43 protein-coding genes and 1 riboswitch are annotated in these 48,992 nt (G+C 68.8%); of the genes, 15 read left to right on the plus strand and 28 right to left on the minus strand.

Going from position 1 to position 48,992, the window contains the following annotated elements:
• Positions 1-1,481: sulfatase (locus RT309_RS01155; protein ID WP_313354558.1), on the minus strand; the 1,481-nt coding region annotated here is incomplete at its 3' end.
• Positions 1,482-1,529: 48 nt separating this feature from the next.
• On the opposite strand from RT309_RS01155, the gene RT309_RS01160 reads away from it, so the two are divergent.
• Positions 1,530-3,455 carry a DUF2264 domain-containing protein gene (locus RT309_RS01160; RefSeq protein ID WP_313354559.1) on the plus strand — a complete coding sequence of 642 codons (1,926 nt, stop codon included), beginning with the start codon at positions 1,530-1,532 and terminating at the stop codon, positions 3,453-3,455.
• A gap of 24 nt (positions 3,456-3,479) precedes the next feature.
• On the opposite strand, the gene RT309_RS01165 is transcribed toward RT309_RS01160, so the two are convergent.
• The 3 genes from RT309_RS01165 to RT309_RS01175 are packed head-to-tail and all read right to left on the minus strand — an operon-like array spanning position 3,480 to position 6,155.
• On the minus strand, positions 3,480-3,899 hold the full coding sequence (locus tag RT309_RS01165) for an RbsD/FucU domain-containing protein (RefSeq protein ID WP_313354561.1): 420 nt from the start codon (positions 3,897-3,899) through the stop codon (positions 3,480-3,482).
• Between the two features lie 14 nt (positions 3,900-3,913).
• On the minus strand, positions 3,914-4,879 hold the full coding sequence (locus tag RT309_RS01170) for an aldo/keto reductase (protein WP_313354562.1): 966 nt from the start codon (positions 4,877-4,879) through the stop codon (positions 3,914-3,916).
• Positions 4,866-6,155 carry an L-fuconate dehydratase gene (locus tag RT309_RS01175; protein WP_313354564.1) on the minus strand — a complete coding sequence of 430 codons (1,290 nt, stop codon included), beginning with the start codon at positions 6,153-6,155 and terminating at the stop codon, positions 4,866-4,868. The genes RT309_RS01170 and RT309_RS01175 overlap by 14 nt, the downstream gene beginning before the upstream one ends.
• 121 nt (positions 6,156-6,276) lie before the next feature.
• On the opposite strand from RT309_RS01175, the gene RT309_RS01180 reads away from it, so the two are divergent.
• A complete protein-coding gene (locus RT309_RS01180) occupies positions 6,277-7,137 on the plus strand; it encodes a fumarylacetoacetate hydrolase family protein (RefSeq protein WP_313354566.1) in 861 nt (286 codons plus the stop codon).
• A gap of 44 nt (positions 7,138-7,181) precedes the next feature.
• Positions 7,182-7,943 (plus strand): SDR family oxidoreductase, encoded by a 762-nt coding sequence (locus RT309_RS01185; RefSeq protein WP_313354568.1) that lies wholly within the window; start codon positions 7,182-7,184, stop codon positions 7,941-7,943.
• 19 nt (positions 7,944-7,962) lie between these two features.
• On the opposite strand, the gene RT309_RS01190 is transcribed toward RT309_RS01185, so the two are convergent.
• The gene (locus tag RT309_RS01190) at positions 7,963-8,823 is read right to left on the minus strand and encodes an amidohydrolase family protein (RefSeq protein WP_313354570.1); all 861 of its coding nucleotides are present in this window, start codon (positions 8,821-8,823) and stop codon (positions 7,963-7,965) included.
• Positions 8,824-8,870: 47 nt separating this feature from the next.
• On the opposite strand from RT309_RS01190, the gene RT309_RS01195 reads away from it, so the two are divergent.
• From RT309_RS01195 to RT309_RS01205, 3 genes are read left to right on the plus strand one after another with little or no spacing between them, the layout of a single operon-like run.
• Positions 8,871-9,551 carry a FadR/GntR family transcriptional regulator gene (locus tag RT309_RS01195; RefSeq protein WP_313354571.1) on the plus strand — a complete coding sequence of 227 codons (681 nt, stop codon included), beginning with the start codon at positions 8,871-8,873 and terminating at the stop codon, positions 9,549-9,551.
• 52 nt (positions 9,552-9,603) lie between these two features.
• On the plus strand, positions 9,604-10,653 hold the full coding sequence (locus RT309_RS01200) for a PLP-dependent cysteine synthase family protein (protein ID WP_313354573.1): 1,050 nt from the start codon (positions 9,604-9,606) through the stop codon (positions 10,651-10,653).
• 18 nt (positions 10,654-10,671) lie between these two features.
• Positions 10,672-11,181, plus strand: coding sequence for an ACT domain-containing protein (locus RT309_RS01205; RefSeq protein WP_313354575.1), 510 nt, complete (start codon positions 10,672-10,674; stop codon positions 11,179-11,181).
• A gap of 81 nt (positions 11,182-11,262) precedes the next feature.
• Here RT309_RS01205 and RT309_RS01210 read toward each other — a convergent pair whose 3' ends face one another.
• Genes RT309_RS01210 through RT309_RS01220 form a run of 3 tightly spaced genes read right to left on the minus strand, consistent with a single transcriptional unit; the run spans position 11,263 to position 14,380 of the window.
• Positions 11,263-12,276 carry an aldo/keto reductase family protein gene (locus RT309_RS01210; protein ID WP_313354577.1) on the minus strand — a complete coding sequence of 338 codons (1,014 nt, stop codon included), beginning with the start codon at positions 12,274-12,276 and terminating at the stop codon, positions 11,263-11,265.
• Between the two features lie 43 nt (positions 12,277-12,319).
• Complete coding sequence (locus RT309_RS01215; protein WP_313354579.1) at positions 12,320-12,811, minus strand: hypothetical protein; 492 nt, start codon at positions 12,809-12,811, stop codon at positions 12,320-12,322.
• A 12-nt stretch (positions 12,812-12,823) separates the two neighbouring features.
• A complete protein-coding gene (locus tag RT309_RS01220) occupies positions 12,824-14,380 on the minus strand; it encodes a DUF4407 domain-containing protein (protein ID WP_313354580.1) in 1,557 nt (518 codons plus the stop codon).
• Between the two features lie 104 nt (positions 14,381-14,484).
• Here RT309_RS01220 and RT309_RS01225 point away from each other — a divergent pair, with 104 nt between their 5' ends.
• A complete protein-coding gene (locus RT309_RS01225) occupies positions 14,485-14,961 on the plus strand; it encodes a histidine phosphatase family protein (protein WP_313354582.1) in 477 nt (158 codons plus the stop codon).
• Positions 14,962-14,965: 4 nt separating this feature from the next.
• On the opposite strand, the gene rlmN is transcribed toward RT309_RS01225, so the two are convergent.
• The 6 genes from rlmN to RT309_RS01255 all read right to left on the minus strand — a co-directional run bounded on the left by rlmN (position 14,966) and on the right by RT309_RS01255 (position 23,791).
• Positions 14,966-16,210, minus strand: a complete 1,245-nt coding sequence (gene rlmN, locus RT309_RS01230; protein WP_313354584.1) for a 23S rRNA (adenine(2503)-C(2))-methyltransferase RlmN — start codon at positions 16,208-16,210, stop codon at positions 14,966-14,968.
• 89 nt (positions 16,211-16,299) lie between these two features.
• Entirely contained in the window at positions 16,300-19,524 is a 3,225-nt protein-coding gene (locus RT309_RS01235) for a PIG-L family deacetylase (protein WP_313354586.1), read from the minus strand.
• Positions 19,525-19,667: 143 nt separating this feature from the next.
• On the minus strand, positions 19,668-20,486 hold the full coding sequence (locus RT309_RS01240; RefSeq protein ID WP_313354588.1) for a carbohydrate ABC transporter permease: 819 nt from the start codon (positions 20,484-20,486) through the stop codon (positions 19,668-19,670).
• Positions 20,483-21,391, minus strand: coding sequence for a sugar ABC transporter permease (locus RT309_RS01245; RefSeq protein WP_313354590.1), 909 nt, complete (start codon positions 21,389-21,391; stop codon positions 20,483-20,485). Before RT309_RS01245 ends, RT309_RS01240 begins: the two co-directional genes overlap by 4 nt.
• Positions 21,384-22,739 (minus strand): extracellular solute-binding protein, encoded by a 1,356-nt coding sequence (locus tag RT309_RS01250; protein ID WP_313354592.1) that lies wholly within the window; start codon positions 22,737-22,739, stop codon positions 21,384-21,386. The genes RT309_RS01245 and RT309_RS01250 overlap by 8 nt, the downstream gene beginning before the upstream one ends.
• Complete coding sequence (locus RT309_RS01255; RefSeq protein ID WP_313354594.1) at positions 22,736-23,791, minus strand: PfkB family carbohydrate kinase; 1,056 nt, start codon at positions 23,789-23,791, stop codon at positions 22,736-22,738. Before RT309_RS01255 ends, RT309_RS01250 begins: the two co-directional genes overlap by 4 nt.
• 102 nt (positions 23,792-23,893) lie before the next feature.
• Here RT309_RS01255 and RT309_RS01260 point away from each other — a divergent pair, with 102 nt between their 5' ends.
• Both RT309_RS01260 and RT309_RS01265 read left to right on the plus strand, forming a co-directional pair.
• A complete protein-coding gene (locus RT309_RS01260; protein WP_313354596.1) occupies positions 23,894-24,643 on the plus strand; it encodes a DeoR/GlpR family DNA-binding transcription regulator in 750 nt (249 codons plus the stop codon).
• On the plus strand, positions 24,640-25,974 hold the full coding sequence (locus RT309_RS01265) for a 6-phospho-beta-glucosidase (protein WP_313354598.1): 1,335 nt from the start codon (positions 24,640-24,642) through the stop codon (positions 25,972-25,974). Before RT309_RS01260 ends, RT309_RS01265 begins: the two co-directional genes overlap by 4 nt.
• 68 nt (positions 25,975-26,042) lie before the next feature.
• Here RT309_RS01265 and iolG read toward each other — a convergent pair whose 3' ends face one another.
• Genes iolG through iolC form a run of 7 tightly spaced genes read right to left on the minus strand, consistent with a single transcriptional unit; the run spans position 26,043 to position 34,282 of the window.
• Positions 26,043-27,056 carry an inositol 2-dehydrogenase gene (gene iolG, locus RT309_RS01270; protein WP_313354600.1) on the minus strand — a complete coding sequence of 338 codons (1,014 nt, stop codon included), beginning with the start codon at positions 27,054-27,056 and terminating at the stop codon, positions 26,043-26,045.
• 42 nt (positions 27,057-27,098) lie between these two features.
• A complete protein-coding gene (locus tag RT309_RS01275; RefSeq protein ID WP_313354602.1) occupies positions 27,099-28,019 on the minus strand; it encodes a sugar phosphate isomerase/epimerase in 921 nt (306 codons plus the stop codon).
• A gap of 21 nt (positions 28,020-28,040) precedes the next feature.
• The gene (gene iolD, locus RT309_RS01280) at positions 28,041-29,936 is read right to left on the minus strand and encodes a 3D-(3,5/4)-trihydroxycyclohexane-1,2-dione acylhydrolase (decyclizing) (RefSeq protein WP_313354604.1); all 1,896 of its coding nucleotides are present in this window, start codon (positions 29,934-29,936) and stop codon (positions 28,041-28,043) included.
• A gap of 17 nt (positions 29,937-29,953) precedes the next feature.
• Entirely contained in the window at positions 29,954-30,880 is a 927-nt protein-coding gene (iolB, locus tag RT309_RS01285; RefSeq protein WP_313354605.1) for a 5-deoxy-glucuronate isomerase, read from the minus strand.
• Between the two features lie 35 nt (positions 30,881-30,915).
• On the minus strand, positions 30,916-32,412 hold the full coding sequence (locus RT309_RS01290) for a CoA-acylating methylmalonate-semialdehyde dehydrogenase (RefSeq protein WP_313354607.1): 1,497 nt from the start codon (positions 32,410-32,412) through the stop codon (positions 30,916-30,918).
• 23 nt (positions 32,413-32,435) lie between these two features.
• On the minus strand, positions 32,436-33,329 hold the full coding sequence (locus RT309_RS01295) for a deoxyribose-phosphate aldolase (protein ID WP_313354609.1): 894 nt from the start codon (positions 33,327-33,329) through the stop codon (positions 32,436-32,438).
• Positions 33,326-34,282 (minus strand): 5-dehydro-2-deoxygluconokinase, encoded by a 957-nt coding sequence (iolC, locus tag RT309_RS01300; protein ID WP_313354610.1) that lies wholly within the window; start codon positions 34,280-34,282, stop codon positions 33,326-33,328. The genes RT309_RS01295 and iolC overlap by 4 nt, the downstream gene beginning before the upstream one ends.
• A 130-nt stretch (positions 34,283-34,412) precedes the next feature.
• Between iolC and RT309_RS01305 the strand changes: the two genes are divergently transcribed.
• Positions 34,413-35,171, plus strand: a complete 759-nt coding sequence (locus RT309_RS01305) for a GntR family transcriptional regulator (RefSeq protein ID WP_313354611.1) — start codon at positions 34,413-34,415, stop codon at positions 35,169-35,171.
• A gap of 21 nt (positions 35,172-35,192) precedes the next feature.
• On the plus strand, positions 35,193-35,972 hold the full coding sequence (locus tag RT309_RS01310) for a sulfite exporter TauE/SafE family protein (protein WP_313354634.1): 780 nt from the start codon (positions 35,193-35,195) through the stop codon (positions 35,970-35,972).
• 4 nt (positions 35,973-35,976) lie between these two features.
• Here the strand turns inward: RT309_RS01310 and RT309_RS01315 are convergent, their stop codons facing one another.
• Complete coding sequence (locus tag RT309_RS01315; protein ID WP_313354613.1) at positions 35,977-36,807, minus strand: NAD(P)-dependent oxidoreductase; 831 nt, start codon at positions 36,805-36,807, stop codon at positions 35,977-35,979.
• A gap of 92 nt (positions 36,808-36,899) precedes the next feature.
• Complete coding sequence (locus RT309_RS01320) at positions 36,900-37,661, minus strand: SDR family NAD(P)-dependent oxidoreductase (RefSeq protein WP_313354615.1); 762 nt, start codon at positions 37,659-37,661, stop codon at positions 36,900-36,902.
• A gap of 119 nt (positions 37,662-37,780) precedes the next feature.
• Here RT309_RS01320 and RT309_RS01325 point away from each other — a divergent pair, with 119 nt between their 5' ends.
• Positions 37,781-38,140 (plus strand): DUF488 family protein, encoded by a 360-nt coding sequence (locus RT309_RS01325; RefSeq protein WP_313354616.1) that lies wholly within the window; start codon positions 37,781-37,783, stop codon positions 38,138-38,140.
• Between the two features lie 19 nt (positions 38,141-38,159).
• The gene (locus RT309_RS01330; protein WP_313354619.1) at positions 38,160-38,897 is read left to right on the plus strand and encodes an aminoglycoside 3'-phosphotransferase; all 738 of its coding nucleotides are present in this window, start codon (positions 38,160-38,162) and stop codon (positions 38,895-38,897) included.
• Between the two features lie 39 nt (positions 38,898-38,936).
• Here RT309_RS01330 and RT309_RS01335 read toward each other — a convergent pair whose 3' ends face one another.
• The 3 genes from RT309_RS01335 to RT309_RS01345 all read right to left on the minus strand — a co-directional run bounded on the left by RT309_RS01335 (position 38,937) and on the right by RT309_RS01345 (position 41,922).
• Positions 38,937-39,755, minus strand: coding sequence for an energy-coupling factor transporter transmembrane component T (locus tag RT309_RS01335; RefSeq protein WP_313354620.1), 819 nt, complete (start codon positions 39,753-39,755; stop codon positions 38,937-38,939).
• Positions 39,752-41,359 (minus strand): ABC transporter ATP-binding protein, encoded by a 1,608-nt coding sequence (locus RT309_RS01340; RefSeq protein ID WP_396654392.1) that lies wholly within the window; start codon positions 41,357-41,359, stop codon positions 39,752-39,754. The genes RT309_RS01335 and RT309_RS01340 overlap by 4 nt, the downstream gene beginning before the upstream one ends.
• Entirely contained in the window at positions 41,278-41,922 is a 645-nt protein-coding gene (locus tag RT309_RS01345) for an ECF transporter S component (protein WP_313354624.1), read from the minus strand. The genes RT309_RS01340 and RT309_RS01345 overlap by 82 nt, the downstream gene beginning before the upstream one ends.
• A riboswitch (TPP riboswitch) is annotated at positions 41,915-42,024 on the minus strand. Its footprint overlaps the gene before it by 8 nt.
• A 74-nt stretch (positions 42,025-42,098) precedes the next feature.
• Here RT309_RS01345 and RT309_RS01350 point away from each other — a divergent pair.
• The gene (locus RT309_RS01350; RefSeq protein ID WP_313354626.1) at positions 42,099-43,673 is read left to right on the plus strand and encodes a D-alanyl-D-alanine carboxypeptidase; all 1,575 of its coding nucleotides are present in this window, start codon (positions 42,099-42,101) and stop codon (positions 43,671-43,673) included.
• Positions 43,674-43,772: 99 nt separating this feature from the next.
• Here RT309_RS01350 and RT309_RS01355 read toward each other — a convergent pair whose 3' ends face one another.
• Entirely contained in the window at positions 43,773-46,022 is a 2,250-nt protein-coding gene (locus RT309_RS01355; RefSeq protein ID WP_313354628.1) for an ABC transporter ATP-binding protein, read from the minus strand.
• Positions 46,019-47,746, minus strand: coding sequence for an ABC transporter ATP-binding protein (locus tag RT309_RS01360; protein ID WP_313354630.1), 1,728 nt, complete (start codon positions 47,744-47,746; stop codon positions 46,019-46,021). The genes RT309_RS01355 and RT309_RS01360 overlap by 4 nt, the downstream gene beginning before the upstream one ends.
• A gap of 148 nt (positions 47,747-47,894) precedes the next feature.
• On the opposite strand from RT309_RS01360, the gene RT309_RS01365 reads away from it, so the two are divergent.
• Positions 47,895-48,992, plus strand: a 1,098-nt coding sequence (locus RT309_RS01365; protein ID WP_313354632.1) for a glycosyltransferase family 4 protein, incomplete at its 3' end; no start/stop codon positions are given.

Here is a 48,992-nt window from a genome sequence, read left to right on the forward strand (position 1 = left end):
TGAGCGGGTGGGGCTGCCGGTCGACGAGGCGCCCGCGGGCTGAGCACGTCCGCGAGCGCTGCGGCGCCCTCCCATTCGTCGCCCGCGCGCTCGAGCTCGTCGCTCAGCCGTCCGGCGAGCGCCGCAGCACGCGGGTCGTCGGGGCGGTCGTCGAGCTCGTAGGGATCGGCGACGAGGTCGAAGAACTGCATCGTCAGACCCGAAGCCGGATGCCAGGTCGCGACGACCTTCGCCGTGCGCGTGCGCAGCCCGCGCACGCTGCTCGCATCCGACCGCGAGGCGAAGCGGGTGTATAGCGTCGCGTCGTCGTCGACGGATGCCGGAGCGTCGGGCGCGCCACGCAGCGCATCCGAGCGGTCGCGGCCGGCGACGCGAGCGTCGCGCGCGGTGACACCCGCAAGACCCAGGATGGTGGGCGCGAAGTCGAGGGAGTCCACGACGGTGTGCGACTCCCCCGCCGGGACCACCCCGGGCGCGTGCACGATCAGCGGCAGGCGCATCGACTCCTCGTACGCGACGTTCTTGTACATCAGGGCGTGACTGCCCAGCTGCATCCCGTGGTCGGAGGTGAACAGGATCACCGTCGGCCGGGTCGTGTTCTGTGCGGCGACGGCGGATGCCAGTCGTCCGACCTGCTCGTCGACACCCGTGATCGCCGCGAAGTAGTCGCGGGCGACCGCCGCCGCCTCGGTCGCGGCGGCCGTGCCGTGCGGCACGTTGGGGCGGTTCAGCAGGGTGCGTTCGTCGAGGCCGGCGTAGCGCGTGCGGTAGCGATCGGGCACCTGGTCGAACGGCTGGTGCGGCGGGTTGAGCGAGACCATCAGCGCGTAGGGCCCGTCGCCGGCATCCCGCACGAACTCGATCGCGACGTCGATCTCGTGCTCGGCCGACCACTCGTCCACGTCGACCCGCTGCTCCCGGCCGGCGTCGGTCGTCCAGTAGTGGGGCGCGAGGTGACGGTCGGCCGCGCCGTACGAGTACCAGTACTCGAAGCCGAAGCGCCGGTGCGGGGGTGACCAGGCATCCCACACCTTGCCGTCGTCGCGGCGTCCCTCGCCGAACCGTTCGTCGTCGGCGACCGGCGGCTCGAGATGCCACTTGCCGATGTAGCCGGTGCGCCACCCGTGCTCGCGCAGGGCGCTGGCCCAGGTGGGCAGTCCGTCGCGCAGGCCGACGCCGTCCTGCGCGCTCTCGGAGTTCACGTTCAAGGTCACGCCGTTCACCTGCGGGCGCATGCCCGTGAGGAACATCGCACGATGCGGGCTGCACACCGGGTACCCGCTCACCGCCTGACGCATGACCCGCCCGCTCGCGGCGAGGGCGTCGAGGTGCGGGGTGTGCACCGGGTCCTCCCCGGAGACCCCGAGGGATGCGGCGCGGAACTGGTCGGCCATGACGACGAGGATGTTCGGGCGATGCGGCAAGGCGGCCTCCTGGCTCGGATGCCCGCCATTCAACGCGGTCAGGAGAAGAGGATTCAACACCTTCTCCTCTTGAATCCTCTCCTCCTCCGTCGCGACGATCGAGTCATGCCCGCGACCGCCCCCGCCTGGATGCCGCCCGCCGACCCGCTCTCCGCCCCGTACACGGGTTACACCCGTGCGCACTGGGTGGCCGCCGCCGACCGGATCCTCGACGCGGCGCGACAGCGCTCGACGCACGGCGGAGCGATGGTGGATTTCGCCGTACGCCCGGGCGCGGTGGATGCCGCCGCGGGCTCGCCCATGGACCGGCTCGAGGGATTCGCGCGCACCTTTCTGCTCGCGGCCCTGCGCATCGCCGGTGACCCGGCCGGCACGGAGGGCACCGCCCCGCTGATCGCGCATTACGCCGAGGCCGTGCAGCACGCGGTCGCGCAGCGCATCTGGCCGGAGATCACCGACCACAGCCAGGCCACCGTCGAGGCGGCATCCATCGCGATCGCGCTGCACCTCACGCGCGACACGGTCTGGGCCGCGCTCGACGACGCGACCCGCGACGGCGTGCTCACCTGGTTCGCGCAGGCACGCGGCACGTGGTGCGCCGACAACAACCACGTGCTGCTGGGCGCCACCCTGGCGGCGTTCACCCACGCCGACGGATTCGCCGACGCCCGCGACACGGTCGAGAACGCGCTCGACCGAATGGACGACTGGCACCGGGCCGACGGCTGGTACACCGACGGCGACGGCCGGCGCTTCGACCATTACAACGCCTTCGCGTTCCACTGGTACCCGTTCTTCATCGACGAGATGATGGGCGCCGGCTTCGACGACCGTCGCGCCCTGCACCGCGAGCGCCTGAGAGCGTTCGTCGACGGCTATCAGCACCTGTTCGACGCGCGCTGCGCGCCGGTGTTCCAGGGCCGCTCGCTGATCTACCGCTGGGCGACGGCGGCGCCGTTCTGGATGGCGCGCCGCGAGGGGCTCCAGGTTCTCGACGCCTCGCGCACCCGGCGGCTGACCAGCGGCATCCTGAAGCACTTCGTCGACGGCGGCAGCGTCGACACCGGCGTGCTGTCGCTGGGCTGGCAGCGAGAGCCGATCCCGAGCATGGTGCAGTCGTACAGCGGACCGGGGTCGCCGTACTGGGCGGCGAAGGGCTTCCTAGGCCTCGCGCTCCCGGCGGACGACCCGGTGTGGACGGCGACGGAGACGGCGCTGCAGATCGAGCAGCACGACGTGCGGCGCGTGCTCGACGGCCCGCGGTGGCTGATCGATGCCCGCCGCGATGACGGCATCGTGCGGCTGCACAACTTCGGCAGCGACGGGCACCCGACCCGCGACGACCCCCTGTACCGCCGGATGCAGTTCACCTCCGCCACCCGGCCGGTCTCCGGCGGCGACGTGCGCGACAGCGACCTGACGATCGAGGGGGCGTCGCACCGGGCGGCGACCCGCGTGACGGTCGGCGCGCGTGGCGGCGCGGTGACCCGCACCCTCGACGCCGGAGGCCGGCATGTCGTCTCACGGGTGGCGACGAAGATCGTCGGCGACGCCACCCTGCATGTCGGTCGCCTCACGGGCGCGGTCGGCCTCACGGGGCGGGTGAGCGGCGCGGCACTCGTGGGCGGTCAGGGCGGGACGGATGCCGTGACAGCACCCGTCCCGAGCGCCGCAGCCACCGCGAACAGGCTGATCAGCAGCGTGCGGCTGCTCGGCGCCTGGGCGACGCACCCGTCCGATGCGCCGCGACGGGTCGCACTCACTCCGGAACCGGTGGTCGATGAGATCCATGACGGTGCCGACGCGCTGGCCTGCCCGGCCGTGCGCCTGGGCCCCCTGCCCGCCGACGTGGTCATCGTCTGGCAGACCTCGCTGTGCACCGCCCCGCCACCCGCGATCGGTGTGCGCGACCTCGCCGTTCTCGACGATCACGTCACGGTGACGGCCGACGACGAGCGGCTCGTGTTCCGCTGGTCGCTCGCCGAGCCCTTCGCCGCCGACGTCGAAGCGCAGCTGATCCGGCAGCCGTGATCGGCGGGGCGTGAATTGCTGCGGTCAGGCGGGGTGGTGGCCGACGACGCCCTTGCGCAGCAGAGCGTTGGCGTAGATGCGCGTCTCTCCGGTGCGCACCATCAGGTAGGCGTCCTTCGCCACTCCGTAGTACGCGAAGCGCTCGACGAACCGGGTCGTCTTCTGGCTCGTGCCGGCGGCGTGCATCAGCTCGCGCTGCACGTCGAGCACGGTGGCATCCGCCGACTCCATCAGATCGAGCGCCGGGGCGTCGTCGAGCGGCAGCACGGTGCGGATCGCGGCGACGACATCCGGGGTGGTCGTGCCGGGCAGGTCGATGACCCGCGCCCCCAGCGCCCACGCCGGGAAGTGCGCGTCGGCGACGATGACTGCGTCGGAGTGCCCCATCCGGTCGAGGTGCAGCAGCAGCTCACCGCAGAGCAGCGGGTGGATTCCTTCGAGCATCGGCGCTCCTTCGATCAGGCGGGGATGAGGCGCTCGGCAGCAAGCGTCTGCCAGAGGAAGGCGGGGATGGGCAGCGCCGCCAGCTCGACGTTCTGCGCGAGCTGTGCGGGCCGGCTGCCGCCGACGACCACGGCGTGCACGAGGTCGGACTGCAGGGGGAACTGCAGGGCCGCCGCCGGCAGCGGCACCCCGTGGTCGGCGCATACCGCGTGGATGCGCACCAGCCGGTCCCACAGCTCGTCGGGCAGCTGCCCGTACTCGTAGCGTCCGTCACGTCGCGGTTCGTGCTGCGCGAGCAGACCCGAGTTGAACACCGAGGCGGCGACGATCCCGGTGCCGTTGTCGCGGCAGGCGGGCAGCACCGCCTCGGCGGCCGGCTGCTCGAGCAGCGTGTAGCGACCGGCGACCATGATCAGGTCGAGGTCGGCCTGGCGCACCGAGGCGGCGAGCGCTTCCGACACCATCGAGCCGACGCCGATGCGCGTCACCTCGCCGTCGGCGCGCAGCTGCTCGAGGGCGGGCAGCGCCTCAGCGAGCGCGAGGTCGAGATCGTGGCGCTCCGGATCGTGCAGGTAGAGCAGGTCGATGCGCTCGATGCCCATCCGCTCGCGTGATTCGTCGAGGCTGGCGCGGATACCCTCCGCCGAGAAGTCCCATACCCGGTGCAGGTCGTCGGCGACGTGGAAGTCGTTGGCGGTGTCGAGGCCACCCGGCTCGTGCTGCGGGTTGGGGCGCAGCAGGCGCCCCACCTTGGTCGAGAGGAAATACTCGCCGCGGGGCTTGGTCTGCAGGAACGCCCCCAGACGTCGCTCCGACAGACCGAGACCGTAGTGCGGGGCCGTGTCGTAGTGCCGGATGCCCGACTCCCACGCGGCATCGAGGATGGCCCACGCCTCATCGTCGCTGAGCGCGCGGAAGAGGTTTCCGACGTTCGCCGCGCCGTAGCCCAGCCGCGGGACGGTGGATTCAGACGCCGACATGCTGCCCCTTCCAGGTGTACTCGGCGATGCTCTCCGCCTTCATCTCCATGCTCGTGCCCGGCGCAATCGGGGCCATGTACGCCCCGCCGCGGATGTCGGTCGGGGTGACGAAGTGCTCGTGCAGGTGGTCGACGTACTCGATCAGGCGGCCGTCGCGCGTGCCGCTGACGGCGACGAAGTCGAACATCGACAGATGCTGCACCGCCTCGCACAGCCCGACGCCGCCGGCGTGCGGGCACACCGGCACGCCGAACTTCGCCGCGAGCAGCAGGTTGGCGATGTTCTCGTTCACGCCGGCGACGCGCACCGCATCGATCTGCATGACCCCGATCGCGTCGGCCTGCAGCAGCTGCTTGAAGATCATCCGGTTCTGCGCGTGCTCACCGGTGGCCACCCGGATCGGCGCGACGCCGCGGGCGATCTCGGCATGACCGAGGATGTCGTCGGGGCTGGTGGGCTCTTCGATCCAGGCCGGGTCGAACTCGGCGAGCGCGTTCACCCACTCGATCGCCTCGGACACCTCCCAGCGCTGGTTCGCGTCGATGGCGATCGGGAAGTCCGGTCCGCACACCTCGCGCGCCTTGCGGAAGCGGCGGATGTCGTCGTCGAGGTCGGCGCCGACCTTCAGCTTGATCTGCGTGAAGCCATCGGCCATCGCCTCGCGGGCGAGACGCTCGAGCTTCTCGTCGGAGTATCCCAGCCAGCCCGGGCTGGTGGTGTAGCCGGGATAGCCGGTCGCCAGCAGCTGCGCTTCGCGCTCGGCGCGTCCGGCGACGCCGGCGCGCAGGATCTCCAGGGCGTCGTCGCGGGTGAGCGCGTTGCTCAGGTAGCGGAAGTCGACGAGGTCGACGATCTGCTCTGGGGTCATGCGCGCGAGCAGCTGCCACAGGGGAAGGCCCGCGCGCTTGGCCTTGATGTCCCACAGCGCGTTGATCACCGCGCCGATGGCCATGTGCATGACGCCCTTCTCAGGGCCGAGCCAGCGCAGCTGCGAGTCGCCGATGATCTCGCGGAAGGTGCCGCCCATGTCGTCGAGCAGCGGTTCGACCTCGCGGCCGACGAGGTGTCCGGCCAAGGCGTCGATCGCGGCGACCTGCACGTCGTTGCCGCGCCCGATCGTGAAGACGAAGGCGTGCCCGGCGTCACCGGCATCCGTGCGCACGATGACGTACGCCGCCGAGTAGTCGGGGTCGGGGTTCATCGCGTCCGAGCCGTCCAGGCTCAGCGATGTGGGGAAGCGGATGTCACTGGTCTCCAGCGCGACGATACGGCTCACAGCTCTCCTTCGACGCGTCGACGAGACGGACGCGAACTCTTGGAGTGTAAACATCCGATGTCTATACTGTCAAAGACGGGAGCCGCGTTCGACTCCCGACTCTGCGAGGCGAAGGAGAGCCATGAAGTTCGCAAGACTCGGCGAAGCGGGAAGCGAGATCCCCGTCGTCATCGACGGCAACCGCATCCTGGATCTGCGCCCCGTGACATCCGATGTGGACGGCGACTTCCTCGCAGGCGACCCCGTCGGTCGCACGCAGGCGGCGCTCGACGCCGGCACCCTCATCGAGGTGACCGGAGCCGAGTCCCTGCGCGTGGGCGCGCCGATCGCCCGGCCCAGCGCCGTGATCTGCATCGGGCAGAACTACGCCGCGCACGCCCGCGAATCCGGTGCCGAGCCGCCCACCGTGCCGATCATGTTCTTGAAGACGCCGAACACCGTCGTCGGCCCCGACGACACCGTCACCATCCCGCGCGGCAGCGAGAAGACCGACTGGGAGGTCGAGCTCGGCATCGTCATCGGCACCCGCACCGCCTACCTCGACTCGGTCGACGAGGCGGCCGCGCACATCGCCGGCTACGTCGTCGCGAACGACGTCTCCGAGCGCGCCTTCCAGATGGAGGTCTCGGGCGGGCAGTGGTCGAAGGGCAAGATCGCCTTCGGGTTCAACCCCACCGGGCCCTGGCTGGTCACCGCCGACGAGGTCGACCCGCGGAACCTGCGGCTGCGCAGCTGGGTCAACGGCGAGCCGCGTCAGGACTCGAACACCTCCGACATGATCTTCGACGTGCACACGATCGTGCACCACCTCTCGCAGTACGTCACCCTCGAGCCGGGCGACCTCATCCTCACCGGCACGCCGCAGGGCGTCGCGTTCGGCGGGAAGTTCCCGTACCTGCGGGCCGGCGACGTCGTCGAGGTCGAGATCGAGGGCCTGGGCCGTCAGCGCCAGGAGTTCGTCGCGTGGGAGGCCGCGAAGTGAGCCGCTCGGAGAATGGGCCCCTGAGCGCCCCGGAGAATGGGGCCGTGAGCCCGTCGAAGGGCGCGCTCGACGGCCTCGTCGCGATCGTCACCGGCGGCGCCTCCGGCATCGGAGCGGCGATCGCCTCCGCCCTGCACGAGCAGGGCGCGCAGGTCGCGGTGCTCGACCGCGACACCTCGACGGCGGATGCCCGGTTCGCCGCATTCACCGCTGACGTCTCCGACCGCGAGTCCGTGGACGCCGCCGTCGCCGCGGTCGCCGAACGGTTCGGCGGCGTCGACATCGTCATCAACAACGCCGGCATCGGCGCGCAGGGCGACATCGCCGCGAACGACGACGACGAGTGGGCCCGGGTGCTCTCGATCAACGTCACCGGCATCGCCCGCGTGACCTCGGCCGCCCTGCCGTGGCTGCGGCGGTCACCGTCGGCGGCGGTGTGCAACACGGCATCCATCGCCTCGACGACCGGCCTGCCGCAGCGCGCGCTGTACTCGGCGTCGAAGGGCGCCGTCTCGGCGCTGACCCGCGCGATGGCCGCCGATCACCTGCGCGACGGCATCCGGGTCAACGCCGTCAACCCCGGCACCGCCGACACCCCGTGGGTCGGGCGCCTGCTCGACTCCGCCGCCGACCCGGCCGCCGAGCGGGCCGCCCTCAACGCCCGCCAGCCACACGGACGCCTGGTGTCGGCCGACGAGGTCGCGGGCGCGGTGCTGTACCTGGTCAGCCCTGCCTCGGGGTCGACGACCGGCACGTGCATCGAGGTCGACGGCGGGATGGCATCCCTGCGCCTGCGCTCCGAGTGAGCCGGCCCGCCTGGGCCGGTCAGCGGATGCCGTAGAACGCCAGCGCGTTCTCCCAGAAGAGCGCGTCGGCGTCGACCTCCCTGGCCGCCGCCCATGCGGCGACGGTGGTCAGCCACGCCTGCCGGCTGCCGGGGACGAACTCGCCGGCGACCGCGGAGACCGGCCAGTCGCTGCCCCACATCAGCCGCTGCGGTCCGAAGCTCTCCAGCGCGGCATCGAGGAAGGGCGCCACCTGGGCATCCGTCCACCTCCCGCCGGTCTCGGCGGGCAGGCCCGACAGCTTGCAGAACACCTGAGGGTGCCGGGCTAGCTCCGCCATGTCGCGCAGCCACTCGGCGCGGGGGCGCTGCGGCGTCGCCGCCGTGCCGACGTGCGGCTTGCCGAGATGGTCGAGCACGATCGGGAGCTCGGGCACGGCCGCGGCGAGCGCGGTCACATCCGAGATGCCGCTGGCGTGCACGCAGGCGTCGAAGGTCCAGCCCCGGGATGCCACCGACCGCGCCCCCGCGAGGAAGGGATCGCTGAGCGCGAAGCCGTCGGGTTCGCCCTGCAGCAGGTGCCGGACTCCGATCACCCGTTCGTGCGCGCGCAGGGCGTCGAGGTGCCACTCGGTGTCGGCGCCCCGGTCTAGACGCGCTCCGGCCACGATGGCGACGACGCCCGACTGCAGCGCGATCGAGTCGACCCACCGCACCTCGGCGAGGTGCTGTTCGGCGACGGTCTCGGCCTGCACGAAGATCGCGACATCTTCCTCGACGTCGTCGAGGGCGTCATCGACGATCTCCTCGTCGGAGAACACTGCGGCCAGCGGACCGTCGAGCCAGGTGTACTCGAGCACTTGGGGGTCCCAGAGGTGCAGGTGGGAGTCGACGACGCGCATGCTCACATCCTGCCCGAAACATCCGATCACTGTGCGAAGATGGCGGCATGGCTGTCACCGATGAGGCGATCGAGAAGATCAAGGCGATGATCGTCTCCGGTGAGCTGCGCCCCGGCGATCGGCTTCCGCCCGAGAAAGAGCTCTCCGAGCGCCTCGGTCTCTCCCGCAACTCGATGCGCGAGGCGGTGAAGGCCCTCGAGGTCATCCGGGTGCTCGACGTGCGCCGAGGTGACGGCACCTACGTCACCAGCCTCGAACCGCACCTGCTGCTCGAGGCGATCAGCTTCGTCGTCGACCTGCACGACGACGATTCGCTGCTCGAGCTGTTCACCGTGCGGCGCATGCTCGAGTCGCAGGCAACGGGGCTCGCGGCCGGCGTCGCGAGCGCCGAGCAGGCGCAGGCGCTGATCGACGAGGTGTCGGCAGTCGACCCTGACAGCGTCTCGATCGACGACCTGGTCGCGCACGACATCCGCTTCCACGGCGACATCGTCCGCCTGACCGGCAACGGGTACCTCGCCAGCCTCATCGACGGGCTCGGCAGCCAGACGATCCGGGCCCGGGTGTGGCGCGGCCTCACCGAGCAGGGGGCCGTCGACCGCACGCTGTCGGAGCACCGCGCCATCGCCGAGGCGATCGCCCAGCACGACTCCGCCCTGGCCACCTCGCTCGCCACGGCACACGTCGCCGGCATCGAGCGCTGGCTGCGCCAGGCGATCTCGGCCTGACCGCCGCAGTCGCCGGGGCCGGGAGCGCGCCACCCACCGCTACCCTCGAACCATGAGCGAATGGGTCAGTTCCGCCATCCAGGTGCTCGAGGCGGACGGCAACCGGTCTGCCGACACCCACCTGCACCTGTTCCCCCTGCCGACGAGCTGGGGCATCGACCTGTACCTGAAAGACGAGTCGGTGCATCCCACCGGTTCGCTCAAGCACCGCCTGGCTCGCTCGCTCATCCTCTACGGGCTCGTCAACGGCCTGATCGATGAGGACACCACGCTCGTCGAATCGTCGAGCGGGTCGACGGCGGTCTCCGAGGCCTACTTCGCCCGGATGCTCGGACTGGAGTTCATCACGGTGGTGCCACGTTCGACGAGCCAGGAGAAGATCGACCTCATCGAGTTCTACGGGGGCCTCTGCCACTTCGTCGACCACGCCGAGGAGATCTCGCCCGAAGCGCGGCGCCTCGCCGCCGGATGCCACGGCCACTACCTCGACCAGTTCACCTTCGCCGAGCGGGCGACCGACTGGCGTGGCAACAACAACATCGCCGAGAGCGTGTTCAGCCAGCTGTCGCTCGAGAGGCATCCCGTCCCCCGCTGGATCGTCGTCGGCGCCGGCACCGGCGGCACCAGCGCCACCTTCGGCCGCTACGTGCGCTACCGCCGGCATCCGACCGAGGTGGCGGTCGTCGACCCCGAGGGCTCGGCGTTCTACGCCGCCTGGCAGGGCGATCCGGATGCCACGGGCGAGCCCTCGATGATCGAGGGCATCGGCCGGCCTCGGATGGAGCCGTCGTTCGTGCCGAGCGTCATCGACGAGATGATCCCCGTTCCCGACGCGGCGTCCGTCGCCGCGATCCGCCTGCTGCGCGAGCGGACGCTGCACCTCGCGGGCGGTTCGACCGGCACCAACCTCTACGGCGCGTTCGAGCTGATCTCGCGCATGCGCGACGCCGGTGAGACGGGCAGCGTCGTCACGCTGATCTGCGACAGCGGCATCCGCTACACGCAGACCTATTACGACGACGACTGGGTCGCAGCTCAGGGCTGGGATCTGGCCCCGCATCGCGAGCGGATGCAGCGCTTCCTCGACGGCGGCGCGTGGTGAGCGCGCTACGCTGAGCGCATGACCACGCTCATCCTCACGGTCGCGGGAGCGGATCGACCCGGGCTCGTGTCCGCCGTCGCCGACATCGTCGCGGCGCACGGCGGCAACTGGGAGAACAGCCAGCTCGCCGAGCTCGCCGGCACCTTCGCCGGGGTGATCGAGATCTCCGTCGCCGACGAGCGCGTGGATGCCCTGCGGGGCGACCTCGACGCGCTCGACGGGATGCTCGCGATCACGGTCCGCGCGGGCGCCGGCGCCTCGGCATCCGACGCCGCGCAGTGCATCTCGATCAGCGTGCTCGGCAACGACCGGGCGGGCATCGTGCGCGAGATCTCGGGTGTGCTGAGCTCTCACGCCCTGAGCATCGAGCGCATGAACACCCAGACCCGGGATGCCGCGATGGCGGGCGGCCGGCTGTTCGAGTCGTCGGTCACGGCGACCCTGCCGCCCTCGGCGGATCTCGAGACGCTGCGCGCCGACATCGAACAGCTCACCCACGACCTTCAGGTCGACATCACGACGCTCTGACCCGTCTGCGGTGAGCCGCAGCCGGTCACGCTCAGCGGGCGGTGTACACAACAGGTGTGCGCACCGCCCGCAGCGCCGACCTCAGACCAGGCGGGTCTTCGGCGACACGTCGTAGGTGTCCTGCGGGTCGGTGTTCGCGACGTCACCGAGCGCGTCGTCGATGGCCGACATCACGTCGGCGCCGAGGCGCACGCCCGAGGCCTTGACCGTCTCGGCGAGCTGCTCAGGGCGCGACGCGCCCACCAGGGCGGCGGCGACGTTCGGGTTCTGCAGCACCCACGCGATCGCGAGCTGCGGCATGGTCAGGCCCGCGTCAGCCGCGATCGGCTTGAGCTTCTGCACCGCGGCGAGGATGTCGTCGCGCAGCAGCTCCTTGATGAAGTGCGACCCCGAGTGCGGGTCGGTGGCCCGCGAGCCGTCGGGCAGGGGCTGACCCGGCAGGTACTTGCCGCTCAGCACGCCCTGCGCCATCGGCGACCAGACGATCTGCGAGATGCCGAGGCTCTCGGAGGTCGGCACGACCTTGCCCTCGATCACCCGGTGCAGCATCGAGTACTGCGGCTGGTTCGAGATCAGCTGGAATCCGAGCTGACGTGACAGGGCGTGCCCTTCGCGCAGCTGCTCTGCGGTCCACTCCGAGACGCCGATGTACAGCGCCTTGCCCTGACGGACGACATCCGCGAACGCCTGCATCGTCTCTTCGAGCGGAGTCTCGCAGTCGTAGCGGTGGGCCTGGTACAGATCGACGTAGTCGGTGCCGAGACGCTGCAGCGAGCCGTCGATCGATTCGAAGATGTGCTTGCGGCTGAGGCCGGTGTCGTTGGGGCCTTTCGGCCCGGTCGGGAAGTACACCTTCGTGAAGATCTCGAGTCCGGCACGACGCTGACCGGCGAGTGCCTTGCCGAGCACGACCTCGGCGGCGGTGTTCGCGTAGGTGTCGGCCGTGTCGAAGGTGGTGATCCCGGCGTCCAGAGCGGCGTGCACGGTCGCGATCGCCGCGTCGTCCTCCACCTGCGAGGCGTGCGTCACCCAGTTGCCGTAGGTGATCTCCGAGATCTTGAGTCCGCTGTTTCCGAGATAGCGATAGTTGACCATGCTCACACGCTATCCGGCATCGGGGCGGTCGCCGAGCGTTGGGTCAGGCCTTGACAACGGCCGGGCGTGGCCCCCTCGTCTTCAGCGCGAGCACCACCGCCGCGGCGGCCGCGGCGAGGCTCACCGCGAAGAGCACCAGCGACCACCTGCTGTAGTCGGCCCCGCCGATCATGAACGTGTCAGCCAGGTTCATCCCGGGGCCGAACGAGGCGACGAAGTACCCCGGCGCACCCAGCATGAGCAGCAGCAGGAAGAGCAGCGCGCTGTGCGCGGGCTCCAGGCGCGACCGGATGCTGAGCACGGCCACCACGATCGCCGCCGCGACGCCGATGCCGAGGATAAGCAGCGGCATCGTCACCGGCATGGTCTCGCCGGCGGCATCCATGTCGGCGTAGATCGCCGCGATCTTCTCACCCGGCACCGCGGCAAGCGGATTCAGCACGAGTATCTGCACGGCGGCGAGTGCCGCGTACGCAGCGACCGCGAGCACACCGACGACGACGATGGACGAGGTACGTATCGGGCTGCCGGTCATGGCGTCATCATGTCAGACCGACGCGGTCTCGCGGATGTCGGCGCGGGTGATGGGCTGGGTGGGTGCCGGATCGCCGGTGGCGACTCCGGAAGCCGGGGATCGGCCCGGCTCGGCATCCGCCGCGGCCACGATCGCAGCACGATCGCGGAAGCCCTCGGCCGTGACCCGGTCGAGGTCAACCTGCTTGCGGATCGTCCTGGTCTTCTCATAAAGCGACGGGTCGCCCCAGCTGGTGAGCACCTTCACGAGCACGGGCAGCAGCTCGATCATGAAGAACAGGGCGGCGATCAGCCAGTGCGCCCAGAAGATCGTCGGCTCCTTCTCGCCGAGGCGGTTGAGCCCGGTGATCTGGCTGAGCAGTCCGATGGCACCGGCGTTGCCCTGCGCGACCGAGTCGGCGCGCGCGTTGTACGCGGCTAGCGCCTGCTCGTAGGTCTTCTTCGCCGCGGGGAGCTGATCCTTCGCCTGTTCGCGGTTGGTCGTCTCGGATGCCGCGGTGTTGGCCTGCGCCCCGTTCTCGGCGGCCGAGAGGTCGTCGTTCGCCGAGCGCAGCTGCGCGGCGAGCGCGTCGTACGTCTGCTGGGCCTGGGCGAGCTGCGCCTTGGCGGCGTCGGAGCTGGACCCCTGTCCGTTCACCCCGGTGCAGCCGGGCACGGCGCCTGCGCCTTCACCCGTCAGCTCGCACTGGTACAGCGCACGGGCCGAATCGATGACCTTCTGCTGCTCGGCGATCTTGCCGGTCAGCTCGTCGACCGTCTCCTGGGCAGCGGACGTGGTCGCCGAGCCGGATTCCGTGCCGGCGACGACCCCGGTCGCGGCCTGGTTCTCGAGAGCGGCGACGCGCTCGGTCGCAGCGTCCAGCGCCTTCTTCTCGGGCCCCTTCTCGAGGGCGCCCTGGTCGGACTGCGACTGGGTGATGTTGGTGGATGCCACCTCGCGGGCGATGTCGTTGTGGAACACCTGCAGCACGAGGGGCTCAGCGACGAGGAACCCGATCAGCGCGGCCATCGCCACACGGGGCAGGGCGAGCGCGAGCATCTTGCCGACATTGCGGGTCGACGTCATGGATGAGGTGAGGAAACGGTCGAGGTTGAAGATGATGGCCGCCCACACCAGGGCCAGCGGGATGGCGACCCAGATCGCGACCTGCACGCCGGTGGTCAGCGCGAACATCATCGAGATCGCCGAGACCAGAGCGGTTCCGAGCAGAACGAAGAACATCTGCACGAACCGGGGGGTCTCACCGGGCACCCGGTCGAGGATGTCGCCTTCTGCGCCGCCGAGGATGGCCATGGTGCGCAGCCGCGAGCCGGGGGTGCGCTCGCGCTTCGGGCGCCGGGCACGCGGCTGGCGGGGTGCGCGCCGCGGCGCCGTCTGCGGTTCGGGTGAGTCGTCGGTCGGCTCTTCGGCGGGCTGCTCGAGGGTCGCAGCGGACCCCTGGCCGGTCGGCTCGTACTGGCGGAGGAAATCGAGGTCGTCGTCGGTGACCGAGCCTTCGGGACCGTCGGATTCGAACGAGATCCGCCCCTGGGAATCCATCCGTCCAGGGCGATGTGCGGAATAGGACATCCTTCGAGGGTATGAAACCGCGGCTGTGCGAGTCCCGGACGCTCCCTGCGAGCGGTTCACAGACAAGGGTGCGTCATGCGGATCCGGATGTCAGGCTGGGGCACATGAAGACGCTGCTGCTCGCCCGCCACGCGAAGTCCGACTGGGGCGATCCGTCGGTGCGCGATCACGACCGCACGCTCAACGCCCGCGGCCTGCGCGACGCCCCCGCCATGGCATCCCGACTCGTCGACGAGGGCGTGCGCCTGCAGCACATCGTGGCGAGCACGGCGCTGCGGGCCCGCGCCACCGCCGATGCCTACGCCGCTGCATTCCGACTCGAGGTGGCCGACGAGCCCACGCTCTACGCCGCGTCGGCGCGCACCATCCTGTCGGTCGCCGCCTCGCTTCCGGATGAGGTCGACGTCGCGATGCTCGTCGGGCACAACCCCGGAATGGCGGATGCCGTGCCCGACCTCACCGGGCAGTTCGTCGAATTCCCGACCTGCGCCATCGCCGAATGCGCGGTCGACGTCGACTCGTGGGCCGAGCTGATCGAGGGCAGTGGCCGGATGCTGAGACTGCGCACCCCGAAGCAGTAGCGGGTCAGGCCATCGCTGCCGCTTCGGCCTCGTCTTCGGTGGTCGCGACGAGCTGGCCGCAGGCCCCGTCGATCTCCTTGCCGCGCGTATCGCGCAGCGTGGTCGGGATGCCCGCGGCGTTGAGCCGGCGCACGAACTCGTTCTGCACGTCGACCTCGGACGCCGTCCAGATCGATCCCGGCGTCGGGTTCAGCGGGATGGGGTTCACGTGCACCCAGCCGCGACCGCGGGAGTTCAGCTTCGAGGCCAGCAGATCCGCGCGCCACGGGTGGTCGTTCATGTCCTTGATCAGGGCGTACTCGATCGACACGCGACGGCCGGTCTTGTCGAAGTACTCGCGGGCGGCATCCAGCGCCTCGCCGACCTTCCAGCGCGAGTTGACGGGGATGAGCTCGTCGCGCAGCTCGTCGTCGGGCGCATGCAGCGACAGCGCGAAGGTGACGGGGATGTCCTCGTCGGCGAGCTTCCTGATCGCGGGTGCCAGACCGACCGTCGACACCGTGATGCCGCGAGCGCTCATGCCGAGCCCGTCGGGCTGCGGGGCGACCATGATGCGCACCGCATCCATCACCCGCTTGTAGTTGGCGAGCGGCTCACCCATGCCCATGAAGACGATGTTCGACACGCGCTCCATGGAGTGGTCGTTCGACCTCTTGCCGCCGAGCTCGCCGTCGGCGATGGCTCGGTTCGCCCGCACGATCTGCTCGATGATCTCGGCGGTCGACATGTTGCGGGTGAGCCCCGCCTGGCCGGTGGCGCAGAACGGGCAGTTCATGCCGCAGCCGGCCTGCGACGACACGCACAGGGTGATGCGGCCCGGGTAGCGCATGAGCACCGACTCGACGAGCGCGCCGTCGTGCAGGCGCCAGAGGAACTTGATCGTGTCGCCCTTGTCGGTCTCGAGTCGCTTCACCTCGGTCATCAGCGGAGGCAGCATGCCGCCGACCAGCTCATCGCGCTGCGCAGCAGGGAGGTCGGTCATCTGCGCGGGGTCGGAGGTGTAGTGCGTGAAGTAATGGGTCGACAGCTGCTTGGCGCGGAAACCGGGCAGGCCCAGCTCCTTGACCTTCTCGACCCGCTCGGCGGGAGTCAGGTCGGCCAGGTGCACCGGCGGCTTGCCGCGCTTCGGGCTGGCGAACTGCAGCAGCGGGCGTCCTTCGGCATCCTTCTTCTGCGTCCAGCCCTCTGTCCGGGGGCGCGTCTGGCGCACGCCCGTGTTCGCAGGGCGCGCAGGAGAAGTCTCGGTCATGTGCTCAAGGGTACGCGGCGCGGGTGAGAGGGCGCCGAACGCCTGTGGCCCTGCGCTCGAGCGAGCACAGGGCCACAGGTCTGGAGTCGTTACTCCTTCGGTTCGACAGCGCGACGACGTCGCGCGAAGAACGCTGCCGCGCCCGCCGCCAGCAGCAGAACCGCCGTCACCAGGAGGAACGTGGAGTCCGCCCCTGTGGTGGCCAGGTCGCCGCCGCTGTTGGAGCGGCCGCCCGCGTCGGAGTTCCCACCGGGCGTGCCGGGCGTGCCGTCGCCGTCACCGTCGCCACCACCCGGGGGGTTCGTGCCGGGGTCGACCGGAGCCTCGTCATCCGCGGTCACGAGCGGGAACGTCCATGCGTTCACCGCACCGTCCGCGTCGGCGAACGACACGAGCAGCTGCGCTCCCTCAGGCAGCGCAGCGCGCGCGGCCGCCTCGAGCGGCAGCACGAGATCACTCGTGCCCCCAGCGACCTTCACTGTCGCGCTGGCAAGCAGGCGTCCGCCCATCGTGGGTCCCCAGGCCGGCGCTGCACCGTCGTCCGGTCCACACGCCGAGAAGCCGTAGGGGTCACCCTCGCAGCTCGACGTCCATACCGGGGTGAATCGCGCGTCGCCTGTGTAGAGGAACATCCGCGCCGTGCCCGCCACCGTGGAGTCCGCCTTCAGTGTGATCGACTCCGACAGCACGGCGCCGGCCGACAGCGTCAGCGCGTCGGTGGGCTGCAGGCCGGAGATCGTGCCGCCTCGGGTAGCCGACTGGAACACAGTCTGCGGCGACTGGATCCCCTGCAGCGCCGTCGCCGGAATGATCGCAGCCGGTGCGGTCGTCGCACGATCTGCCGGAGGCTCGTACCCCTCGAGGTACGCGTGGCCCCAGCGGTACGGCTCGGACTGCTGGCTGCCGAACGGCGACCAGGCGGTGCGAGTTTCTCCGATGAAGTTCCGGTTGTCCGAGTCGTACGGCGTGATGTTCAGACCGAGGTAGAGCGGATCGGTCGCGTTCGTCGCAGCGTCGCCGGTCGGAGCGGCACTTGTGGTGCCGACGGCCGCCGGAAGCGCAGCGAGCGGGATCTTCACGTCGACGACGTACTGACCACCGACGTAGGCTCCGTTGTCACGGGCCGCCGAGGCGACGACCTCGACGCCCGCGGCGTTCGGTGCGTTCTTGACAGTCTTCGCGAGCGGTCCTGTCGAGAAGCCCTGATGGTTGTCGGCATCACGAGACCAGCAGGGGCCGTTGGCTCCGTTGCCGTTCGAGCCCGAGGCGTCATCCGTGAACGGGAAGATGCCGAGCTTGAACGTCGACGAGGTGTCGACCGAGTTGCCGCGCGGGTCGAGAAGCACCTCGACCGAGTCGACCAGCCAGTGCCCGAAGCAGCGGTCCGGGGTCGCCGCAGCACTGGCGGTGTCGTCGATCACGGTCATACGTGCGTACAGCGCGTCGTCGAACCATCCGATCTGCGCTGCGCTGCCTGCGCCGCAGTCCACGCCGTTCGGCGCGCAGTCCTGCCCCTCCCACTTGCGGCCGAGGTCGAGCGAGGCCGAGTACTCCGCACCGTCGCCGCCGAGCACCGGCGCGGCAGCCAGTTCGGGAATCACCGCAGAGGGAACCAGGTACGTCTTGACCGTCTCGCTCGACGACACGCCTGCGGCGGTCGTGGTGATCGTCAGGTTCTCGACTGTGCCGCCAGGAGCGGTCGGGTCGGTGTGCGTCAGGGTGAAGTCGATCGTCTTCGTCGCACCCGCGGCGAGTCCTGCGAGAGTCTTGGTCGACGCATCCAGCGCGAACCCTGCGGGAACGGCGATGGACACCTCGGCATCCACTGCTGCGGAGCTGCGGTTGGTGACATCAACCGGCAGAGTGATCGACTCACCGGCGCCGATCTTCGTCACGGCGTCCGAACGGCCACCCACATAGGCGTCGTTGGCGGCGGTCCACTGCTCGTACTCCTCGAAGTTGCCCCATCGCTGGAAGCGACCCTCGACGGCGGCGGTGAGCGCCACCCGGGTGTCGTTGTATGCGGAGATGTCGCCAGCGGCGAACTGCGCGCCGATCTTGAACACTGCGGCGGCGGCATCCGCCGCCGGTGTCACGGTGAAGGTCGCCGACGATGCCTTGTCAGCGACGATCGGACCGAACGCCTGCGCGGCGCTGACGCTCCATCCCGCCGGGACCTGCAGTGCGATCTCGCCCGCGGGGACACTCGCTCCGCCCGAGCGCGATGACACGGTCACTGTGAACGGCTCGGTCGAGCCGTGGTAGTAGCCATCCGCCTCGACAGCGAACGTCGAACCGAGCGGCATGCCGCCGGGGTCGGCGATGACGGCGCCATAGAGCAGAGCGTCATCGCCATTGGCCGGCGACCCGTTCGGCTGCATCGGCACGTTCGAGTAGGTGACGCCGTACTGCTGGCACGCCGGGGCAACCAGGTTCTTGACCATCGTGCGCGCCTGCGTGGGGTGAGCCATGAATCCCTCGCGACCCGCCTGCGCCCAGGTCTTGGCAGTGCCTGCTTCGACGCCCTGCACGTTCCCCTCCGGCCACAGGTACGGCGAGTCGTAGCCGGTCCACGTGCCGACGACTGTGAAGGGGACGCTGGCGTTGGGCACGAACGAGGTGTTGCACTGCTCGGCAGCTGCCACTCCCGTGCCGCTGAGATCGAGACCCCAACCGCCGGAGAGCACGCGCTTGACCTGCCAGGTGTCGACTGCGCCGACGCCCGTCAGCTGCTCGGGGAAGCGCGACGGGTCTGCTGCCGCACGCGCGGCCTCCCAGACCAGACGGCCCTGAGCGTACTGGTGGTTGCCGTGCCCGACGACCATCGACGGCGTGGCCCCGAGCAGGATCTCGGGCTGGGTCTCGCGCAGCACACGCACGGTACGGCGAAGTGTCTCTTCGTCGTCCCACACCTGTGCCGTCAGCGGTGCACTGGTGTTGTAGTAGAAGTCGACGCGGTCGAGGTTGAAGATGTCGACCGTGCCCGAGCGCACGTGCGAGGTGCGATCCTCGTTCTCACGCCGCAGACCGAGGTCGGGTCCTGCCTCCGGGCCGACCGAGTTCGATCCGCCCTCACCTCGGGTGACCATGATGATGCCGCAGCGCACGTCGAACTTGTCGTGCCACACGCCGCACGGCGTGACCGTTCCGGCATCGTCATCCGGGTGGGCCCAGATGCTCATGACATCGATCTTGCCGCGCTCGGTCTCGACCGCGTTGGACGCGTCGCCCAGCACGAGCTCGCCGTCCCCCTCGGCGGCGTAGCTCGCTCCTGTCGCGAGCAGCGGCACCACCAGCCCCGCAGCAAGCGCCATGCCTGCCAATCGTCCATACCGACGCTGTTTCATACTTCCTCCTTGAAGTCCCGCTGCTCCCGTTGGAGCAGAGCGGAGTCACTGACTGACGTGTTGAAGACGAGCTGGGGATCTCTCGGGTTCGGATGCGGATCCGAACGGATCTATTCGCGCACAGCCCCCTCGAGCATCCCCTTGATGAAGTGCCGCTGCAGGAAGATGTAGAGCACCACGACGGGCAGTGCGACGAGCACCGCGCCGGCCGCCAACAGGGCCGTTCCCTGCGTGTACTGCCCCTGGAAGAACGCCAGGCCGAGTGGTGCGGTGCGCACCGTTCCGTTCGGCGACATCACCAGGGGGATCAGGAACTCGTTCCAGGTCCACATGAATGTCAGCAGCACGAGGGTGAGGATCGCCGGTCGGCCGATCGGCACGAGGATCTGCCAGAGGATGCGCACGTTCCCGGCGCCGTCCAGACGCGCCGCCTCGATCATCGCCCGGCTGGATGTGCGGAAGTACGTGCGCATCCAGTAGGTGCCGAAGGCGATCGACATCGCGATCTGCGGCAGTGCGACACCCCAGATGGTGTTGGTGAGTCCCAGCATCCGCAAGTCGAAGAACAGCGGCACGATGAACGCTTCGGTGGGCACCATGATGCCCAGCAGGAACAGATAGAAGACGAAGGTGCCGCCTCTGAAGTGCATCGTGCCGAGGGCATATCCAGCCAGGACGGATGCTGTGACAGAGACCACGACGACTATCGCGGCCACAACGACGCTGGTGAGCATGTACTGCCCGAACCGACCGATCTCCCATGCTTCCGCGAAGTTCCCCGGATGGAACGGTCCGCCGGTTCGTGCGGCGCTCGCGCTCTGCGGGCCGAACGCCGTCGTCAGGATGACGCCCAGCGGCCCGAGCACGATCAATGCGAACACGCCCAGGATCAGGTAGTTGGCCACCCGTTCGAACGCGGAGACCTTCATTTCTTCTCTCCGATCACGTTGACGACGGCGTTGATCGCGAAGACGATGACGGTCAACACGACGCCGATCGCAGCTGCCGCACCCACTTCGCCGAGCTCGAAGGCGTGTCGATACACCTCGTAACTGGGAACGGATGTCGAGTTGCCGGGGCCACCGCGCGTTGTGACGTACACCAGATCGAATGTCTTGAGGGCAGCGACAATGGTGAGCGTGAGCGCCACGGTGATCTCGCCGCGTACAGAGGGCAGCGTGACCGCGAAGAATTCGCGCACGGCGCCGGCACCGTCGAGACGGGCCGCCTCGTACTGCTCACGCGGTACGCGGCTCATACCCGCCATCAGCAGCAGAGTCACAAGCCCGGTCGAGACCCAGGTGCCGATCAGGCCGACAGCGGGGAGCGTGAACGTGTAATCACCCAGCCACGGTCGAGTCACGGCCTCGAGCCCTATGGCCCGCAGGATCTGGTTCAACTGGCCGTCCGGCGCGTAGATCTGCCGCCAGGTGACGGCGACGACCACCATCGCGATCACCTGAGGAAGGAAGATGACGGTGCGGAAGAAGCCGAGCCCGCGCACATTCGCTCGAGTGAGGATCGCCGCCAGCACCAGCCCGATCGCAAGCGGGACCACCGCGTAGAAGAAGATCAGCACGAGCGCATGCACGAACGATTCGCGCAGCTGACCGTCGCGGGCGATATTGACATAGTTGTCGAACCCGACGAAGACCGACGCTCCCAGGCCGTCCCATTCGAAGAAGGAGAACTGGACGGCTCGGCCGAGGGGGAAGAGGAGGAAACCTGCGTACAGCAGCAAGGCAGGTGCCAGGAACGCATAAGGTACCCACCGGCGCGGGGACTGAGCGGGGCGCGTGGTGGCGCCCCGCTCAGTCGTAGACACTTCAGCCATTCGACGAGACGAACTCCGAGTAGTCGGCGTTCAACAGCTCTGTGAACTCCGCGGCGGACAACTGACCTGCGATGAGCCCCTGCAGCGCGTCGCCGAGGGTGTCGCTGAACGTGGGTGTCGCGTAGTCGAGGTAAGGCAGCAGCGCTCCCTTCTCGGTTACACGTCCGAACTCGGTGAAGATGTCTGCCTGCACTCCGCCGGCGGGCGCCAGCCCTGCAGAGCCGTTGACGGGCATGTTGCCCGTCTCGGCGAGGATCGCCATCGCGTCATCGCTCGTGATGAAGTCCAGGTACGCCGCAGCCACGTTGTTGTTGCTCGCGGCTGAGGTGATGGCGAACGGCAGACCGGTGCCGCCGGTGGTGGCCGGGATCCCGGCCGACGTGTTCGGCACGAAGAAGCCGACGTCGTCGCCCATGGCATCCTCGAGGTCTGCGCCGAGCCAGGAGCCGCCGATCAAGAAGGTGCCTGCGCCGGTGCTGAACGACTGCCATGCGGCGTCGTAGTCGGTGCCGTTGGGGCCGTCGTTGAAGTAGCCGCCGGCCGACCAGTCGGCGAGCTGCTGTGCGGCGGCGACGTTGTCGTCGGTCTTCCAGTCGGCGCCGGAGTTGCCGAGGCCGAGGTCGCGGATGGTGTCCGCGTCGACGAAGTCGCCCTGGATCGGGCCGAAGACGTGGATCGCCGGCCACTTGTCGATGTTTCCGAGAACCAGCGGGCGCTCGCCCTTCGCGTGCGCCGTGTCGAGCACGGACTGGAACTCTGCCCAATCGGCGGGAACCTCTGCGCCGAGCTCGGCGAGCTTGGACTTGGAGTAGAACACGCCGACCACCTCGCCGACCTGCGGCAGACCGTAGATGCTGCCGGTGCCGAAATCGACGGCGTCCTCACCGTAGGTGGAGTACTGCAGCACGGATTCGGGGAAGCGGTCCTTCCATCCGTACAGCTCGGCGTAGTCGTCGAGGTTGCGCAGCTGTCCGGCCTTCACGAACGCTCCCATGGTGTTACGGCCATTGTTGGCCTGCACCACGTCGGGAGCGTCCTTGTCGGTCAGGGCGAGTCGCAGCGTGGTGTTGAGGTCGTCGAACGCCTGCGAGACGCGGTTGATGGTGACGTTGGGGTACTTGTCCTCGAACGCCGCGTTGAGCTGCTCCATCTGCTCGTTCTGACCACCCCGGACCTCCTGGTCCCAGACGGTGAGGGTGACGTCGCCCTCTGCGGCGATGTCTTTGCTGATCTTGGTGTCATCGGCATCCTTGCCGTTCGGTGCGCCCGTGCCAGGAGCACAGGCGGCCAGCGCCAGCACGACGGCTGTGCTGGCGGCAGCTGCCAGAATGCGAGTGTGTCGTTTCATCGGGTTCCTCTCATTGGTGCGGTGTACTGCAGTGATTCGGGTGCGGGGATCACATCCAGGTGCGGTGCCGGAGGGATCATCACGTCGAGGAAGGCGTAGCGGGCGCGCAGCGCAGCGTCGCCGACGCTGCGGGTCTCGCTCCACCACGCCGCGATGTCCCCCCAACCAGGTGCTGACAGCGCGCTGCCCCGCCGAGTGACGGCGATGCCGCTTGCGAGCGTGGCGAAGGCGACCTGGTCTGCGAGCGCGAGCCCCGCCAGGTGGGCGCGGACGAGAGCAGCTCCGAAGACGTCGCCGGCTCCTGTCGGGTCGACGACGTCGACCTTCAGCGCGGGCATCTGCACCTCCTCACCGGCGGCGGAGTCGATCGCGACGACGCCGTCGCCGCCGCGGGTGACCACGACGAGCGGCACGCGATCGGCGAGCGCGCGCGCGGCGGCGACCGGGTCGTCCGTGCGCGTGTAGGCCATCGCCTCGCGCTCGTTGGGAGTGAACGCGTGGCAGGAACTGAGTGCGTCGAGGTCGCTGAGCTGCCAGCGCTCACTCGAGTCCCAGCCGATGTCCGCGAAGAGCAGGGCTCCCTCGCCTGCGGCCCGACGCCACCAACCCGCGTCAGAGGCCAGGCGAAGGCTCTTCAGATCGACCAGCACCGCGCGCGCAGAGGTCGCGATCTGGAGCGCCTGCGCTGCATCCTCAGCTCCGGGGGCGTAGGTGATCATGCTGCGGTCCTCGTCGGAGGCGACCGCGACGGTGATCGGTGTCGCGTAGCCGTCGAGCCGGCGGGAATGCGAGAGATCGATCCCCTCCTGGTCCTGCAGCACCGACCAGCACCAGTCGCCGAAGACGTCGTTCCCGAACGGCGCCGCCATCGAGGTCCGAAGCCCGAGGCGCGCGCTGGCGACGGCTAGATTCGCGATACCGCCCGGGCTCAGGCCCACGGTGTCGGCGAACACCTCGGTTCCGTTCTGCGGCACAGCGTCGAGCCCCGCGAAGCCGTAGTCCAGAAAAAGCGGACCCAGCAGTGCCACGTCCCACTCGAATCGGGCGTTCAACGGTCCTCCTCAGATCATCATCGATGTCGGGTTTGTTAGACCATACTCTCAATTGCTCGTTTATGCACACTCATGCTCATTCCTGACTGATATGCTCACGGCATGCTCACGACAACTCGTCAGGCGCACATCCTGAATTCGCTGCGCACGGATGGACAGGTGACCGTCGAAGAACTGGCGGACCAGTTCGGCGTCTCCGCCTCCACGATTCGCCGCGACCTCAACGCGCTCAGCACCGACGGCCTGCTGCACCGCGTGCGTGGCGGCGGCAGCCTCGAGCCCGACCGGGTGCCCTTCGCCGACGTACAGCAGCAGCAGCCGGAGGAGAAGTCCCGCATCGCGGCGGTCGCGGCCACTCTCGTGCATGACGGCGACATCGTGCTGCTCGACATCGGCACGACGACGGCGCGTCTGGCCCGAGCGCTGCGCGGGCGCCGCATCACCGTGGTGACCTCGAGCCTCGCCGTCGTCGATCAGCTGCGCGACGACGACTGCGTCGAGCTGATCATCCTCGGCGGTGCCATGCGCACGAACTACCAGTCGATGGTGGGCGCGCTCACCGAGCAGGCCCTTGCGCAGATTCGCGCAACCGTGTGCTTCCTCGGCACCAGCGGCATCCGTGCTGATGGCACGATCATGGACACCACGGGCATGGAGGTGCCGATCAAGCGCGCCATGATCGAGTCATCGCAGCGCGTCGTCGTTCTCGCCGACGCCACCAAACTCCCCGGGGTCGGCATTCTCAGCGTATGCGGGCCCGAAGACCTGGATGCCGTGATCACCGACGCGGCACCCGACGCAGAACCGATGCGCGCACTGCGCGATGCCGATGTGGAGGTAATGTTCGCATGAAGCTCACGATCGTTGGAGGCGGCGGCTTTCGAGTGCCCCAGGTCTTCGAGGCTGTGGCATCGGATGATGCCCCTACGCGCATCGACGAGCTGTGTCTCTTCGATGTCGCTCCCGAGCGACTCGACATCATCCGCGCAGTCATCGACGAGATGAGCGTCGCTTACCCGGCAGCGCCGCGGGTGACGACGACGACCGATGCGGAGGAGGCGTTCCGGGGAGCCGACTTCGTCTTCGCCGCTGTGCGCATCGGCGGAACCGCCGGTCGCGTCATCGACGAGCGCACCGCGCTCGACCTCGATGTGCTCGGGCAGGAGACCGTCGGGCCGGGCGGGCTGGCATACGCGCTGCGCACCGTGCCGTTCATGACGAATCTCGCGAAGATCATCCGCGACGTGGCGCCAGACGCCTGGGTCATCAACTTCACCAACCCCGCCGGCATCGTCACCGAGGCGATGCGCGCGATCCTCGGTGACCGGGTGGTCGGCATCTGCGACACCCCCATCGGCCTGATGCGTCGCGCCGTCGCAGCGACAGGCGCCTCGCCGACGGACAGCCTGATCACGTTCGACTATGTCGGCCTCAACCACCTGGGCTGGCTGCGCTCCGTGTCCGTCGACGGCACCGACGTGCTGCCAGGTCTGCTCGCCTCCGATCAGACCCTCGAGTCGATCGAAGAGGCCCGCTTGATGGGCTTCGACTGGGTGCGCTCGCTCGGTGCTCTGCCGAACGAGTATCTCTACTACTACTACTTCGCCAGGGAAGCGACGGCCGCGATCCGCACTGCGGCGAAGACTCGTGGCGAGTACCTCGACGCGCAGCAGGGTTCGTTCTTCGCCGCGGCCCACCAGCACCCGCTCGATGAATGGCAGCGGGTGCGCCACGCGCGCGAATCGACCTACATGGCGGAATCACGCACTGAAGGCGAGAGCCGCCACGAAGAGGACGTCGACACCGGCGGCTACCAGCAGGTCGCACTCGACCTGATGGCGGCCATCGCCACCGGCCGCGAAGCCACGATGATCCTCAACGTGCGCAATGGGTCGCTGGTTCCCCAGCTGCCCGCGGATGCCGTCGTCGAGGTCGGATGCACAGTGGACGCGAGCGGTGTGCGGCCCTGGCCGGTCGCTCCGGTCTCCTTGGAGATGGCGGGCCTCATGACGCAGGTGAAGTCGGCCGAGCGGCTGGTGATCGCGGCTGCCAACGAAGGCTCCCGCGAGCTCGCCTGGCGCGCCTTCGCCGCGCACCCGCTCGTGGACTCCGTCAACGTCGCGAAGAGCCTCGTCGACGGCTACCGCTCTGCGTTGCCGTCACTGGGCCGGCTGCTGAACTGACCACCGCACGACAACGGCCACCCCGTCGCTGAGAAGCAGACGGTGTGGCCGTTGTCGTGCGTGCCGGGTCAGGCCGAGAGATCGACCTGCACGGCGATCCGTTGGTGCGCAGACCTCTGCGCGGCATCCGCCAGTATCAGCGCAGCGCGACCGTCGTCGAACGTCGGCGAAGAGGACTGCTCGCCCCGAGCGAGGCGCACGAACTCGGCGAGCTCGATGGCATAGGCAGCCGCGTAACGCTGCAGGAAGAAGTCCTGGTACGGCGGCGCCGCTTCGACAGCGTCCGCTGTCGAGAGGCGCACGAGACTCGTCGGAGCGTTGGCGACAGTGAGCAGCCCCGCGCTGCCGAAGGCTTCGATCCGCTGATCGTAGCCGGTCGGGCTGTGGCGCGAATTGATGATCGTGATGAGTGCGCCATCTGCGGTTCGCAGCGTCGTGATCGCCGTGTCGAAGTCGCCGTGCTGACGCGCACCGTCGTCGAAGACGGTGCTGCCGGATGCGGAGACCTCGACGATCTCCGGCAGGAAGAAGCGCGCCATGTCGAAGTCGTGGATCGTCATGTCGCGGAAGATGCCTCCGGAGACGCCCACATACTCCGCGGGCGGTGGGGCAGGATCACGGCTGATGATCGTCAGCTGCTCGAGGCGACCGATCTCCCCGGCTGCCACACGGTCGCGCGCACTGCTGAAATCGGGATCGAAGCGACGGTTGAAGCCGAGCGCCACGGGCACACCGGCGGCTGCCACGATCGGCCGCAGCGCGTCGACGCGCGCGATATCCAGATCGATGGGCTTCTCGCAGAGAACCGGCAGGCCGAGTCCGACCGCGCGGCCGATGAGGTCGACGTGCGTGGGAGTCGGCGACGCGATCAGCACCGCATCGATCTGACCCGAGGTGAGCAGCTCCTCCGGGCTATCTGTGACACGTCCACCGAAGCGCTCCGCGACGCTCCGAGCTCCGGCGACGTACGGATCTGCGATCCACGCGAGCGTGGTGGCCGGGTCTGCGGCGATGTTCGCGGCGTGGACCTGGCCGATCCGGCCTGTTCCCACGAGCCCGATGCGCAGGGCGGCTTCAGTCATTCAGCTCCTCCTTCTTCGTGTGGCGACATTCTCGTACCGCGCTCAGAGCCACTGACGGAGCACGTCGCGACTGGTGCTCTGATCGGCGGCGCGCTGCGCAGCGAACTCGGCGATGCTGATGTCCGAGCCGTTGAGCACATCCTGCTCGACAACGACCCAGCCGGAGAATCCTCTCTCGCTCATCGTCTGCATGACAGCGGTGATGTCGAGGTCGCCCTCGCCCAGGGCGACGAATGCGCCCGACGACCATATCTCGGTCATGCCGCCGCCCTGTGCGACCACCCTGTCCAGCAGTGCGATGTCGACATCCTTGAGATGCAGATGATTGATCCTCGCGCCCCAGCGTTCGACGGCAGCGACCGAGTCGCCCCCCGCGATCAGCAGGTGACCGGTGTCGAGGGTGAGGTCGATGTCGGCCAGCTCGAGGAAGCGGTCGACCTCGGTGGGCGACTCCACGAAGGTCCCGGCGTGGTGATGGAACGTCGGCTCGAACCCTTCGCGCCGCACGAGCTCGGCCGCATGTGCGACGTTGTCGACGAGTCGCCGCCACCCATCATCAGCAAGCGGATCCGCGTCAGCTCCTCGCCCCGGGGCGGCACTGCGTCGCGGAGAGCCTGCATCGGCGAGTGTGGGCAGCGGCAGCAGCGCCGGTGAGCGCTCCGCGGCGACCGCGAAGATCGCGAGCGCGTCGCGCAGGGCGTGCAGCGATGCAGCGAACGCCTCGTCGTCGGAGAACGGCAGCTGCACCCAGCCACCCGCAAGGTCGAGGTCGAACCGGTCGAGCCGTTGCCGCAGTTCGGCCCCACGCCCGAGGAATCCGACGGGCCCCAGATCGATTCCCCGATAGTCGGCCGCCTGCAGCGCCTCGAGCATCTGGTCGGGCGAGACGGTCTGCGCTCCCTGCGGGGTCAGCTCGAACACTCCGAAGCTCACCGGAGCACCGGCGACGATCGCGTCTATCATGTCTTCTTCCTCTCTGACAGCTCAGCCCAGCAGCGGGCGCTGCGGCAGGACCTGGCGTTCGTATTCAGCGCGGGCTCGCTGCGTCTCAGAGGTCGTCGACACCGCGGCGACGGGAACGTCCCACCAGCCCTCGCCGTCGGGTGAATAGAGCAACGGGTCGCTCTCGATGTGGATCACGGTGGTCTTGTCCGAGGCTTTCGCCCGAGCGATGGCATCGCCGAGCTCCTCGATCGCACGCACGCCGACAGCGATGTCGATCACGTCGACGCCGTAGCTGCGGGCATTCATCGCCAGGTCGACCGGCAACAGCTCCCCGCCCTGGAAGTTGCGTCCCTCCGGCTCGAGGCGCCGGTACTTCGTGCCGAACCTCTCCGATCCGACAGTCTCCGAGAGGTGACCGATCGAGGCGTATCCGTGGTTCTGCACGATCACGACGATGATCTTCAGCCCTTCGGCGACGGCCGTCGCCAGTTCGCTGTGCAGCATCAGGTACGACCCGTCGCCGACCATGACGATGACGTCGCGGTCGGAGCCGTCTGCCAGAGCTCCGCGCTTGACCCCGAGTCCGCCTGCGATCTCGTAGCCCATGCACGAGAACGCGTACTCGACGTGGTAGCCCAGGGGATCGCGCACGCGCCACAGCTTGTGCAGGTCGCCTGGCAGGGAGCCCGCTGCCTGCACGATGACGTCTTCCGGTTCGGATGCCGCCTGGATGGCGCCGATGATCTCGGCCTGCGCCGGAAGAGAGGCGCCGGTCGGGGCAAGAGCCTCATCCACCACGGCATCCCACTCGGCATTCTCCCGCGCGATCCGCGCGGCATACTCGGCGCTCACCATGCATCCGTCGACAGCCTCATTCAGCGCCGTCAGCGTCTCTCTCGCGTCAGCGACGACCGGCCGCTGTGAGCCGTGCTTGTAGGCGTCGAAGGGGACGACGTTGATGTTGACGAATGTGACGGCCGGGTTCTGGAACGCTGTGCGCGATGCCGTCGTGAAGTCGCTGTATCGAGTGCCGATGCCGATGATGACGTCGGCCTCGGCGGCAAGTCGGTTGGCGGCGGTCGATCCGGTGGCACCGATACCGCCGAGGTACTGCGGGTGATCCCACGGCAGCGCCCCACCGCCAGCCTGCGTGGTCGCCACCGGGATGCCGGTCGCCTCTGCCCAGCGACGCAGCTCGTCTTCCGCGGAAGAGTAGAGAACCCCTCCACCGGCGACGATCAACGGCTGCGTGGCGCCGCGAATCGCCTCGAGGGCACGGGCCAGCGGTCCGCGCTCAGGCAGTGGCCTCCGGATGTGCCATTCGCGTTCCCGCAGGAACTCCAGCGGCACATCCATCGCCTCGGCCTGCACGTCTTCAGGAAGGGCGATCGTCACGGCGCCGGTCTCGGCCGGGTCGGTCAGCACGCGCATCGCGGCGAGCGCGATCGAGTAGAGCTGCTCGGGGCGGTGCACGCGATCGAAGAAGCGCGAGAGCGGCCGGAACGCGTCGTTGACGGTAAGACCGGTGTCCCATGGCTGCTCCAGCTGCTGCAGCACCGGATCGGCGACACGGGTGGCGAACGTGTCGCTCGGCAGCAGCAGTGCGGGAAGCCTGTTGGTGGTTGCGAGCGCAGCGCCGGTGAGCATGTTGGTCGCGCCAGGGCCGACAGATGCCGCTGAGGCGAATGTCGCTCGCCGACGGTGCATCCGCGCGTAGCCCACAGATTGGTGCACCATCGCCTGCTCGTTACGCGCCTGGTAGTAGGGCATCAGGTCGGGCTGCTCGACGTTCAGCTGCCTGAGCGCCTGCCCGATGCCTGCGACGTTGCCATGCCCGAAGATTCCGAACACACCGGGAACGGTGCGCTCACGGACGTCACCGTCGACAGTCCACTGGTTCGCCAGGAACTCGATGAGCGCTTGGCTCACGGTCATTCGCCTCGTAGAAGACATCAGTGCACGCCGTCCCTCTCGTTCAGGTAGGGCAGCCTCGGGTCGGTGCTCTGAGTCGCCCAGCTCTCGCGCACCCAGCCGTGCGCCGGATCGTCGCTGATGAGCCAGGCCCGATCGGGGTCGGGCCCGGCCATCACGTTCAGGTAGTAGAGGTCGTAGCCGGGCGCTGCCGCAGCCGGACCGTGATAGCCGTAGGGCACCAGGGCGATGTCGCCGGTGCGCACCATCGCATTGATGTCGATGCTGCCTGCCGGCGAGGAGTAGGTGCTGAACATGCCGAACGGATCTGTGCCAGCATCCGTCGGCGCATCGCCGCGAGCGCGAGCCGCCTCGAAGTAGTAGATCTCCTCAAGGCGGGATTCGTGGCCCGGGAGATGCTCGTCGTGCTTGTGCGGAGGGTAGGACGACCAGTTGCCGGCCGGCGTGATCACCTCGCAGACGATGAGCCGAGCGGCGTCCAGGTTCTCCGGTGTGCCGAAGTTGTGCACCTGTCGGCTCGAGGAGCCCGCACCGCGCAGTTCGACGGCGACCTCCGATGCGGCGATGTAGCGCGTCGGGTGCACCGAGCCGGTCGGAGAAGTTGCGACGGCGACGCGGCCGGCGCCGGTGATGGTCGCGGTTGTCGCGGCCGACAGGTAGAGCGTGTCGGTGGGACCGTCGAACACGGTCGTCCTGCCGTGGAGCTTCGTCACACGGTCCTGCTCGTTCTCGGTGTGGCGCACCGAGAACGAGCCGGCCAATGGCACGATCAGCCGCTCGATTGCGTGCTCGCCCAGCAGCAGTTCACTGCCTTCCGCGATCTCGGCCACTCGGATGCCCGTGTGCGCCCAGCCGGCCGTGCCCGCGTCCACGACGCTCTGCCAGTCCCCGACCGCCAGTGAACCGCACCGGTGGAACCAGCGGGCGCTCGCGATTGTGTTGGTCATCCTGCCTCCATTGTGCGAGGAATCGTGCGGGTGCGTCAGTTCTGCGGGAACCCGAGGTTGATGCCGCCGTGGCTCGGATCGAGCCAGCGGCTGGTGATGGCCTTCTGCTGAGTGAAGAAGCGCACGCCCTCGGCACCATGCGCCTTGGTGTCGCCGAACAGCGAGTCCTTCCAGCCGCCGAACGAGAACGTCGCCACAGGCACCGGGATCGGCACGTTGATGCCGACCATGCCGACCTGGATCTCATGCTGGAAACGACGAGCAGCCCCGCCGTCGTTGGTGAACACCGCGGTCCCGTTGCCGAACGGACTGGCGTTGATCAGCTCGACGCCCTCATCGAAGCTCGACACGCGCACGATGCTGAGCACCGGGCCGAAGATCTCCTCGGTGTACACCCGCGATGTGATCGGAACGTCGTCGATCAGTGTCGGACCCAGCCAGAAGCCGTCGGCGTCGCCGTCGGGGTTGACGTCGCGGCCGTCGACGACGACAGTCGCGCCGTCTTCCTTCGCGATGTCGATGTATGAGGCGACATTGTCGCGATGCTGCCTGGTCACGAGCGGACCCATGTCGCATCCTCGGCGGCCATCGCCTGTGCGCAGCGTCGACATGCGCGCTGTGATCTTCTCGATCAGTGCATCGGCGACAGGGTCGACCGCCACCAGCACGCCGACGGCCATGCAGCGCTCGCCTGCAGAGCCGAATCCGGCGTTGATCGCGGCGTCGGCGACGAGGTCGAGGTCCGCGTCGGGCAGCACGAGCATGTGGTTGTTCGCTCCACCCAGCGCCTGCACTCGCTTGCCGTTGCGCGTTCCCGTCTCGTACACGTACCGGGCGATGGGGGTCGAACCGACGAACGAGATCGCCTTCACGTCGGGATGCTCCAGCAGGCCGTCGACAGCGAGCTTGTCGCCGTGCAGCACGTTGAAGACACCATCGGGCAGGCCGGCTTCCTTCCAGAGGGCGGCCATCCAGTTCGCAGCCGAAGGATCCTTCTCACTCGGCTTGAGGATGACGGTGTTTCCGGCCGCGATTGCGATCGGGAAGAACCAGGCCGGGACCATCGCCGGAAAGTTGAACGGCGAGATGATGCCCACCACTCCGAGCGGCTGACGCGTCGAGTACACATCGATGCCTGTGGAGACCTGCTCGGAGTATTCGCCCTTCAGGTGGTGGGCGAGCCCGCAGGCGAACTCGACGACCTCCTGACCGCGGCTGATCTCGCCGAGCGCGTCGGACAGTACCTTGCCGTGCTCGCTCGTGATGATCTCGGCGAGCTCTCCCTTGCGCGCATCCAGAAGTTCGCGGAAGCGGAACATGACCGTCTGGCGGCGTGCAAGCGACAGGTCGCGCCACGCGGGGAAGGCTGTCTTGGCCGACGCGATGGCCGTCTCGATATCGTGCTGGTCTGCGAGCGAAACCTGTTTGGTTGCAACGCCCCGCGCGGGATCGAAGACGTCGGCAGTGCGGCCGGACTGCGACATGCGCTCGGCGCCGTCGATCCAGTGGCTGAGGATGGGGAGGGTGCTCATGGAGGCTCCTTCAGCAGTCGGTTTCAGAGATTCGGGTGCACGAGTCGCGCCGCCATGTCGATGGCTGCGGCGACATCGTCGTCGGGCGGATAGAGCAGGGTGCGTCCGACGGTGAGTCCGCGCACGCCCGGCAGCGCAAGAGCGCGCTGCCAGGCGGCGAACGCCTCGTCCGGGTCTGGGCCCGCGTCTCCGCCGAGCAGGAGCGTCGGCAGCGTCGTCGCTGCCATGACGCGCTCCATGTCAGGGACGACGGGGAGCTTGAGCCAGGTGTATGCGCTGGAGGCACCGAGCCCGGCGGCGATCGCGATCGAAAGAATGACCGCATCGGCGCTGAGATCGTTGACGACCTTCCCGTTGCGGCGTGAGCTCATGAATGGCTCGAGCATGATCGGAAGCTTGGCTGCCGCGGCCTGCGTGACTGCGGCGGCTGTCGATTCGAGCGTCGAAGCCGTGGCCGGGTCATCCAGATCGATGCGCATCAGCGTCTTGGCGACATCCACTCCTGCGGTGATCATCGTCGCCACATCGTAGGCGGTGTAGCGATCGTCGAGTTCGAAGCGGGCGCCGCGCAGGCCGCCCCGGTTCATCGACCCGACCACGATCTTGTCGTCGAGCAGACCCAGCGCCGCCAGGTCGTCGATGATGTCCGCAGTGCCGAGCACGCCGTCGACGCCTGGGTGCGCCAGCGCCACGGCCAGACGGTCGAGCAGTTCGTAGCGGTCGGCCATGGCCGTCGTGTTCGACCCGACGGCCAGAGCGCCGCGTGCGGGATGATCGGCGGCGACGATGAAGAGCCGGTCGTCGCCACGCAGCAGCGGACGACGACGACGACCGTCTCGAGCGACGACGATGGATGCCGGGTCTGCTGCGCGGCGATCGCGCAGCGCAGCGAAGGCCGTCGGCTGGATGCGGCTCATGACCTGCTCACCAGCTGGGCTTCGACCTCGTCGAGGGTGGGCATGGCCGTCGAGCACTCCAGCCGAGTGGCGACGATGGCCCCTGCGGCGTTCGCGTACTGCAGTGTCTTCTCGATCTCCCAATCAGAGAGCAGACCATGGCACAGGGCACCGCCGAATGCGTCGCCCGCGCCCAGGCCGTTCACCACATCGACGGGGAAGGGCGCGACCTCGACCTCGGTGGTGCGCGTCTTGGCGAGCACGCCTCTCGGCCCCTTCTTGACGATTGCCAGCTCTACTCCACGCTCCAGCAGGGCATCTGCGGCCCGGTGCGGATCGGTCTCGCCGACAGCGACTTCACACTCTTCGCGGTTTCCGACGGCGACGGTCACGTGTTCCAGCGCGATGGCGATCTGCTCGTGCGCCACCTGGGGCGATTCCCAGAACATCGGACGGTAGTCGAGATCGAGCACAGTGTGTCCGCTGCGGGCGCGGCTGCGCAGTGCATGCAGTTGGGTCGAGCGGCTCGGATCCTGGCTGAGGCCGGTCACTGTCGACCACATGACCCGCGCATCGCGCACCTCGGCGGCGTCGATCTGCTCGATCGAGATGCACAGGTCTGGTGCTTTCGGCTCACGGTAGAAGTAGAGCGGGAAGTCATCCGGCGGGAAGATCTCGCAGAACGTGATGGGGGTCTTATAAGTATCGTCAGTGAAGACGAAGGTGCTGTCGACGCCGAGGCGCTCGAGTTCCGCGAGCAGGTAGCGACCGAACGGATCGTCTCCGACCCGCGATACGAGCGCGACGTCGTGACCGTACCGCGCAGCTGCCACCGAGACGTTGGCGGCGCTGCCGCCGAGGTACTTGCCGAATGTCGAGGCCTCGCCGAGGCCGACGCCGCTCTGGAACGGATAGAGATCGACACCGAGTCGACCGAGAGCCAGAACGTCGCGAAGTCGAGTGCTCTCGGTCATGTGAATGGGATCCTTACCTCGCGTCACGGTATTTGTCCTGACAATATCACATGGATCGGATAGTGCGAGGCGCCGCGATGTACAGTTGCTGCGACAACTGTCACATGGTCATCGATTCGGAGCTGGCGGCATGGCACACGACACCACCTGGATCGACGAGACCTTCGTCGATCTGGATCGCACCGGGCCAGTTCCCCTCTATCACCAGGTGTCAACGAGGCTGGAGGCCGCGATTCGCAACGGTCGCCTGCCCATGGGGTTCAAGCTGACGAACGAGATCGCCATCGCCGAGCAGCTCGGCGTCTCGCGTCCGACGATCCGTCGCGCGATCCAAGAGCTCGTCGACAAAGGGCTGCTGGTGCGCCGCCGCGGCATCGGGACTCAAGTGGTTCAGGGACAGGTCACCCGCGAGGTCGAACTGACCAGCCTGTACGAAGACCTCAGGGCCGCGCACCTCGAGCCCTCCACTCTCGTGCTGACCCGTGAGATGCGTCCGGTCGACGCCGACATCGCGGCCGCTCTGGGGCTGAACGTGGGCACCGAGGTCCTCTTCCTCCGCCGGGCGCGAATGAGCGAAGGAGTGCCCGTCGCGCTCCTGGAGAACCACCTGCCGCCGCAGTTCGGCGCCATCACGACCGAGCAGCTAGAGAACAACGGTCTCTATCAGCTGCTGCGCGCGAGGGGGGTCGTGATTCGCGTCGCGCGTCAGCGCATCGGTGCCCGACGGGCTCGCGGCGACGAAGCGGAGCTTCTGCACATGGATGCCGGTGGACCCGTTCTGACGGTCGATCGTGTGGCCTTCGACGCGTCGGGGAAGGCGATCGAACAGGGTCACCACTGTTACCGACCAGACCTCTACAGCTTCGAGACGACGCTGGTCGCCAAGTAGTCGCCTGGCGTGGCGACGAGGATGCTCACCTCGTGGACGCTGGAGGGCATGGAGATCTGGGCGTGGGCGCTGCTGGCGTTCGCCGCACTCATCGCAGGGCTCGGCAAGACTGCGCTGCCGGGAAGCTCCACCATCGCGGTCGTGATCCTGGCATCCGTCCTTCCCGCCCGCACATCCACCGCGGCGATGCTGCTGCTGTTCATCATCGGAGACGTCTTCGCGCTCCTCGCCTACCGGCGGCACGCCGACTGGCGCACGCTGCTGCGGCTCGCGCCCGCCGTCGTGGTCGGTCTGCTGGTGGGAGCCGCCTTCCTCGCGGTCAGCACCGACGGCATCGTACGCCGCACGATCGGCGTCATCCTGCTGGCGATGGTGGGGCTCACGCTGTGGCGCAGACGGCGGACCGGAGTCCGGACGGCCGGTTCCGATCAGGCCGGCGCCAGGGCATCCGGCCGCATCACCGCCGCCGGGTACGGGACTCTCGCCGGATTCACCACGATGGTCGCCAACTCGGGCGGACCGGTCATGTCGATGTACTTCCTGGCGACGCGCACTCCGGTGAAGGTCTTCCTCGGCACCTCGGCGTGGTTCTTCGCGATCGTGAACCTCACCAAGGTGCCGTTCCTGGCCGGCATCGGGCTGCTCACGCCCGAGGTGCTGCTGCTCGACCTCACGCTCGCACCGATGGTGGTGCTCGGTGCGCTGATCGGCATCCGCCTCGCCAGACGGATGCCGCAACAGCTGTTCGATCGGCTCGTGATCACCCTCACGATCGCCGGGTCGGTCTACCTGCTGCTCTAGCCCGTCAGTCGAGGAAGATGTCGGGGAACAGGCGGTCGTCGGGGGTGCCGGGAACGGCGGCGTACTTCGAGAAGTCGGTGACGCCGTCGGCCTCGAGCACATCCTCCACGATCAGGGTCTGCCCGGAGTACTCGCGCGCGGGCTTGGTGATCACCGCGTACGCCGCGTCGGCGTAGATGTCGGCGGTGCGGCTGGCCGCCATCACGCGGTCACCGCCAAGCAGGTTCTGCACGGCCGCGGTCGCGATCGTGGTGCGCGGCCACAGCGTGTTTGCCGCGATCCCGGCATCCGCGAACTCGGCGGCGATGCCCAGCGTCGCCATCGTCATGCCGTACTTCGCGAGGGTGTACCCGGTGTGCGCTCCCAGCCACTTCGGCGAGAGATTCATCGGCGGCGAGAGCGACAGGATGTGCGGGTTCGCCGACTCACGCAGCAGTGGCACCGCCGCGCGGGAGAGCATGAACGTGCCGCGCACGTTGACGTCCTGCATGAGGTCGTACTTCTTGGCCGCGAGATCGAGCGAACCCGACAGGTCGATGACGCTGGCGTTGTTGATGACGATGTCGATGCCGCCGAACTCACCCTGCGTCTTCATGACGGCCTCGGTCACCTGGCCGTCATCGCGCACGTCGCCGACGATGGGCAGCGCCTGGCCGCCGGCGGCTCGGATCGCCTCGGCCGCGGAGTGCACGGTGCCCTCGAGCTTGGGATGCGGGGTGTCGGTCTTGGCGAGCATGGCGATGTTCGCGCCGTCTGCGGCGGCGCGCAGCGCGATGGCCAGGCCGATGCCGCGGCTGCCGCCCGACATGAGGATGGTCTTACCGGCCAGTGACATGGTCTCTCCTTGGGCTGTCTGATTTGGAATCGCTCATATTGCGAGTTCCGGGACGATTTCGACGCAATCTGAGCGATTCGACGGGCTCGGGTTTACTTCGGCGCCATGCGGATGGCGCCGTCGAGACGGATGGTCTCGCCGTTGAGGTAGCCGTTGGCGATGATGTGCTCGACCAGCGCCGCGTACTCGTCCGGCCTGCCGAGCCGCGACGGGTAGGGCACCTGCTGGCCGAGCGAGTCCTGAGCGGCCTGCGGCAGGCCCGCGAGCATCGGGGTCTCCATGATGCCGGGAGCGATCGTGCAGACCCGGATGCCGTGGCGCGCGAGCTCACGTGCGATCGGCAGGGTCATCGCGTGCACTCCACCTTTCGACGCCGAGTAGGCGGGTTGGCCGATCTGACCGTCGAACGCGGCGACGCTGGCGGTGTTGACGATGACGCCGCGGTCGCCGCCCTCGGTGGGTGCTGTCTGCGCGATGACGGCCGCCGCCTGGGAGATCACGTTGAACGTGCCGACCAGATTGATGCGGATGACGCGCTCGAACGCGTCGAGGTCGGCCGGGTTGCCGTCGCGGTCGAGGACCTTGGCCGGCGGCGCGATGCCCGCGCAGTTGACGACGACGCGCAGCGGTGCGACGGCGTGAGCGGATGCCACCGCGGCGGCGATCTGCTCGGAGCTGGTCACATCGGCGGGCAGGAACAGCCCGCCGAGCTCGGCGGCGATCTCCTCGCCGGCGGAGTTCTGCAGGTCGATGATCGCGACCCGTGCGCCGGCTACCGACAGTCTGCGCGCCGTGGCGAGGCCGAGCCCGCTGGCGCCGCCCGTGATGAGCGCGCCCTGTCCGGTGATCTGCATCGTGTTCTCCTTCGAACGGCTCGGCGCCGATCCGACGCCCGAGTGCGACTGAGTCTCAGCATACGTGGTTCTGAGTGTCTGGCTGGCGGTGTGGAGCCGAGCAGGTGGATGCTGAGGGGATGGACCTTCGTCGCAAACGAGCCTACGACAGCGCCTCCTCCGACGACGGATACCGCGTGCTCGTCGATCGGCTGTGGCCACGCGGCGTCTCGAAGCAGCGCGCGGCGATCGATCTGTGGGCGAAGGACGTCGCCCCGTCGACCGAGCTGCGCCACGAGTGGCACGCGCCGGGGGCGGACTTCGAGACCAACGCCGCGCACTACCGGGCCCAGCTCGAGACCGAATCGGCAGAGGCGCTCGCGACCCTCGTCGACGCGCTGCGCGGGCATCCTGTCGTCACGCTCGTCTACGCCGTGAACGACACCGAGCACAACCACGCCGTCGTGCTCGAGGGCGTGCTCAGATCGCTTCTGGACTGACACCGGCGACGATGGACGCATGTCGATTCCGGAATCAGCGGTCGAAGTTCCCGAGAAGGTGCGCGATCTGTCTGCGGGCGCACCCCTCGTCTGCGTGTGGAGCAACGACTACGGCGGGCTGACCTTCCGCGCCGACCCCCGCGGCGCCGAGCCGTTCTTCGTCAAGTGGGGGCCGCACAACGCCGAGTCGAACATGCGGGACGAGGCCGAGCGGATGCGGTGGGCGCGGGCGTGGACGCTCGTGCCGGAGGTGCTCGCCGAAGGCCGGAATGCCACGCACGAATGGCTGGTGACGAGGGCGCTGCCGGGCACGAGCGCCGTCGACCCGCGATGGATCCCACAGCCCGAGGTCGCTGTGCGAGCGGTCGGGAAGGGGCTGCGCGCCTTGCACGACGCACTGCCCGTCGAGAGCTGCCCGTGGAAGTGGTCGGTCGAGGGCCGCATCGCGAACGCCGAGCACCGGGGCATCCGGGTGCCCGAACGATTCCGCGATGCTCCGCCGATCGATCGCCTGGTGGTCTGTCATGCGGATGCGTGCTGCCCGAACACTCTGCTCGACGACGGTGGGCGGTGGCTCGCGCACGTCGACCTGGGCCTGCTCGGCGTCGGCGACCGCTGGGCTGATATCGCCGTCGCATCGATGAGCACGGAGTGGGATTACGGCCCCGGTTGGGAGGACGCGCTCATCGATGCGTACGGCCTCGAGCCCGACCGCGAGCGGCTCGCCTTCTACCGCGACCTGTGGAACGCGACCTGACCGTGCCGACGCACGCGTGACAGCCCGGGCAGCTGCCGCTCAGCTCCAGACGAACCGGAAGACGCCGGCCGCGACTGCCGCGGCGATGGCCAGCGCCATGATGGCGACCCCGCCCAGCAGCGCCACGCCGTCGCGCGGGTGAAGGCGCGACGGCCGCGACCAGGTGCGCTCGATTCCCGAGCCGAAACCGCGGGCCTCCATCGCCATCGCGAGTTTCGTGCCGCGCCGCACCGCGAAGACGAGCAGGACGAACGCCATCGAGAAGAAGCGACGCAGCGCTCCGTGGTCGCCCACCCCTCGTGCACGGCGAGCCAGCGACATGGTGCGCCAGTCGTCGATGAAGAGCCCCAGCATCCTCGCCCCGGCCAGCGCGCCGAGCACGAACCGGCTCGGCAGGTGCGCGACCTGCGCCAGCGCATCGCCCAGCTCGGTCGGGTCGGTGCGACCGAACAGCAGGATCGTCGGCAGCCCGAGAGCGATCACACGCAGTGTCACCGCCACGGCGAGGGCGATCGAGCCCTCGCTGATCGCGGCGAAGCCGAAGCTGAAGAACACCCGGCCTTCGGGCTCGGCGTACAGCAGCATGCTGAGCCCGGCGATCGGCGAGAACACGGCGATGGGCAGCAGGCGCAGCAGCACCGTGCGCACTGGCAGCCCGGTCAGTGGAAGACACAGCAGCTGCAGGGCGATCGCCACGAGAGCGCTCACCGGGTCGATCGACGCGAACAGCGGCACCGACAGCAGCAGGGCGAGAACGATCTTCGTGACGGGGTTCACGCCGTCGAGCCAGGCCGAACGGCCGCCCGCGTCGGGTCGCGTCGACCGAGTCGTCGCCGATCGGTTCGTCGTGCTCGTCATCGCCGCCCCCTCTGGATGCCGGCGGTCGGCGTCGGGACGCCGCGCGTGGCCGCCGGGTCGTCGGCGGTCGATGGGTGCAGCGCGATGCGGTGTCCGCCGAGGTGGCGCACCACCGCCTCGTCGTGGCTGACCGCGATGACCGTGCGGCCGGCCGCGACCTCGGCCTGCAGCAGCTCGACGAGGCCGATCCACCCTCGACGGTCCTGCCCGAAGGTGGGCTCGTCGAGCACCAGCACCTGCGGTGCGGCGGCCAGCACAGTCGCCACTGAGAGTCGTCGCTTCTGCCCGCCGCTGAGCGTGAACGGATTCGCGAGTGCGAGCGGAGCGAGCTGCAGCCGCTCGAGCAGGTCGTCGACGATGGCATCGACCTGCGCGTCCGGCAGCCCGAGCGCGAGCGGCCCGACGGCGAGTTCGTCGCGCAGGGTGCGGGCGAGGAACTGATGCTCCGGCTCCTGGAAGACGGTGCCGATGCGGGTGAGCAGTTCGCGGGACTTCCACCGCGAGGGGCGACGGCCGGAGCGGCCGGCGAGGTCGGATGCGGCGAGCACCGTTCCGTCGAGTTCGGGCAGAAGACCGGCGAGGGTGAGCGCGAGCGTGGACTTGCCCGCCCCGTTGGGTCCGGTGACGACCGTCGCCGTCCCGCGCGGGATCCGCAGCTCGAGTCGGCTCTGCACGGCGGTGCGGCCGTCGCGGGACACGGCGAGATCGCTCGTCTCGAGCACAGGCGGCCCGGGACGTGTGTGTTCGGCGGGAGGGAGCACCGGCACGTCGATCTCGTGGTGCGGCACCCAGACGCCGGCCTCGGCGAGCGTGTCGCCGTGCTGTGCGAACACGGCCGACGGCGGACCGTCTGCGAGCAGCCCGCCGTCGGCGGCGAGCACGATGACACGGGTCAGCAGATCGAGCCACACCTCGGTGCGGTGCTCGACGACGACGAACGTCGCGCCGGTGGCATCCAGCGCCCTGCCGACGCTGTCGCGCACCTCGCGAACCCCGGCCGGGTCGAGATTCGCGGTCGGCTCGTCGAGCAGCAGCAGACCGGGCCGCATGGCGAGCACGCCGGCGAGAGCGAGTCGCTGCTTCTGCCCGCCCGAGAGAGCCTTCGTGGGCCGGTCGAGCGGCACGTCCAGCCCGACGGCGTCGAGCGCCGACGCGACGCGGTTCGGGATCTCGTCGGCCGGCACGCCGAGGTTCTCGCAGCCGAAGGCCACGTCATCGCCGACTTTCGACAGCACGATACCGGCATCCGGATCCTGCAGCACCAGGCCGATCCGGCCTCGCTGCGACTCGGGGGCGGCGCCGTCGACGAGCAGAGCACCGCTGCGCTCGCCCTCGTCGGCATCGCCGAGCACGCCGGCGAGGCCGGCGAGCAGTGTCGACTTGCCCGCGCCCGAGGCACCGAGCAGCAGCACCCGCTCGCCGGGCTCGATCGTGAACGTGACGTCGCTGGCGGCGGGCAGCCGCCGGCCGGCGTAGCGCCAGCCCCACCCGTTCGCGGTGACGCGAGCCGGAGAAGACACGCTCAGACCTCCTGGCGCACTTCCCGGCCGGCCGCGAAGCGGCTCAGCGCACCGGTCGATGCCAGGGCGCGCACGAGCAGCCATCCGACCACGCCGGCGAGGAGTGCACCCGAGATGACGAGCGCTCCGAGGTAGATGGCGTTGAACTCGATGCTCTTCAGGAAGTTCGGCGACGAGCCGTAGAACATCTCGAAGATCCACGCGGCGACGGCGGCTCCCACGCCCGAGAGCGCCGCGACGACGATGCCGAATCGACGGTAGAGGAACAGCGCGAAGATCAGTTCGGCGCCGAGGCCCTGCACCAGCCCGGAGAGCACGGTCGAGACGCCCCACACGTTGCCGATGAGCATCGAGATGATGGCGGCGATCAGCTCGACGACGAGAGCGGCGCCGGGCTTGCGGATGACCAGTCCGCCGATGACGCCGCCGATCAGCCAGATGCCGACGGCGATGCCGCCGAACCCGGGGGTCAGAGCGTCGGCGGCTCCGAACCAGGCGCCGCCGATGATGTTCCAGCCCCAGAACAGCAGGCCGATCGCGACGCCGAGCACGGCGGCGACGACGATGTCGACGACGCGCCAGCGCAGGTTGCGCGTGGCGGGTGCGAGGGTGGTCTGCGCGGTGGACGCGGACGTGGACGTGCTCATCTGAACTCCTCCCTGCGCCGGCATGATCCGGATCAGGTTCGACGGTCGAAGCGCGGATCGCTTCCTCTCAGCCCGGCTGTCCGGACTCCCGTGGTGATGACTCGATCATAACGCCGGTGGCGGCTGCCACGGGTCGACGTTTCGCCCCGTGAAACACCGGCCTGTAGCGTGGTCGGGTGACCCACTCCCCCGAGTCCACGCGCCCGGTGACGCGTCGCGCGATACGCGAGCGCACGAGGGCGCGCGCAGAGCGCTCATCCGGCGGCACATCCGTGCTGCCGGCGTTCGGCGACAGCCTCGGGCCGGAACTGGCTGCGACCAGGGATACTGACGCTGTGGATCGCACCGACCCCGCCGCGGCTCCGGCGCTCTCTCCTGCGGAGCCCTCGGCGTCCGACGCCGACCTCGAGGAGGCGCCGAAGGAGTGGGCCGACGACGCGCGCCCGCCGACCGCGCTGACGTGGCTCGACGCATCCACCCTGCTCGACGAGCACATTCCCACCTCGCAGCCGCGCGAGCTGTTCGCCGGCGCCCGGCTCACCCCGGAATGGCGACGCCCCCGCGTGCTCCTGCCGCTCGGTTTCGTCGCCGCACTGTGCGGCGCCTATGTAGCGACCACGCTGCTGTGGCCGTTGCATGAGGTCGCCCCGACCGTGCAAGCCACGACCGTCGAGATCGCTCCCGCTCCGGCGGCGACCGTGACCTGGCCCGCGACGGGAAGCGCGGCCGTGGGCATCCAGGGCATGGAGCCGATGGCATCGACCACCTCGGCCGACGAGATCGCGAGCATCTCGAAGGTCGTCACTGTGATGATGGTGCTCGACGAGCTGCCGCTGAAGGTCGGCGAGCAGGGGCCGAGCTTCGCGTTCACCGCAGCGGACTCCCGCGACTACTGGAGCTATCGCCGCATGGATCAGTCCTCGCTCGATGTGCCGGTCGGGGGCAGCCTGACCGAGTACCAGATGCTGCAGGGCATCCTGCTCGGGTCGGCGAACAACTACACCGACCGACTCGCGAACGAGATCTGGGGATCGCAGCGCGCGTTCGCAGAGGCATCGGCGACGTGGCTGAGCGACCGCGGCATCGAGGGCGTCACCCTGGCGGCTCCGTCGGGGTTCAGCGAGGCGAACGTGGCGCCCCCGGCAGCACTGATCCAGATCGCCGAGCTCGCGATGGCGAACCCCGTCTTCGCCGAGATCGTCGCCACCCGCTCGGCCGACATCCCCGGCGTGGGCGTGATCACCAACACCAACAAGATGCTCGACGACCCCGGCGTCGTCGGTGTGAAGACCGGAACGCTGAGCCACTGGAATCTGCTCACCGCGAAGGATGTCGCCTTCGGTGACACCACGGTGCGTCTGTACACCGCGGTGCTCGGGCAGGCCGACAACGCCGAGCGGCTGGCCGTGACCCGTCAGCTTCTCGCCGAGATGGAGACGACGCTCGCCGAGCAGCCGACGTCGGTTCCCTCGCGGACCGTCGTCGGCCATGTCAGCACCGAGTGGGGCGATCACGTCGAGGTCGTGACGGATGCCGACGTGCGGGTGCTGCTGTGGAACGGTTCGCAGGCGACGGCGACCACCTCGTTCTCCCTCGGCGATAAGGTCGCGGCCCGCGCCGAGGTGGGCACCATGACCGTCGAGGGTCCGCTCGGCACCGCGACCGCATCGGTCTCGCTCGCCGACGACATCACCCAGCCGAGCGCCTGGTGGCGTCTGACCCACCCGCTCGCGCTCTTCGGCCTCGACTGAGCGATCGGACCTCTGGCCGGACACGCGTACAGCCTGTCGGGCACGCGTACAGCAGAACGCCCGCCCCGTGATCGGGGCGGGCGTTCTGCTCGCGCGGGATCAGTCGCGCTGCGGGTCGGATGCCGTGGACTCGGCCTCTCGCACTGCCTCGCCAAGCTGGTGGGTGTCGGCCGCGGCGACGACCCTCTGCTCGGCGATCGCCTCGTGCCCGTCTTCGGCGTCTCCGGTGACGATCACGGGCGCGGAGCCGGTGAGCGCCTCTTCGGCGTCGAGGTCGGTCGCTGCCTGCTCGAACTGCGACTGGTACAGCCGCCAGTACGCGCCCTGCCGGGCGATCAGCTCGTCGTGGTCGCCCTGCTCGACGATGTCGCCGTGCTCCATCACGAGAATGAGGTCGGCGTCGCGGATCGTCGACAGGCGGTGGGCGATCACGAACGAGGTGCGCCCCTCGCGGAGGGCTGCCATCGCCTGCTGCAGCAGCAGCTCGGTGCGGGTGTCGACAGCGCTCGTGGCCTCATCGAGGATGAGGATCGACGGTCGTGACACGAACGCGCGGGCGATCGTGATCAGCTGGCGCTCTCCGGCCGAGACATTCGAGGCGTCCTCGTCGAGCACGGTCTCGTAGCCCTCGGGCAGGGAGTGCACGAACCGGTCGACGTAGGTCGCCTCGGCCGCGGCGATGATCTGCTCGTCGGTGGCCGCGTCGTTTCCGTAGCGGATGTTCTCGCGGATGCTGCCGGCGAACAGCCACGGGTCCTGCAGCACCATGCCGGTGCGCGCACGCACGTCGTCGCGGCGCATCTCGGAGATGTCCTGCCCGTCGAGCAGGATGCGACCCGAGTCGAGTTCGTAGAACCGCATGATGAGGTTCACGAGCGTCGTCTTGCCCGCACCGGTCGGTCCCACGATCGCCACGGTCTGCCCCGGCTCCACCCGGAATGAGAGGTCGGTGATCAGCGGGCGGTCGGCGCTGTACGAGAACGCGACGTGCTCGAACTCGATGACGCCCTTGCCCTGCGGCGCGGAGGGCGCGTCTTCGGCATCCGGGTCCTGCTCCTCGGCGTCGAGCAGGTCGAAGACCCGCTCGGCCGAGGCGGTGCCCGACTGCACGACGGCGGCCATGCCGCCCAGCTCGCTGAGCGGCTGGCTGAACTGCTGCGAGTACTGGATGAACGCCTGCACGTCGCCGAGGCGCAGGTTGCCGCCGGCCACGAGCAGGCCGCCGAGCACCGCGATGCCGACGTACTGCAGGTTTCCGACGAACATCATCGCGGGCATGATGATGCCCGAGAGGAACTGCGCCTTGAACGCCGCCTGGAACAGCTCTTCGTTCTCGACCTGGAAGCTCTCGAGAGCGTCCTTCTCGCGACCGAACACCTTCACCAGCGCGTGACCCGAGAAGGCCTCCTCGACGCGGGCGTTCAGACGGCCGACCTTGCGCCACTGGGTGCCGAAGGCCTTCTGCGAGCGCGGGCCGATGACGCCGAAGATCACACCCATGAGGGGCAGCGAGATGAGTGCGACCAGCGCGAGCTGCCACGAGATCGAGAACATCATGACCAGCACACCGATAACAGTGAGCACGCTGGTCAGCGCACCCGACAGCGACTGCTGCATGGTCTGGGTGATGTTGTCGATGTCGTTGGTGACCCGCGAGATCAGCTCACCGCGCTGCACCTTGTCGAAGTACGACAGCGGCAGGCGGTTGATCTTCGCCTCGACGTCTTCACGCAGGCGCCACATGGTGCGCACCATGATCACGTTGATCACGTACCCCTGCAGCCAGCTGAGGATCGACGAGACCACGTAGATCGCGAGCACGGCGATGATGATCCAGCGCAGACGCTCGAAGTCGACGCCGTCGCCGACCGCGAAGTCGTCCATGGCCGAGACCATGTTGGCGAACTCGTCCTGCCCTGCACCGCGCAGCGCCTCGACCACCTGGTCGCGGCTGGTCCCCTGCGGGAAGCCGGGCGCTCCGCCGAATCCCTTGCCGAGCACGCTCGAGATGAACCCCTCGTACACGACGTTGGTGGCCTCGCCCAGCACCTTGGGAGCTGCGACGGCGAGCACGACGCCGACGGCGCCGAAGAACGACACCAGCCCGAACCACCAGGCGGACGGCTTGAGCAGCCCGATCATGCGGACGAAGCTGGGGCCGAAGTTGTCGGCCTTGCCGGGAGCTGGGCCGTCGAACATGCCGCCGCCCTCGAGGCGGGCCTTCTCGGCGAGCTCAGCCTCCTCCTTCTCGGCGGCGGTCAGCTCCGGCTCTGCGACAGCGGTGGCGGATGCCCGTGCGGCGAGCGCGCGCTCGCGACGCGACATCGTGTTCGGCTCCTGCTCGCTCATGCGTCCACCCCCAGCTGCGACTCGACGATCTCCTTGTAGGTGGGGCTGGTCGTGAGCAGCTCGTCGTGGGTGCCCACACCGACCACTGCGCCGTCGTCGAGGACGACGATGCGGTCGGCATCGGTGATCGTCGAGACGCGCTGTGCGACGACGATCTTGGTGACGTCAGGCAGCTCTCTCCAGAGCGCCTGGCGCAATCGGGCATCCGTCGTCAGATCGAGAGCCGAGAACGAGTCGTCGAACACGAGGATGCGCGGCCGGTGCACGATCGCACGAGCGATCGCGAGACGCTGACGCTGGCCACCCGACACGTTCGTGCCCCCCTGCGCGATGCGCGACTCGAGCCCGTCCGGCATCGCCTCAACGAAGTCGCGACCCTGCGCGATCTCGAGCGCCGCCCACAGCTCGTCGTCGGTGGCATCCTTCCGTCCGTACCGGAGGTTGGACGCCACCGTGCCGGAGAACAGGAAGGGGCGCTGCGGCACGAGCCCGATGCCCTGCCACAGGGTGTCGAGGTCGGCCTCGCGCACGTCGACGCCGCCCACGTGCACCGCGCCGCCGGTGGCGTCGAACAGGCGCGGGATCAGCGAGACCAGTGTCGTCTTACCCGATCCGGTGGATCCGATGATCGCCACCGTCTCGCCCGGCCTGGCGTCGAACGTGATGTCGGAGAGAACCGGCACCTCGGCGCCCGGGTAGGTGAATTCGACGTTCCGGAAGGCCACCGCACCCGGCTCGGGGAAGTCGGTGACGCCGTTCTCGGGGCGGGTCATCGACGATTCGGCGTCGAGCACCTCGGTGACGCGCTCGGCCGAGACCGCGGCGCGCGGGATCATCATCGCCATGAAGCTCGACATGATGACGCCCATCATGATCTGGCCGATGTACTGCATGAACGCGAAGATCGTGCCGATCTCGGCGTTGCCGGCGTTGATCTCGACTCCGCCGAACCACACCACCGCGACGATGGTGACGTTGAGCACGAGCATGAACAGCGGGAACATCAGCACGAACAGCGAGCCGATGTTGCGCCCGAGCACCATGAGGTCGGTGTTGACCTCGCGGAACCGGCGCTCTTCGATGCGCTCGCGCACGAATGCCCGCACGACGCGCACGCCGGTGAGCTGCTCGCGCATGATGCGGTTGACGTCGTCGAGCTTGGCCTGGTTGCGCCGGAACAGCGGCACCATGCGCCCGATGATCACGACGGCGATGACCAGCAGCAGCGGCACCGACACGGCGATCAGCCAGCTGAGGCCGACGTCGGTCTGGATGGCCTTGATGATGCCGCCGATCGCCAGCAGCGGAGCGGTGACGAACATCGTCGCGCCCATCATCGCCAGCATCTGCACCTGCTGCACGTCGTTGGTGTTGCGGGTGATCAGCGAGCCGGCGCCGAACTGCGACACCTCGCGCTCGGAGAAGCCGCTCACCCGCTCGAACACGTCGGCGCGGATGTCGCGCCCGGCGCTCATCGCCATGCGGGCGGCGAAGAAGGTGGCGAGGATCGAGGCGAGGATCTGCCCCAGCGAGACCAGCAGCATGAAGCCGCCGCGGTTCCAGATGTAGGCGATGTCGGCCTTTGCGACGCCGTTGTTGATGATGTCGGCGTTGATCTCGGGCAGGTTCAGCGACGCCATGACGCTGGCGAACTGGAGCACGACGATCGTGATGAGCAGCGGCCAGTATCTGGCCAGATAGCGGGTGAGGAGTTTTCCGAGCACAGGCGGACTTCCTTGTGAGAATTCGGAGGGCCGAAACGCGGCCATCACACATCGTGCCACCAACCGCCGACATCCGGATCCCCCTCTTGGCTGACCTTCGCTGTCAGCGGAAAACGATCGGTTTCCTGCCCCGAATAGACTCGCTGTCATGCCCTCCGAGAACGCCCGCCCTGCCGTGCTGATGGTGTGCGATTACTCGCTGAAGTACCTCGGCGGTGCGCAGACGGCTTTCATCCGTCAGGCGCAGGCTCTCGCCGGCGAAGGTGTGAGGGTTGTCGTCCTGGCGCCGGATGCGGACGCTCTGACGTCAGACGGCATCACCACCGTCTCCCCTCCCCGGCGCGGCACGATCCCGGTGCTCGATCTGCCGCTGCTCGGCCGCGCCCGCGATCTCGAGCCGCTGGTCGCCGCGACCATCCGCCGGCACGGCGTCGGCGCGATCGTCGTGCACTCCGAGTTCGCCCTCGCGGCCGCGGCGATCGACGTGGCGCGCCAACTGGGGATCCCCTCGCTGCACACCGTGCACACCTTCTTCTGGCGCGCTCCGGCAGCGCTAGCCCCGTTCGCGCCGGTGGTCTCGCGCGTGCACCGCTCGCTCACCGGCATCCGGAACGGTGGCCGTTTCACCGGCAGCCATCCGCTGAACAATTCCCTGCGGACCATGACGCTGCGCGTCGCCGAGCGCGCCGACGTCGTGCTCTCCCCCTCGAAGCACCAGGCTGTGGCGCTGCGCGATGCGGGCGCAGGGCGGGTCGAGGCTTTCTCGAACGTCGCGCAGCCGCTGCGAGTGGCCCCCGCGCCGGAAGGCTCGCCACTGCGCCTGCTGTGGGTGGCGCGCTTCGCGCCCGAGAAGCGTCTCGATGTCGCGCTCGACGCGATGCGTCTCGTCACAGACCGGCTCGGCGAGGGCCGCGTGCATCTCGACGTCGCCGGCGGCACGCACCGACCCGTGCCCGGGGTGACGTTCCACGGACCTGTTCCGGGTGAGCAGGTCGGCGAGCTGATGGATGCCGCGGATGCCGCGCTCATCACCTCGCTCGGCTTCGACAATCAGCCGATGGTCGCCCTCGAGGCGTTCGCGCACGGTCGCCCGGTGATCGTCAGCGACCCCGTGCTCGCGACGGAGTTCGGCGAGGCGGCGCTCGGCACGGCGACCCCGGATGCCGAGGGGCTGGCCGACCTGATCGTGCGGCTCGAGGCCGACCGCTCGCTGCTCGCGGCTCCGCGCGAGGCCGCGGTCGCGTAC

It is taken from the genome of Microbacterium sp., from assembly GCF_032084865.1.
Lineage (GTDB): Bacteria > Actinomycetota > Actinomycetes > Actinomycetales > Microbacteriaceae > Microbacterium.

What these genes read in the sequence shown, in the direction of transcription:
- RT309_RS01340 (WP_396654392.1), bottom strand. Translation starts at nt 41,359, where the DNA reads ATGGCTGCTCGTGCGCGCCCTGGCATCGACCGGTGCGCTGAGCCGCTT.
- RT309_RS01240 (WP_313354588.1), bottom strand. Translation starts at nt 20,486, where the DNA reads ATGAAGGTCTCCGCGTTCGAACGGGTGGCCAACTACCTGATCCTGGGC.
- RT309_RS01335 (WP_313354620.1), bottom strand. Translation starts at nt 39,755, where the DNA reads ATGACGAGCACGACGAACCGATCGGCGACGACTCGGTCGACGCGACCC.
- RT309_RS01245 (WP_313354590.1), bottom strand. Translation starts at nt 21,391, where the DNA reads ATGGCTGAAGTGTCTACGACTGAGCGGGGCGCCACCACGCGCCCCGCT.
- RT309_RS01250 (WP_313354592.1), bottom strand. Translation starts at nt 22,739, where the DNA reads ATGAAACGACACACTCGCATTCTGGCAGCTGCCGCCAGCACAGCCGTC.
- RT309_RS01290 (WP_313354607.1), bottom strand. Translation starts at nt 32,412, where the DNA reads ATGAGCACCCTCCCCATCCTCAGCCACTGGATCGACGGCGCCGAGCGC.
- RT309_RS01315 (WP_313354613.1), bottom strand. Translation starts at nt 36,807, where the DNA reads ATGTCACTGGCCGGTAAGACCATCCTCATGTCGGGCGGCAGCCGCGGC.
- RT309_RS01320 (WP_313354615.1), bottom strand. Translation starts at nt 37,661, where the DNA reads ATGCAGATCACCGGACAGGGCGCGCTCATCACGGGCGGCGCCAGCGGG.
- RT309_RS01220 (WP_313354580.1), bottom strand. Translation starts at nt 14,380, where the DNA reads ATGTCCTATTCCGCACATCGCCCTGGACGGATGGATTCCCAGGGGCGG.
- RT309_RS01260 (WP_313354596.1), top strand. Translation starts at nt 23,894, where the DNA reads ATGCTCACGACAACTCGTCAGGCGCACATCCTGAATTCGCTGCGCACG.
- RT309_RS01225 (WP_313354582.1), top strand. Translation starts at nt 14,485, where the DNA reads ATGAAGACGCTGCTGCTCGCCCGCCACGCGAAGTCCGACTGGGGCGAT.
- iolG (WP_313354600.1), bottom strand. Translation starts at nt 27,056, where the DNA reads ATGACTGAAGCCGCCCTGCGCATCGGGCTCGTGGGAACAGGCCGGATC.
- RT309_RS01330 (WP_313354619.1), top strand. Translation starts at nt 38,160, where the DNA reads ATGTCGATTCCGGAATCAGCGGTCGAAGTTCCCGAGAAGGTGCGCGAT.
- RT309_RS01235 (WP_313354586.1), bottom strand. Translation starts at nt 19,524, where the DNA reads ATGGCGCTTGCTGCGGGGCTGGTGGTGCCGCTGCTCGCGACAGGAGCG.
- RT309_RS01325 (WP_313354616.1), top strand. Translation starts at nt 37,781, where the DNA reads ATGGACCTTCGTCGCAAACGAGCCTACGACAGCGCCTCCTCCGACGAC.
- RT309_RS01180 (WP_313354566.1), top strand. Translation starts at nt 6,277, where the DNA reads ATGAAGTTCGCAAGACTCGGCGAAGCGGGAAGCGAGATCCCCGTCGTC.
- RT309_RS01200 (WP_313354573.1), top strand. Translation starts at nt 9,604, where the DNA reads ATGAGCGAATGGGTCAGTTCCGCCATCCAGGTGCTCGAGGCGGACGGC.
- RT309_RS01195 (WP_313354571.1), top strand. Translation starts at nt 8,871, where the DNA reads ATGGCTGTCACCGATGAGGCGATCGAGAAGATCAAGGCGATGATCGTC.
- RT309_RS01265 (WP_313354598.1), top strand. Translation starts at nt 24,640, where the DNA reads ATGAAGCTCACGATCGTTGGAGGCGGCGGCTTTCGAGTGCCCCAGGTC.
- rlmN (WP_313354584.1), bottom strand. Translation starts at nt 16,210, where the DNA reads ATGACCGAGACTTCTCCTGCGCGCCCTGCGAACACGGGCGTGCGCCAG.
- RT309_RS01275 (WP_313354602.1), bottom strand. Translation starts at nt 28,019, where the DNA reads ATGATAGACGCGATCGTCGCCGGTGCTCCGGTGAGCTTCGGAGTGTTC.
- RT309_RS01165 (WP_313354561.1), bottom strand. Translation starts at nt 3,899, where the DNA reads ATGCTCGAAGGAATCCACCCGCTGCTCTGCGGTGAGCTGCTGCTGCAC.
- RT309_RS01190 (WP_313354570.1), bottom strand. Translation starts at nt 8,823, where the DNA reads ATGCGCGTCGTCGACTCCCACCTGCACCTCTGGGACCCCCAAGTGCTC.
- RT309_RS01305 (WP_313354611.1), top strand. Translation starts at nt 34,413, where the DNA reads ATGGCACACGACACCACCTGGATCGACGAGACCTTCGTCGATCTGGAT.
- iolB (WP_313354605.1), bottom strand. Translation starts at nt 30,880, where the DNA reads ATGACCAACACAATCGCGAGCGCCCGCTGGTTCCACCGGTGCGGTTCA.
- RT309_RS01355 (WP_313354628.1), bottom strand. Translation starts at nt 46,022, where the DNA reads ATGAGCGAGCAGGAGCCGAACACGATGTCGCGTCGCGAGCGCGCGCTC.
- RT309_RS01205 (WP_313354575.1), top strand. Translation starts at nt 10,672, where the DNA reads ATGACCACGCTCATCCTCACGGTCGCGGGAGCGGATCGACCCGGGCTC.
- iolC (WP_313354610.1), bottom strand. Translation starts at nt 34,282, where the DNA reads ATGACCGAGAGCACTCGACTTCGCGACGTTCTGGCTCTCGGTCGACTC.
- RT309_RS01345 (WP_313354624.1), bottom strand. Translation starts at nt 41,922, where the DNA reads ATGAGCACGTCCACGTCCGCGTCCACCGCGCAGACCACCCTCGCACCC.
- RT309_RS01170 (WP_313354562.1), bottom strand. Translation starts at nt 4,879, where the DNA reads ATGTCGGCGTCTGAATCCACCGTCCCGCGGCTGGGCTACGGCGCGGCG.
- iolD (WP_313354604.1), bottom strand. Translation starts at nt 29,936, where the DNA reads ATGACCGTGAGCCAAGCGCTCATCGAGTTCCTGGCGAACCAGTGGACT.
- RT309_RS01310 (WP_313354634.1), top strand. Translation starts at nt 35,193, where the DNA reads ATGCTCACCTCGTGGACGCTGGAGGGCATGGAGATCTGGGCGTGGGCG.
- RT309_RS01210 (WP_313354577.1), bottom strand. Translation starts at nt 12,276, where the DNA reads ATGGTCAACTATCGCTATCTCGGAAACAGCGGACTCAAGATCTCGGAG.
- RT309_RS01295 (WP_313354609.1), bottom strand. Translation starts at nt 33,329, where the DNA reads ATGAGCCGCATCCAGCCGACGGCCTTCGCTGCGCTGCGCGATCGCCGC.
- RT309_RS01215 (WP_313354579.1), bottom strand. Translation starts at nt 12,811, where the DNA reads ATGACCGGCAGCCCGATACGTACCTCGTCCATCGTCGTCGTCGGTGTG.
- RT309_RS01160 (WP_313354559.1), top strand. Translation starts at nt 1,530, where the DNA reads ATGCCCGCGACCGCCCCCGCCTGGATGCCGCCCGCCGACCCGCTCTCC.